General features: G+C 70.2%; 51 protein-coding genes (2 of these 51 running past the window's edge). 37 read left to right on the top strand and 14 right to left on the bottom strand.

Translation table 11 applies throughout. The features are described from left to right. Both ACIQD6_RS17760 and ACIQD6_RS17755 read left to right on the top strand, forming a co-directional pair. Positions 1–895, top strand: the 3' portion of a protein-coding gene (locus tag ACIQD6_RS17760) for a tRNA (adenine-N1)-methyltransferase (protein WP_401883502.1). It extends 11 nt beyond the left edge of the window; 895 of the gene's 906 nt are visible here — the last part of the coding sequence; the start codon falls outside the window, past its left edge; the stop codon is at positions 893–895. Between the two features lie 210 nt (positions 896–1,105). After that, a complete protein-coding gene (locus ACIQD6_RS17755) occupies positions 1,106–1,690 on the top strand; it encodes a hypothetical protein (RefSeq protein ID WP_401883501.1) in 585 nt (194 codons plus the stop codon). Positions 1,691–1,739: 49 nt separating this feature from the next. Here ACIQD6_RS17755 and ACIQD6_RS17750 read toward each other — a convergent pair whose 3' ends face one another. Then, the gene (locus tag ACIQD6_RS17750; RefSeq protein ID WP_401883498.1) at positions 1,740–2,060 is read right to left on the bottom strand and encodes a ferredoxin; all 321 of its coding nucleotides are present in this window, start codon (positions 2,058–2,060) and stop codon (positions 1,740–1,742) included. A 252-nt stretch (positions 2,061–2,312) separates the two neighbouring features. Between ACIQD6_RS17750 and arc the strand changes: the two genes are divergently transcribed. The 5 genes from arc (at position 2,313) to prcA (ending at position 8,006) form a co-directional block, all read left to right on the top strand. Beyond that, positions 2,313–4,079, top strand: coding sequence for a proteasome ATPase (gene arc, locus ACIQD6_RS17745; protein ID WP_401883495.1), 1,767 nt, complete (start codon positions 2,313–2,315; stop codon positions 4,077–4,079). Positions 4,080–4,332: 253 nt separating this feature from the next. Continuing rightward, complete coding sequence (gene dop / locus ACIQD6_RS17740; RefSeq protein WP_401883492.1) at positions 4,333–5,844, top strand: depupylase/deamidase Dop; 1,512 nt, start codon at positions 4,333–4,335, stop codon at positions 5,842–5,844. Positions 5,845–5,978: 134 nt separating this feature from the next. After that, positions 5,979–6,197 (top strand): ubiquitin-like protein Pup, encoded by a 219-nt coding sequence (locus ACIQD6_RS17735; protein WP_384544939.1) that lies wholly within the window; start codon positions 5,979–5,981, stop codon positions 6,195–6,197. Positions 6,198–6,342: 145 nt separating this feature from the next. Next, a complete protein-coding gene (gene prcB, locus ACIQD6_RS17730) occupies positions 6,343–7,188 on the top strand; it encodes a proteasome subunit beta (RefSeq protein ID WP_401883488.1) in 846 nt (281 codons plus the stop codon). A gap of 53 nt (positions 7,189–7,241) precedes the next feature. Further along, positions 7,242–8,006, top strand: coding sequence for a proteasome subunit alpha (prcA, locus tag ACIQD6_RS17725; protein ID WP_401883485.1), 765 nt, complete (start codon positions 7,242–7,244; stop codon positions 8,004–8,006). 120 nt (positions 8,007–8,126) lie between these two features. Here prcA and ACIQD6_RS17720 read toward each other — a convergent pair whose 3' ends face one another. Next, positions 8,127–9,161, bottom strand: coding sequence for a LacI family DNA-binding transcriptional regulator (locus ACIQD6_RS17720; protein ID WP_401883482.1), 1,035 nt, complete (start codon positions 9,159–9,161; stop codon positions 8,127–8,129). 130 nt (positions 9,162–9,291) lie between these two features. Between ACIQD6_RS17720 and ACIQD6_RS17715 the strand changes: the two genes are divergently transcribed. The 11 genes from ACIQD6_RS17715 to ACIQD6_RS17665 all read left to right on the top strand — a co-directional run bounded on the left by ACIQD6_RS17715 (position 9,292) and on the right by ACIQD6_RS17665 (position 20,853). Next, a complete protein-coding gene (locus ACIQD6_RS17715) occupies positions 9,292–10,551 on the top strand; it encodes an MFS transporter (protein WP_401883480.1) in 1,260 nt (419 codons plus the stop codon). 9 nt (positions 10,552–10,560) lie between these two features. Then, positions 10,561–11,922 carry a Pup--protein ligase gene (gene pafA, locus ACIQD6_RS17710; protein WP_401883477.1) on the top strand — a complete coding sequence of 454 codons (1,362 nt, stop codon included), beginning with the start codon at positions 10,561–10,563 and terminating at the stop codon, positions 11,920–11,922. Between the two features lie 144 nt (positions 11,923–12,066). Then, a complete protein-coding gene (locus tag ACIQD6_RS17705; protein WP_401883475.1) occupies positions 12,067–13,002 on the top strand; it encodes an FKBP-type peptidyl-prolyl cis-trans isomerase in 936 nt (311 codons plus the stop codon). A gap of 43 nt (positions 13,003–13,045) precedes the next feature. Then, positions 13,046–13,420, top strand: a complete 375-nt coding sequence (locus ACIQD6_RS17700; protein WP_401883474.1) for an FKBP-type peptidyl-prolyl cis-trans isomerase — start codon at positions 13,046–13,048, stop codon at positions 13,418–13,420. 194 nt (positions 13,421–13,614) lie between these two features. Continuing rightward, positions 13,615–14,571 (top strand): helix-turn-helix transcriptional regulator, encoded by a 957-nt coding sequence (locus ACIQD6_RS17695; RefSeq protein WP_401883471.1) that lies wholly within the window; start codon positions 13,615–13,617, stop codon positions 14,569–14,571. A gap of 17 nt (positions 14,572–14,588) precedes the next feature. Then, positions 14,589–15,545 (top strand): helix-turn-helix transcriptional regulator, encoded by a 957-nt coding sequence (locus tag ACIQD6_RS17690; RefSeq protein WP_401883468.1) that lies wholly within the window; start codon positions 14,589–14,591, stop codon positions 15,543–15,545. Positions 15,546–15,604: 59 nt separating this feature from the next. Continuing rightward, positions 15,605–15,865 carry a hypothetical protein gene (locus ACIQD6_RS17685; RefSeq protein WP_401883465.1) on the top strand — a complete coding sequence of 87 codons (261 nt, stop codon included), beginning with the start codon at positions 15,605–15,607 and terminating at the stop codon, positions 15,863–15,865. Between the two features lie 145 nt (positions 15,866–16,010). After that, on the top strand, positions 16,011–16,208 hold the full coding sequence (locus ACIQD6_RS17680; protein WP_401883463.1) for a hypothetical protein: 198 nt from the start codon (positions 16,011–16,013) through the stop codon (positions 16,206–16,208). Positions 16,209–16,527: 319 nt separating this feature from the next. Continuing rightward, the gene (tatA, locus tag ACIQD6_RS17675) at positions 16,528–16,821 is read left to right on the top strand and encodes a Sec-independent protein translocase subunit TatA (RefSeq protein WP_401883461.1); all 294 of its coding nucleotides are present in this window, start codon (positions 16,528–16,530) and stop codon (positions 16,819–16,821) included. Between the two features lie 52 nt (positions 16,822–16,873). Beyond that, the gene (gene tatC / locus ACIQD6_RS17670) at positions 16,874–17,824 is read left to right on the top strand and encodes a twin-arginine translocase subunit TatC (RefSeq protein WP_401883458.1); all 951 of its coding nucleotides are present in this window, start codon (positions 16,874–16,876) and stop codon (positions 17,822–17,824) included. Positions 17,825–18,024: 200 nt separating this feature from the next. After that, positions 18,025–20,853 carry a DEAD/DEAH box helicase gene (locus ACIQD6_RS17665; protein ID WP_401883455.1) on the top strand — a complete coding sequence of 943 codons (2,829 nt, stop codon included), beginning with the start codon at positions 18,025–18,027 and terminating at the stop codon, positions 20,851–20,853. A 178-nt stretch (positions 20,854–21,031) separates the two neighbouring features. On the opposite strand, the gene ACIQD6_RS17660 is transcribed toward ACIQD6_RS17665, so the two are convergent. The 5 genes from ACIQD6_RS17660 to ACIQD6_RS17640 all read right to left on the bottom strand — a co-directional run bounded on the left by ACIQD6_RS17660 (position 21,032) and on the right by ACIQD6_RS17640 (position 25,882). Then, positions 21,032–22,393 carry a cryptochrome/photolyase family protein gene (locus ACIQD6_RS17660; protein ID WP_401883453.1) on the bottom strand — a complete coding sequence of 454 codons (1,362 nt, stop codon included), beginning with the start codon at positions 22,391–22,393 and terminating at the stop codon, positions 21,032–21,034. A gap of 74 nt (positions 22,394–22,467) precedes the next feature. Further along, complete coding sequence (locus tag ACIQD6_RS17655; RefSeq protein ID WP_401883451.1) at positions 22,468–23,220, bottom strand: anti-sigma factor domain-containing protein; 753 nt, start codon at positions 23,218–23,220, stop codon at positions 22,468–22,470. Then, the gene (locus ACIQD6_RS17650) at positions 23,217–23,801 is read right to left on the bottom strand and encodes a sigma-70 family RNA polymerase sigma factor (RefSeq protein WP_401883449.1); all 585 of its coding nucleotides are present in this window, start codon (positions 23,799–23,801) and stop codon (positions 23,217–23,219) included. The genes ACIQD6_RS17655 and ACIQD6_RS17650 overlap by 4 nt, the downstream gene beginning before the upstream one ends. A 280-nt stretch (positions 23,802–24,081) precedes the next feature. Further along, the gene (locus ACIQD6_RS17645) at positions 24,082–24,924 is read right to left on the bottom strand and encodes a siderophore-interacting protein (protein WP_401883447.1); all 843 of its coding nucleotides are present in this window, start codon (positions 24,922–24,924) and stop codon (positions 24,082–24,084) included. Positions 24,925–24,976: 52 nt separating this feature from the next. Beyond that, complete coding sequence (locus ACIQD6_RS17640) at positions 24,977–25,882, bottom strand: 5'-3' exonuclease H3TH domain-containing protein (protein WP_401883799.1); 906 nt, start codon at positions 25,880–25,882, stop codon at positions 24,977–24,979. A gap of 340 nt (positions 25,883–26,222) precedes the next feature. Between ACIQD6_RS17640 and ACIQD6_RS17635 the strand changes: the two genes are divergently transcribed. The 3 genes from ACIQD6_RS17635 (at position 26,223) to ACIQD6_RS17625 (ending at position 30,864) form a co-directional block, all read left to right on the top strand. Continuing rightward, the gene (locus ACIQD6_RS17635) at positions 26,223–27,368 is read left to right on the top strand and encodes a glycine betaine/L-proline ABC transporter ATP-binding protein (RefSeq protein ID WP_401883445.1); all 1,146 of its coding nucleotides are present in this window, start codon (positions 26,223–26,225) and stop codon (positions 27,366–27,368) included. Then, positions 27,361–29,988 (top strand): ABC transporter permease/substrate binding protein, encoded by a 2,628-nt coding sequence (locus ACIQD6_RS17630; RefSeq protein ID WP_401883442.1) that lies wholly within the window; start codon positions 27,361–27,363, stop codon positions 29,986–29,988. Before ACIQD6_RS17635 ends, ACIQD6_RS17630 begins: the two co-directional genes overlap by 8 nt. Positions 29,989–30,315: 327 nt before the next feature. Beyond that, on the top strand, positions 30,316–30,864 hold the full coding sequence (locus ACIQD6_RS17625; protein WP_401883440.1) for a helix-turn-helix domain-containing protein: 549 nt from the start codon (positions 30,316–30,318) through the stop codon (positions 30,862–30,864). Positions 30,865–30,922: 58 nt separating this feature from the next. On the opposite strand, the gene ACIQD6_RS17620 is transcribed toward ACIQD6_RS17625, so the two are convergent. Beyond that, positions 30,923–32,086 (bottom strand): TDT family transporter, encoded by a 1,164-nt coding sequence (locus ACIQD6_RS17620; protein ID WP_401883438.1) that lies wholly within the window; start codon positions 32,084–32,086, stop codon positions 30,923–30,925. 70 nt (positions 32,087–32,156) lie between these two features. Between ACIQD6_RS17620 and ACIQD6_RS17615 the strand changes: the two genes are divergently transcribed. Next, entirely contained in the window at positions 32,157–33,098 is a 942-nt protein-coding gene (locus ACIQD6_RS17615) for a LysR family transcriptional regulator (protein WP_401883436.1), read from the top strand. A gap of 97 nt (positions 33,099–33,195) precedes the next feature. Here the strand turns inward: ACIQD6_RS17615 and ACIQD6_RS17610 are convergent, their stop codons facing one another. From ACIQD6_RS17610 to ACIQD6_RS17600, 3 genes are all read right to left on the bottom strand, one after another. Continuing rightward, on the bottom strand, positions 33,196–33,900 hold the full coding sequence (locus tag ACIQD6_RS17610) for a gamma-glutamyl-gamma-aminobutyrate hydrolase family protein (RefSeq protein ID WP_401883433.1): 705 nt from the start codon (positions 33,898–33,900) through the stop codon (positions 33,196–33,198). Positions 33,901–34,006: 106 nt separating this feature from the next. Further along, positions 34,007–35,497 carry an ethanolamine permease gene (gene eat, locus ACIQD6_RS17605; RefSeq protein WP_401883431.1) on the bottom strand — a complete coding sequence of 497 codons (1,491 nt, stop codon included), beginning with the start codon at positions 35,495–35,497 and terminating at the stop codon, positions 34,007–34,009. A 254-nt stretch (positions 35,498–35,751) separates the two neighbouring features. Next, entirely contained in the window at positions 35,752–36,468 is a 717-nt protein-coding gene (locus ACIQD6_RS17600) for a FadR/GntR family transcriptional regulator (protein WP_401883797.1), read from the bottom strand. Positions 36,469–36,567: 99 nt separating this feature from the next. Between ACIQD6_RS17600 and ACIQD6_RS17595 the strand changes: the two genes are divergently transcribed. From ACIQD6_RS17595 to ACIQD6_RS17580, 4 genes are read left to right on the top strand one after another with little or no spacing between them, the layout of a single operon-like run. Further along, positions 36,568–37,932, top strand: a complete 1,365-nt coding sequence (locus ACIQD6_RS17595) for a glutamine synthetase family protein (protein WP_401883428.1) — start codon at positions 36,568–36,570, stop codon at positions 37,930–37,932. Between the two features lie 11 nt (positions 37,933–37,943). Beyond that, the gene (locus ACIQD6_RS17590; RefSeq protein ID WP_401883425.1) at positions 37,944–39,350 is read left to right on the top strand and encodes an aldehyde dehydrogenase family protein; all 1,407 of its coding nucleotides are present in this window, start codon (positions 37,944–37,946) and stop codon (positions 39,348–39,350) included. Between the two features lie 6 nt (positions 39,351–39,356). Next, positions 39,357–40,160, top strand: a complete 804-nt coding sequence (locus ACIQD6_RS17585; RefSeq protein ID WP_401883422.1) for a 3-oxoacyl-ACP reductase — start codon at positions 39,357–39,359, stop codon at positions 40,158–40,160. Between the two features lie 41 nt (positions 40,161–40,201). Continuing rightward, entirely contained in the window at positions 40,202–41,131 is a 930-nt protein-coding gene (locus ACIQD6_RS17580) for a DUF2510 domain-containing protein (RefSeq protein WP_401883419.1), read from the top strand. A gap of 109 nt (positions 41,132–41,240) precedes the next feature. Here the strand turns inward: ACIQD6_RS17580 and ACIQD6_RS17575 are convergent, their stop codons facing one another. Then, positions 41,241–42,443 (bottom strand): amino acid deaminase/aldolase, encoded by a 1,203-nt coding sequence (locus ACIQD6_RS17575; protein WP_401883795.1) that lies wholly within the window; start codon positions 42,441–42,443, stop codon positions 41,241–41,243. A 1,359-nt stretch (positions 42,444–43,802) separates the two neighbouring features. Between ACIQD6_RS17575 and ACIQD6_RS17570 the strand changes: the two genes are divergently transcribed. Beyond that, positions 43,803–44,711 carry a hypothetical protein gene (locus tag ACIQD6_RS17570; RefSeq protein WP_401883417.1) on the top strand — a complete coding sequence of 303 codons (909 nt, stop codon included), beginning with the start codon at positions 43,803–43,805 and terminating at the stop codon, positions 44,709–44,711. Between the two features lie 83 nt (positions 44,712–44,794). Then, positions 44,795–46,006, top strand: coding sequence for a type VII secretion-associated serine protease mycosin (mycP, locus tag ACIQD6_RS17565; RefSeq protein WP_401883415.1), 1,212 nt, complete (start codon positions 44,795–44,797; stop codon positions 46,004–46,006). Here mycP and ACIQD6_RS17560 read toward each other — a convergent pair. After that, positions 45,969–46,775, bottom strand: coding sequence for a serine hydrolase (locus tag ACIQD6_RS17560; protein WP_401883412.1), 807 nt, complete (start codon positions 46,773–46,775; stop codon positions 45,969–45,971). The two genes, mycP and ACIQD6_RS17560, sit on opposite strands and share 38 nt — an antisense overlap. 93 nt (positions 46,776–46,868) lie before the next feature. On the opposite strand from ACIQD6_RS17560, the gene ACIQD6_RS17555 reads away from it, so the two are divergent. Continuing rightward, positions 46,869–47,600, top strand: coding sequence for an SseB family protein (locus ACIQD6_RS17555; RefSeq protein ID WP_401883410.1), 732 nt, complete (start codon positions 46,869–46,871; stop codon positions 47,598–47,600). A gap of 108 nt (positions 47,601–47,708) precedes the next feature. Here the strand turns inward: ACIQD6_RS17555 and ACIQD6_RS17550 are convergent, their stop codons facing one another. Further along, entirely contained in the window at positions 47,709–48,077 is a 369-nt protein-coding gene (locus ACIQD6_RS17550; protein WP_401883408.1) for a DUF1844 domain-containing protein, read from the bottom strand. 452 nt (positions 48,078–48,529) lie between these two features. On the opposite strand from ACIQD6_RS17550, the gene infC reads away from it, so the two are divergent. The 8 genes from infC to ACIQD6_RS17510 form a co-directional block, all read left to right on the top strand. Next, positions 48,530–49,228 (top strand): translation initiation factor IF-3, encoded by a 699-nt coding sequence (gene infC, locus ACIQD6_RS17545; protein ID WP_401883406.1) that lies wholly within the window; start codon positions 48,530–48,532, stop codon positions 49,226–49,228. A gap of 126 nt (positions 49,229–49,354) precedes the next feature. After that, positions 49,355–49,549 (top strand): 50S ribosomal protein L35, encoded by a 195-nt coding sequence (rpmI, locus tag ACIQD6_RS17540; RefSeq protein ID WP_401883404.1) that lies wholly within the window; start codon positions 49,355–49,357, stop codon positions 49,547–49,549. Between the two features lie 102 nt (positions 49,550–49,651). Beyond that, the gene (gene rplT / locus ACIQD6_RS17535; RefSeq protein WP_401883403.1) at positions 49,652–50,038 is read left to right on the top strand and encodes a 50S ribosomal protein L20; all 387 of its coding nucleotides are present in this window, start codon (positions 49,652–49,654) and stop codon (positions 50,036–50,038) included. Positions 50,039–50,215: 177 nt separating this feature from the next. After that, on the top strand, positions 50,216–51,055 hold the full coding sequence (locus ACIQD6_RS17530) for a TrmH family RNA methyltransferase (RefSeq protein ID WP_401883400.1): 840 nt from the start codon (positions 50,216–50,218) through the stop codon (positions 51,053–51,055). Between the two features lie 91 nt (positions 51,056–51,146). Next, positions 51,147–52,421, top strand: coding sequence for an ATP-binding protein (locus tag ACIQD6_RS17525; protein WP_401883398.1), 1,275 nt, complete (start codon positions 51,147–51,149; stop codon positions 52,419–52,421). 186 nt (positions 52,422–52,607) lie between these two features. After that, complete coding sequence (gene pheS / locus ACIQD6_RS17520) at positions 52,608–53,735, top strand: phenylalanine--tRNA ligase subunit alpha (RefSeq protein WP_401883395.1); 1,128 nt, start codon at positions 52,608–52,610, stop codon at positions 53,733–53,735. Beyond that, entirely contained in the window at positions 53,735–56,263 is a 2,529-nt protein-coding gene (pheT, locus tag ACIQD6_RS17515; protein ID WP_401883392.1) for a phenylalanine--tRNA ligase subunit beta, read from the top strand. Before pheS ends, pheT begins: the two co-directional genes overlap by 1 nt. A 353-nt stretch (positions 56,264–56,616) precedes the next feature. Further along, positions 56,617–57,671, top strand: the 5' portion of a protein-coding gene (locus ACIQD6_RS17510) for a transcriptional regulator (RefSeq protein ID WP_401883389.1). The gene runs 286 nt beyond the window's last position; only the first 1,055 of its 1,341 coding nucleotides appear in the window; the start codon lies at positions 56,617–56,619; its stop codon lies beyond the right edge, outside the window.

Here is a 57,671-nt window from a genome sequence, read left to right as displayed (position 1 = left end):
GACCGGTGCCGCCCGTCGTCGCGGCCCCTTCAAGGTCGGGGATCAGGTCCAGCTCACCGACCCCAAGGGACGCCACTACACCTTCACGCTCGAAGCCGGGAAGAATTTTCACACCCACAAAGGGTCCTTCCCGCACGACGAGCTGATCGGTGCTCCCGAGGGCAGTGTTGTCCGTACCACGGGAAACGTCGCCTACCTCGCGCTGCGCCCCCTGCTCCCCGACTATGTCCTGTCCATGCCCCGCGGCGCCGCCGTGGTCTACCCGAAGGACGCCGGCCAGATCCTGGCCTTCGCCGACATCTTCCCCGGCGCACGCGTCGTCGAGGCCGGTGTGGGCTCCGGCTCGCTCAGCGCTTTTCTGCTGCGTGTCATCGGGGACCAGGGCATGCTGCACTCGTACGAGCGACGCCAGGACTTCGCCGACATCGCCCAGCAGAACGTGGAGCGCTACTTCGGCGAGCCGCACCCCGCCTGGGAGTTGACGGTCGGTGACCTTCAGGACAATCTGTCGGACACGGACGTCGACCGGGTGATCCTGGACATGCTCGCTCCCTGGGAGTGCATCGAGGCCGTGTCCAAGGCGCTCGTTCCCGGCGGCATCCTCTGCGCGTACGTCGCGACGACCACTCAGCTCGCCCGCACCGTCGAGACGATCCGGGAGTTCGGCACGTTCAACGAGCCGGCCGCCTGGGAGTCGATGGTCCGCAACTGGCATGTCGAGGGCCTGGCCGTACGCCCGGACCACCGGATGATCGGCCACACCGGCTTCCTGGTGACCGCCCGCCGTCTCGCCGACGGCGTCGAACCGCCGCTGCGCCGCCGTCGTCCCGCCAAGGGCGCGTACGGCGACGACTACGACGGTCCCGGCAGCGGGAGCGGCGGCTCGCGCGGCTGACCCCGTTCAACACAGCAACGCCGCCGTCGAGTTCCCGCGCAGGAAGGGGAACTCGACGGCGGCGTCTTTACGTTGGGCGTACGGTCCTCACGCACCGCCGCTGTTCCGTACGCACCCCACTGTTCCGTCTCACTGTGACGTGTGGCACGATGCTCGCACCCTCCCACCGTTGATTGTTCCCCGGCAACGCCTTCACAGGAGACACTCCGCGTGCAGCTCTCCGACGCCCCGGACCTCCCGCACACCCGGCCCCACCCGATGCACTGGCTCGCGACGGCCACCGCGATGGCTGCTGTCGTCGCCCTGGCGGGGCTGATGGAACCGGGAGCCGCCAAGGCGTCCCAGTCGGGTGCCAAGACACTGAGAGCCGCGGCCCCCGGCCGCCCGTTGCCCGCCCCCGATCCGTCCGGTGTGGACTTCCCGCTGGAGTGCGGGGGAGCGGGCACGGTCGTGGCGCGGAAGGCCTCCGGGGACCTCGACGGAGACCGCAACCCCGAGACGGTGGCGGTGGTCCGTTGCGACGCCGGTTCGGGCACCCCTCCGAGCGGTGTGTACGTGCTGACCGGTGCGGCGGAGTCCGGGCCGAGGGTCGTGGCGACCCTGGTCGATCCGGCGGACAAGCAGAGCGTCGGACCCGACTTCGCGATACGTGACGGAGCGGTCCTGGCGACCCTGCTCGGCTACTCCGGGCCCGACGTACCGCGCTGCTGCCCCGACCAGGAGGAGCGGGTCTCCTGGCAGTGGAAGAACGGCGCGTTCGTACGCGGTGAACAGCCCACGGCCCGGGGCATGTGATCCGTCACTCCGAGTAATGTCCGGGGGCTGGATCCGGCCATCTATGCCGCTATTCCGCGTCGGGTCCGTACACCTCGACACTGTCCGAAACCCGACGTACGTGAATGCAGTCGCCCGGGCACTCCTTGGCCGAATCGACGACGTCGGTCAGCAGTGTGAGGGGTACGGGCGTGGTGGCGCCGGGGGACTGGAGCAGTTCGTCCCCGGAACTCTTCACGTAGGCCAGACCGTCGATGTCCAGCTCGAAGACCTCCGGGGCGTACTGAGCACAGATCCCGTCCCCAGTACAGAGATCTTGGTCGATCCAGACCTCGAGGGGTTCACCGGTCCCGGTGGCGCCTTCGGTGGGAGCCTCCTGCTGCACGCTCATTCTCCTGCCGTTTGCTGCGTCGAGTGGCGTGTTATGAAGTAAATCGCGCCAGCCCTGACGGGTGTTGAACACTTCGACGATACAACCGGCGGCTTTCCGGTGTCGCTGGGTGGGTATTCCCCTGGCGTGAGGGAGAGCGCAAGGGTGAAGATCGGTCACACCCCGACAGTCTTTGTGATCTAGGGGTTTCAATCATCACCCACCCAGGTAGGGTCAGGAAGCGTCCAGCTCCCCTTGGAGGAGGTGAGGACCGTGGCAGCCCACGACGACGACATCAACCGCGGCATCCGGCCCGGGCGGGGGTCTGAAGACCCAGCCGGCCAGGTTGCCTATCTCGAGCAGGAAATCGCCGTCCTGCGACGTAAGCTCGCCGACTCTCCGCGGCACACGAGAATTCTCGAAGAGCGGATCGTCGAGTTGCAGACGAACCTTGCGGGTGTGTCCGCGCAGAACGAGCGGCTCGCCAATACGCTGCGTGAGGCCCGCGACCAGATCGTGGCCCTCAAGGAGGAGGTCGACCGGCTCGCGCAGCCGCCGGCGGGCTTCGGGGTCTTTCTGCACGCGAATGAGGACGGTACGGCCGACATCTTCACCGGGGGCCGCAAGCTCCGGGTGAATGTCAGCCCCGGCGTCGAGCTCGAAGAGCTCCGGCGCGGCCAGGAAGTCATGCTCAACGAGGCGCTCAACGTGGTCGAGGCCATGGAGTTCGAGCGCGCCGGGGACATCGTCACCCTCAAGGAGATCCTCGAGGACGGCGAGCGCGCCCTGGTGATCGGGCACACCGACGAGGAACGGGTGGTGCGGCTCGCCGAGCCGCTGCTGGACATCACCATCCGCCCCGGCGACGCCCTCCTGCTCGAACCCCGCTCCGGCTATGTCTATGAAGTGGTTCCCAAGAGCGAGGTCGAAGAACTGGTCCTCGAAGAGGTACCGGACGTCGACTACGAGAAGATCGGCGGTCTGGGCGGCCAGATCGAGATGATCCGCGACGCGGTCGAGCTCCCGTACCTCCACCCGGACCTCTTCAAGGAGCACGAACTGCGGCCGCCGAAGGGCATCCTGCTCTACGGCCCGCCCGGCTGCGGCAAGACACTGATCGCCAAGGCCGTGGCCAACTCCCTTGCCAAGAAGGTCGCCGAGGTGACCGGCCGCCCCGCGGGGAAGAGTTACTTCCTCAACATCAAGGGCCCCGAGCTCCTCAACAAGTACGTCGGTGAGACCGAGCGCCATATCCGCCTGGTCTTCCAGCGTGCCCGGGAGAAGGCCAGCGAGGGTACTCCCGTCATCGTGTTCTTCGACGAGATGGAATCCCTCTTCCGCACTCGCGGATCCGGTGTCAGCTCGGACGTGGAGAACACCATCGTTCCTCAGCTGCTCGCCGAGATCGACGGTGTGGAAGGCTTGGAGAACGTCATCGTCATCGGCGCCTCCAACCGAGAGGACATGATCGACCCCGCGATCCTGCGGCCCGGCCGGCTCGATGTGAAGATCAAGATCGAGCGTCCGGACGCGGAGGCCGCGAAGGACATCTTCGCGAAGTACCTGACTCCCTCGCTGCCGCTGCATGTGGACGACATCTCCGAGCACAAGGGCTCGAAGGAAGCCGCCGCGCACGGAATGATCCAGTCCGTCGTGGAGCAGATGTACGCGGAGTCCGAGGAGAACCGCTTCCTCGAGGTCACGTACGCCAATGGCGACAAGGAAGTCCTCTACTTCAAGGACTTCAATTCCGGCGCGATGATCCAGAACATTGTCGACCGGGCCAAGAAGATGGCCATCAAGGCCTTCCTCGACCACGACCAGAAGGGTCTCAGGGTCTCCCATCTCCTCCAGGCGTGCGTGGACGAGTTCAAGGAGAACGAGGACCTGCCGAACACCACCAACCCCGACGACTGGGCCCGTATCTCCGGCAAGAAGGGCGAGCGGATCGTGTTCATCCGCACCCTGGTGACCGGAAAGCAGGGTGCGGACACCGGGCGCTCCATCGACACGGTGGCCAATACCGGACAGTACCTGTAGAGCGCGGACCGGCTGCGGGTGTCCGGAAGGGCATCCGCAGCCGGTTGTTTTCATCCGCACCGTCCACCCCACGGGCCAACCACCACACCAGGCCAATGACGGAAATGATCTCCCCAGCAGCGCAGAGGCGTTCTAGGCTCTTCCGTACCGCCGCGTCGCGCAGTGCGGGGCCGGGCACCGCACACGCACCGGAGCAACAGCGGTACTTGAGCGCCGCTCCCGGAGGGGAGCGCCGCCGGGCAAGGAGGGCCGCATGACCGTACGGCGAGTAATGGGCATCGAGACGGAGTACGGCATCTCCGTCCCGGGCCACCCGAACGCCAATGCCATGCTCACCTCGTCCCAGATCGTCAACGCCTACGCGGCGGCGATGCACCGGGCGCGACGCGCCCGCTGGGACTTCGAGGAGGAGAATCCGCTGCGGGACGCCCGCGGCTTCGACCTCGCCCGCGAGACAGCCGACTCCAGCCAGCTCACCGACGAGGACATCGGCCTGGCCAATGTCATCCTCACGAACGGCGCGCGGCTGTACGTCGACCACGCCCACCCCGAGTACAGCTCTCCCGAGATCACCAACCCGCGTGACGCCGTCCTCTGGGACAAGGCGGGCGAGCGCATCATGGCCGAGGCCGCCGAGCGGGCGTCCCAGCTTCCGGGCGCCCAGCCGATCCATCTGTACAAGAACAACACCGACAACAAGGGCGCGTCCTACGGCACGCACGAGAACTACCTGATGAAGCGGGAGACCCCGTTCTCGGACATCGTGCGCCATCTGACGCCGTTCTTCGTCTCCCGGCAGGTCGTCACCGGCGCCGGCCGGGTCGGCATCGGCCAGGACGGCCACGAACACGGCTTCCAGATCAGCCAGCGCGCGGACTATTTCGAGGTCGAGGTGGGGCTGGAGACCACGCTCAAGCGCCCCATCATCAACACGCGCGACGAGCCGCATTCGGACGCGGAGAAATACCGCCGGCTGCATGTGATCATCGGCGACGCGAACCTGTCGGAGATCTCCACCTACCTCAAGCTCGGTACGACCTCGCTCGTCCTGTCCATGATCGAGGACGGCTTCATCAATGTCGACCTGGCCGTGGACCAGCCGGTCCGTACGTTGCACCAGGTCTCGCACGACCCCTCCCTCGGCCGTCTCGTCACGCTCCGCAGCGGCCGGACACTCACCGCTGTCCAGCTCCAGATGGAGTACTTCGAGCTGGCCAGAAAGTACGTCGAGGAGCGGTACGGCGTCGACGCCGACGAACAGACCAAGGACGTGCTGGGCCGCTGGGAGGACACGCTCAACCGGCTGGAGAACGATCCGATGAGCCTGTCCGGCGAACTCGACTGGATCACCAAGCGTGAGGTCCTGGAGGGCTACCGCCGCCGCGACGGCCTGGACTGGGACGCGGCGCGGCTGCATCTCGTGGACCTCCAGTACGCCGACGTGCGCCCCGACAAGGGCCTCTACAACCGTCTGGCGGCCCGCGGCAAGATGCGGCGGCTGCTGGACGAGCAGGACGTCGAACGGGCCAGAACCAAGCCTCCGGAGGACACCAGGGCGTACTTCCGTGGCCGCTGTCTGGAGCAGTACGCGGACGATGTGGCGGCCGCGTCCTGGGACTCGGTCATCTTCGACCTGCCGGGCCGTGACTCGCTGCAACGGGTGCCCACTCTGGAGCCGCTGCGCGGCACCCGGAACCACGTCAAGGAGCTGCTCGACCGGTGCCGCACCGCGGAAGAGCTGGTCCGGGTGCTGTCCGGAGGCTGAAATGGTCTCCGTCCGGGAATCATGAAGGTGGTCCCCGTACGTTACGAGAAGTACGGGGCCGATGTCGGACCCGGCTTGTAGGGTCTGATCTTGAAGGTCACATCGAGCGGGGCGAACCGAGCGGGGTGAGGGATATGGCGACCAAGGACACCGGCGGCGGACAGCAGAAGGCAACGCGTTCCACGGAGGAGACCGAGGAACAGGCGCAGGACGCGCAGGGCTCCGAGGACCTCAAGGAGCGCCAGGAGAAGCTGTCGGACGACGTCGACTCCGTGCTGGACGAGATCGACGACGTACTCGAAGAGAACGCAGAGGACTTTGTGCGCTCCTTCGTCCAAAAAGGCGGCGAGTAGCAGCCGTTGTCCGTCCCGGGGCCGGCTGGTGAAAGCCGGTGGCACCGGGGCGGATGACCGGCGTCGGCGCGGGTAAGGTCCGTGCACAGTGCGAAAGATCGGCCCGACGCGAGCGACGGGCCGCCGCCCTCCCGGAAGGAATCGTGTGGAAGCCAATCCCCGGAGCACCGGGCGTCTGCCGGCCGCCTTCCTGACGCCCGGCTCGGCCTCGTTCATGGACTTCTTGTCCGACCAGTCGCCGGACATGCTGCCCGGCAAGCGTTCGCTGCAGCCCCTGCGGGGCGCGATCGAAGCACCGCACGGCACGACGATCGTCGCGGTGTCCTTCCCCGGCGGTGTGGTGCTCGCCGGTGACCGGCGAGCGACCATGGGCAACATGATCACCCAGCGCGACATCGAGAAGGTCTTCCCGGCCGACGAGTACTCGGCCGTGGGCATCGCCGGCACCGCCGGTCTCGCCGTGGAGATGGTCAGGCTCTTCCAGCTGGAGCTGGAGCACTTCGAGAAGGTCGAAGGAGTCCAGCTGTCCCTGGAGGGCAAGGCCAACCGGCTCTCCACAATGATCCGCAGCAATCTGGCCATGGCCATGCAGGGCCTGGCGGTCGTCCCGCTGTTCGCCGGCTGGGACGTGGACCGGCAGAAGGGCCGCATCTTCTCCTACGACGTGACGGGCGGCCGTTCCGAGGAACACGGCTACGCGTCCACCGGATCCGGCTCGATCTTCGCCCGTGGCGCGATGAAGAAGCTCTTCCGTGAGGACCTGACGGAGCAGCAGGCCACCACTCTGGTCATCCAGGCGCTGTACGACGCCGCTGACGACGACTCGGCGACGGGCGGCCCCGACGTGGCCCGCCGGATCTATCCGATCGTCACCGTCATCACGGATGAGGGCCTCAAGAAGCTGACGGAGGCGGAGTCCTCCGAAATCGCTCGCTCGATCCTCGAGCGTCGGCTGGAGCAGCCCGACGGCCCACGGGCCGCGCTGCTCTGACGGCCGCCCTCTTCTGAACAAAAATGCCTCTGACAGAAAGGGACGGATAGCCGGTGTCGACGCCGTTCTATGTCTCACCCCAGCAGGCGATGGCCGACCGGGCGGAATACGCCCGCAAGGGCATCGCACGCGGTCGCAGCCTGGTTGTGCTGCAGTATGCCGACGGTATTGTCTTCGTCGGCGAGAATCCGTCCCGTGCGCTGCACAAGTTCAGCGAGATCTACGACCGCATCGGTTTCGCGGCCGCGGGCAAGTACAACGAATACGAGAATCTGCGCATCGGCGGCGTCCGCTATGCCGATCTGCGCGGTTACACCTATGACCGCGACGATGTGACGGCTCGTGGCCTCGCCAATGTCTACGCCCAGACGCTCGGCACGATTTTCTCCAGCTCCGCCGAAAAGCCCTACGAGGTGGAGCTGGTCGTCGCCGAGGTCGGCGCGAGCGCGGACGGCGACCAGATCTACCGGCTGCCCCACGACGGTTCGATCGTGGACGAGCACGGCTCGGTCGCGGTCGGCGGCAACGCGGAGCAGATCAGCACCTTCCTCGACCAGCGGCACCGCGACGGGATGTCGCTCGCCGAGGCACTGAAGCTGGCCGTCCAGGCGCTGTCCAGGGACACCAACGGCGGCGAGCGGGAGATCCCCGCGGAGCGGCTGGAGGTCGCGGTCCTGGACCGTACGCGACCGCAGCAGCGCAAGTTCAAGCGGATCGTCGGTCGCCAGCTCTCCCGCCTGCTGGAGGCGGACGGTGCGGCGTCCACCCCGACGGACGCTCCCTCGGACATCGAGGAGGCGGAGGACACCGACGAGTGACCGGTGTGTTCCCGCCTGTGCCCCGGCCCGCGCCCGCGGACCGGGGCACAAGCGCGTAAGAGCCCCTGCGATCAGCTGGTCGGCGTGGCGCGGCGCGACCCGGCCCCCGCCGTGGTGCGCTCAGGGGCCCGATATCGGGGGCGGCGGCGCTGTCGAGGCGCGGACCACCAGGCGTACCGGCAGGTCGCCGGTCTCCGGCCGCTGTCCGTCCAGGACCGCCAGCAGCGCCGACATGCCGCGCTCGCCGATCCGCTCGGCAGGCAGCCGTACGGTGGTCAGCTCCGGCTCCACCGCCGTCGCGAGGGCCAGATCGTCGAAGCCGGTGACGGAGACGTCCTCGGGTACCCGCAGGCCGAGCCTGCGCACCGCCTTGCAGGCTCCCGCGGCCAGGATGTCGTCGTCGCAGACCAGCGCCGTGGGCCGGGGGCCAGGCGCGGTCAGGGCGCGTTCCACGACCTCCCGCGCGGCGCCCACCTCCAGCGGTGCGTGGACGGTCCGTACGGCAGCGTCGGGGACGTCGCGTACCGCACCGGCCAGCGCGTCGGCGCGTACGTCGAAGGTCCAGGAGGCGATCGCGGAGGCGAGATGGACCAGGCGCCGGTGGCCGAGACCGAGCAGATGTTCCGTCACCTGCCGCATGCCGTCGGCGATATCCAGATTCACCCGGGCGGCGGCCCCGGGCGCCGCCGGATCGCTGTCCAGCATCACCAGCGGCAGGTCCGCGCCGTCCGCGCCGCGGATCGCGTCCAGCGCGTCGGTCGCCATCGAGGAGGCGATCACCCCGTCCAGCGCGGCTCGCGCCGAGGCGAAGGGGTCCCTGGCGGGCCCCACTCCGGCGGGGGAGGGGTAGAGGACCACCCCGAAGCCGTGCTCGCCGGCGACCTCGGCCGCGCCCGTGTAGACCCGGGCGAAGAACTCGTTGGTGAGCGCGGGCACGACCAGGAGCGCCGTCCTGGTCCGGCCCAGCCGCAGATTGCGGGCCGCGAGATTGGGGCGGTAGCCGAGCGCGCGCGCCGCCTCCCGCACCAGCCCGGCGGTCCGCTCCGAGACCCGGCCGCGCCACTTGTCGGCGAGTACGAGAGAGACCGTGGCCTGGGACACGCCCGCGACCCGTGCCACATCTCTGCTGGTGGGCCGGGCGGACTGCTCTGTCATGGTTGCCGTTCTCCGTCGCGCGGTGTGATCGCGGGTGGACCCGCGGACTGCGCACATGGTACGTATGACGCTCGACGTTATACGTAAAACCCCGGTCGGGCCGGGGCGACCTGAGGAAGAGGGGCGGGACATGGCCACGGGCTATGTGGACATTCTCAAGGCGCCGCATGCCGCACGGCTGCTCACCGGGACGCTCGTGGGCCGGCTGCCGAGCGCCACCGGGCACATCGCGATCGTCATGTTCACGCGCGCCGAGGGCGGCAGCTACACGCTCGCCGGCGCCTTCGCGGCCGTGTACGGCGTCGCCATGGCCATCGGTCAGCCGCTGCTCGGCCGGGCCGTGGACCTGTTCGGGCAGCCCCGGGTGCAGCTCCCCGCGGCCGTGGTCTCCGCGCTGGGCATGGTCCTCTTCGCCGCCGTCGGAACGGACGCTCTGCTGCCCGCCTACGCGGCCGTGGTGATCGGTGGCTTCTTCACCCCGCCGCTGGAGGGCGGGCTGCGGGCGCTGTGGCCCAACGTCCTGGGGGGTGACGACCGGGTGCACCGGGCGTACGCCATGGACGCCGTGGCCCAGGAAGTCATGTTCACCGCAGGCCCGCTGCTCGTCACCGTACTGGTCGCGCTCTGGTCCCCGGCCGCCGCGCTCCTGGTCATCAACGCGATCGGGGTGTGCGGCGCGCTCTCCGTCATCCTGTCCGGGCCCTCCCGGGCCTGGCGGTCCGCACCGCGCGAGGCGCACTGGCTCGGTGCCCTGCGCTCGCCCGGACTCCTCGCCCTGCTGAGCGCGTTCCTCTTCGTCGGTATGGCCATGGGCTCGATCACGGTCGCGGGCATCGCCTACGCCGACGACCACGGCCGTGAGTCCATCTACGGCTGGCTGATGGCGGCACTCGGGCTCGGCGCGCTGGTCGGCGGCATGGCGTACGGAGCCCGCGAGTGGGCCGGCACCCCCGAGCGCCGGCTCCGGGCGATCGTCGCCCTGCTGGCCCTCTGCTATCTGCCGTTGACGCTCACGCCGGGCGTGGCCGCGATGACCGTGCTCTGCGCCGTCGCCGGAGTCTTCCTGGCGCCCGCGCTCGCCTGTGCCTTCGTGGTCGTCGACCGGCACGCTCCCCGGGGCACCGTCACCGAGGCGTTCTCCTGGCTCGTCACCACCTTCGGCGTCGGCGCCTCGCTCGGAACGGCCGTGGCGGGCCCGGCCGTCGAGATCGGCGGTACGCCCGCGAGCTTCGGGGTCGCGGGGGCCGGAGGGATCGCGGCCCTGCTGGTGCTGCTGGCCACTCGGCGGGCCCTCGCGGATCCGATCAGTCCGTCGAATGCCACACCCTCGACGGAAAATGATCGAAGCGGGGCGGCCGAACCCGGTTTCAGCTCAGGCCATCAGGCGTAATGTTCAGACATGGACCGCCGCATTTTCGGGCTGGAGAACGAGTACGGCGTCACGTGCACGTTCAGGGGACAGCGCCGACTGTCACCTGACGAAGTGGCGCGCTACCTCTTCCGCCGTGTTGTCTCATGGGGCCGCAGCAGCAATGTCTTCCTGCGGAACGGTGCCCGTCTCTACCTCGACGTGGGTTCGCATCCGGAATACGCAACTCCCGAATGCGACAACATCTCCGAGCTGGTCACGCACGACAAAGCGGGCGAACGCATTCTCGAAGGCCTGCTCGTCGACGCCGAACGCCGCCTGCACGAGGAGGGAATCGCGGGCGACGTCTATCTCTTCAAGAACAACACCGACTCGGCGGGAAACTCCTACGGCTGCCACGAGAACTATCTCGTCGCCCGCCACGGAGAGTTCTCCCGGCTCGCGGACATCCTCATCCCCTTCCTCGTCACCCGGCAGCTGCTCTGCGGCGCCGGCAAGGTGCTCCAGACCCCGCGGGGTGCCGTCTACTGCGTCAGCCAGCGGGCCGAGCACATCTGGGAGGGCGTCAGCTCCGCCACCACGCGCTCCCGCCCGATCATCAACACCCGCGACGAGCCGCACGCCGACGCGGAGCGTTACCGCCGTCTGCATGTCATCGTCGGTGACTCGAACATGTCCGAAACGACCATGCTGCTCAAGGTCGGCGCCACCGATCTCGTGCTGCGCATGATCGAGGCGGGCACGGTGATGCGTGATCTGACCCTGGAGAACCCGATCCGGGCGATCCGGGAGGTCAGCCACGACCTCACCGGCCGGCGCAAGGTGCGCCTGGCGAGCGGCCGGGAGGCCTCCGCTCTGGAGGTCCAGCGGGAGTACTACGAGAAGGCCGTGGACTTCGTGGACCGGCGGGGCATCCGCACCGGCACCGTCGCACAGGTCCTGGAGCTCTGGGGCCGCACGCTCGACGCGATCGAGGCGGAGGACCTCGACCGTATCTCCACCGAGATCGACTGGGTCATGAAGTACCAGCTCATCGAGCGGTACCGGGCCAAGCACAACATGACCATGTCGCATCCGAGGGTCGCTCAGATAGACCTCGCCTACCACGACATCCACCGCCGTCGCGGTCTCTATTACCTGCTGGAGAAGAAGGGCCAGGCCGCCCGGATCTGCAACGACCTGAAGATCTTCGAGGGCAAGTCCGTGCCCCCGCAGACCACCAGGGCGCGACTGCGCGGCGATTTCATCCGCCGTGCCCAGGAGCAGCGCAGGGACTTCACCGTCGACTGGGTGCACCTCAAGCTCAATGACCAGGCACAGCGCACGGTGCTCTGCAAAGACCCGTTCCGGTCTGTCGACGACCGGGTGGAAAAGCTGATCGCCGGTATGTGATCCGGTATGTCTGGCGGTATGTCAGCAGGCGTGTGACACGCATTGGTGGAATGCGGACCGGGCCCCGTACGTATCGCGTACGGGGCCCTCGCCACGCCTTAGAGTGTCGGGCAACTACTGTGCCGTCTGAGATCTGAGGAACACGTGCGCCGACTTGCCGGCCTGATCGTCGTCCCCTTGCTGCTGCTGTCGACAGCGGCTTGCGGAGACAGCGGAGGCTCCGACTCCACCTCGTCCAAGAACGGGCTTCCCGCGGTCACCGCGGGAAGCAAGTTCGGTCAGAAGCCGACCCTCGAGAAGGGGGAGGGGAGCCCGCCCAAGAAGCTGACGGTCGATGTCCTCAGCAAGGGGGACGGCGCCACGGTCAAGAAGGGTGAAGCGCTCCAGGTCAACTACCTCGGTCAGAGCTGGGACTCCGCCAAGCCGTTCGACAACAGCTTCGACCGCAAGCAGCCCCTCGACCTGACCCTCGGTGCCGGACAGGTCATCAAGGGCTGGGACCAGGGTCTCGAGGGCCAGAAGGTCGGCAGCCGCGTCGAGTTGGGGATCCCGCCGGAGCTCGGTTACGGAGCCCAGGGCCAGGGCGACATCAAGCCCAACGCCACGCTGGTCTTCGTCGTCGACATCGTGAAGGCGACCCAGGTCCCGAAGTCCGCCAAGGGCTCGGAGGTCGCGCAGGACGATGCCGACCTGCCGAAGGTGGGGACCAACGACGACGGCAAGGAGCCGACGGTCACGATCCCGAAGAGCGACCCGCCCAAGAAGCTGGTCTCCAACTACGTGCTGGAGAGCAAGGGCGCGGAGGTCAAGGCCTCGGACACGGTCGTGCTGAACTACAGCGCGTACATCTGGAAGGGCCGCAAGCAGTTCGACAGCACGTACAAGACGGGCCGTACCGCGACCTTCCCGCTGCCGCAGCTGACCCTGAAGGGTCTCAAGACAGGTGTGGTCGACAAGAAGGTGGGCAGCAGGGTTCTCATCGTCCTTCCGCCGGACCAGGCCTTCGGCGACCAGGAGCAGCAGGGCATCCCGAAGAACTCCACGCTGGTGTTCGCGGTGGACATCCTGGCGAAGGTGTAACACTGTCCCGGTTGCCCAGTTCATCATTTAGAGGAGCAGTTCAGTGAGCATCGACAAGCCCGAGGTCGACTTCCCGGGTGGCGAGCCGCCGGCCGATCTGGAGATCAAGGACATCACCGAAGGCGACGGCGCGGTGGCCAAGGCGGGCGACACCGTGTCCGTCCACTACGTGGGCGTGTCCTTCTCCACCGGCGAAGAGTTCGACGCCTCCTGGAACCGCGGCACCCCGCTCCAGTTCCAGCTCGGCGCCGGCCAGGTCATCGCAGGCTGGGACCAGGGCGTGCAGGGCATGAAGGTCGGCGGCCGCCGGCAGCTGACCATCCCCGCGCACCTCGCGTACGGCGACCGCGGCGCCGGTGGCGGCCGTATCGCCCCGGGCGAGACGCTGATCTTCGTCTGCGATCTGATCGCGGTCTGATCATGTCCGGCTGATCGCTTTGCTTTCGATCAGGTGATCAGGTCCGGACACCCTGAGGGCCCACGCCGTCCGGCGTGGGCCCTCGGCCGTGCCCGGACGGTTGCCCGGACCATGGCCACGACTTTGCCCCGACACCCGGGGGCGGTACGGTCAGCGGGCGGATGCGGCACGATCAAGTGGGGTGTAAGGCGTCGATGGCGATTGCCAAAGCCGAGCGGCTGATGAATCTGGCGCTGTGCCTGCTCGGGACCCGGCGTCCGCTCAGCAAGCGTGAGTTGCGTGAATCCATCGAGGCCTACCTCGAAGCGGGCACCGACGACTCCTTCAACCGGATGTTCGAGCGCGACAAGGACGATCTGCGCGAACTGGGCCTGGTCATCGAGACAGTGGAGAACCTGGACGGGGAGACCGGTTATCTCGCCCGCCGTGACAGCAACCGGCTGCCCGCCATCACGCTCGACGCCGAAGAGGCCGCCGCCCTCGGACTCGCCGCCAAGGTCTGGCAGCAGGCCCGGCTGGCAGGCGCGGCGAGCGGCGCCCTCCAGAAGCTCCGCGCCGCCGGAATGCCCGAGGCGGAGGACTCGTACGAGGCACACCACAGCGCCCTCGAACCGCGCATCCCCGTCCACGAGGCCGCGTTCGAACCGCTGATGCTCGCCTGCCGCGACCGGCGCCCCGTCGTCTTCGACTACCGCAAGGCCAACGCCGCCCGCCCCGAGCAGCGCCAGGTCGAGCCCTGGACGCTGGAGTGCTGGCGCGGCCACTGGTATCTGGCCGGCTGGGACCGCGACCGCGGCGCCGAGCGCGTCTTCCGGCTCTCGCGCATCACCGGCAAGGTCCGTTCCCGCGCCGGGGTCTTCGGCGCGCCCGTGCCCGACGTGGTCACCGTGCGGGAGACCGTGGAGAGCTGGGCGGGAGAGACCGCGACCCGCTCCGCACTGATCAAGCTCCGTTCTGGATGCGGCTACCCGCTGCGTTCCAAGGCGCTGTCGTCGAGAGAGCTGGGCGACGGCTGGGACGAACTGGAGATCCCGTACGGCCACGGTCTCGACGCCTGGCTCGTGGAGTTCGGGCCGGACGTGGTCGTACTGGAGCCCGCGGATCTGCGGGCGGACGTCGTGGACCGGCTGCGCGCCGTGGCCAAGGGCTGAGGGGGCTCGTACACACCATGGCAACCAACGCCATCGACCAGACCCGGCGGATGCTCTCGCTGGTGACCTATCTGCGGGAGCGCCCCGGCGCCCACGTCAGCGATGTCGCCCGCGCCTTCGGTATCAGCGAGGACCAGCTGATCTCCGACCTCGACGTCCTTCCCATGTGCGGGACCAGCTTCCGCGGCGGCGATCTGCTCGACATCGACACCGACGGCGACCGGATCTGGTGGCACAACGCGGACGATGTCGCCGAGCCGCTGCGGCTGGCCGCCGACGAGGCGACCGCACTGCTCGTCGCGGCCCGCGCCGTCGCCACCCTGCCGGGGCTGCGTGAGGGCGACCGGCAGGCGCTGCTGCGCGCCACCGCAAAGCTGGAGACCGCGGCCGGGGAAGCGGCGGGCGCCAGCGCCCGGCTCTCGGTGACCTTCGAGGCCGAGGGCGGGGTGTTCGCCGACGTCGACCGCGCCATCTCCGAGCGCCGCAGGCTGTGGCTGCGCTACTACTCCCCGGCGCGGGACGAGCTGACCGAGCGCGAGGTCGACCCGATCCGGCTGTTTGCCGTGGGCCACACCTATATGGAGGCCTGGTGCCGGCTCTCCGAGGCGCGGCGTACGTTCCGGCTCGACCGGGTCGCCGAGATCAAGCTGCTGGACGCACCGGCGGCGCCCCCGGAGCTGGAGCTCCGGGATCTGTCGGAAGGGCTGGTGCAGCCGTCGGCGGAGGATCCCGAGGTGGTGGTCGAGGTCGGCCCCGGTGGCCGGTGGGTGGCGGAGTACTACCCGCACGACTCCGCGGTCGAGCTTCCCGACGGCGGTCTGCGCATCACCCTGCGCACCTCCGTGCCCACCTCGCTGAGACGCCTCGCGCTACGGCTCGGCGGGGACGGACGGATCGTGTCCCCGCCGGATCTGGCGGAGAGCGCACGGCTGGCGGCCGGTGACGCGCTCGCGGCGTATGACGTCCAGCAGTGAACGGCTCAGTGGTGAACGGCTCAGTGGTGAACGGCCGGGGACAAGGAGAGCCAAGAACTATGTCGGCGATAACTGGACTGCCAGGATTCTCGACCGTCGTCCCGGTCCTCTTCAGAGCGGCCTGTCCCGAGTGCCGCGCCCGGTTCGAGCTCTCGGCGGGCGCGCTGCGCCTGGCGATCGGGGCCAGCCGGAAGACCACCTTCTACTCCTTCACCTGCCCCGAGTGCGAGACCGCGGTGCGCAAGCCCGCCGGTGAGCGGATCATCGAACTCCTCACCGGCGGTGGTGTGCGGACGCTGCGCCTCCACTCGACGGTCTAGCGGCTTTCCGCGCGGTCCTTCCGTGCCGATCTTCCGTGTTGTTCTTCCGCGAGGTCCTTTCAAGCAGTTTCACGCAGTCTCAAGCAGCCCTCGGATCCAGCGGTCCGGGGATGAGAAGTCTCTGAGAACGGTCTAGGTTCTGCCCATGTTCTGGCCCATGCTCGCCATCGCCCTGGGGTTCTGCGGTATCGCCGTACTCGGGGTCCTGGCGATCCGTGTCTTCCTCGAAGCCCAGCGGCTCGGCCGCCAGGTCGCCGCCACCACGGACCGGATCAACCGGGCCGCCGAGGACCTGGAACGTGCGGCCACCCGGCTGGCCTCGACCGGAGACGCGCTGCGGTAGCGCGGGCGGCGGCTTGTGCGGATGGTGGCTTGTGCGGGTGGTGGCGGCTCGCGGTGGCGGGCGTGCCGACCGCCTTGGGGGACGGCCGTGGAGACGGCCTCGGGGGAGGCTGACGCCCTCTCCTCCGGGACCGGCCCGGACGGTACGCTGACGATCGTGGCCTGGACGGTGAGGTGACGGCCGCCGCCGGGAGTATGCACGGGCATTGCCCCACGTTTACTCCTGCGGGTTACGATCGCTGGCAGCGCCATTGCCGGACACCGGGTCCGGTTGTACGGGCAGCCCCACCCCAGCCGCCTCTGTGAGAAGGAAGTCGCACATGATCGGCAATCTGAAGCCGCTCGAGATCGTTCTGATCATCGTTGTCATCCTGTTGCTGTTCGGTGCCAAGAAGCTTCCTGACATGGCGCGTTCGCTCGGCAAGTCGGCCCGCATCCTCAAGAGCGAGGCCAAGGCCATGAAGAAGGACGACGACAAGTCGGCCCCCGTCGCCGAACAGACCGCCGACACCACCGCCCAGCAGCCGGCCGCTCCGCGGACGATCCAGGCGTTCCCCGGCGATGTCGCCGGCGCTCGTCCGGTCAACGAGCCGAACCGCACCACCCAGAGCTGACTGACGCGTTCTTCACTGACGGCCGCTGTTTTCACGAGACGAGGGACGCGGGTTGCTCAAGTCTGCCCCGAAGCAGGAGAGAGACGCGGAAGGGCGTATGCCTCTCGCGGAGCACCTGCGTGAGCTGCGAAATCGCCTGCTGAAGGCGGTGCTGGCCATTCTGGTCATCACCGTCGTCGCAGCCTTCTACTACAAGGAACTGATCGACTTCATGATGAAGCCGATCCTCGACTCGGTGGGCTGCGTCGACGGATCCTTGAAGCAGAAGAACGGTGAGCCGTGCGCGGACATGACCGTGAATGGTCTGATCTCGCCCTTCTCCATCGCCCTGAAGGTCTCTCTCGTCTCGGGCCTGGTGCTGGCCACGCCGGTCTGGCTCTACCAACTCTGGGGTTTCCTCGCGCCCGGCCTGCACAGTCACGAGAAGAAGTACGCGCTGTCCTTCGTCGGCATAGGCGTACCGCTCTTCCTCAGTGGCGCCGTTCTCGCCTACCAGATCCTGCCCCAGACAGCCACGATCATGCTCGGCTTCACCCCTGAACAGGCCCGCAACCTCCTGCCGCTGGACGAGTATCTCGACCTCGTGGTGCGCATGGTCATCATCTTCGGGCTGGCCTTCGAGCTGCCTCTGCTGCTGGTGCTGCTCAACTTCACCGGTGTGCTGTCGGCGAAGAGGCTGGTCGGCTGGTGGCGGGGCTTTGTGATGGGCATCACCGTCTTCGCGGCCTTCGCGACCCCGACCGGTGATCCGCTCACGATGCTGATGCTGGCCGGCCCCATTGTCGTCCTCTACTTCCTGGCACTGGGCGTCTGCATGCTCAACGACCGGCGGCGCAGGCGGAACAACCCGGACGCGGACCTCGATGACGACGAGGCCTCGGACCTGGACCTGACTCCCGAGGACATCGACGCGGTCGGCTCCGTATCCTCGCGGCCCGCGCTTCCCGGGCAGTCGGACGGCGGCCGGACGAACCGGCTGAACGGTTACGACGACATCACCTGATCTTGTGGGGTCCGCCGTGCGCCGCCCGTCGGTGCACGGCGGACCCTGCGGCGAGCAATCCGAGCACGGTCGACAGTGGTCGCGGCCGGGGGCCGCTGATCGACACAGCCGGCGCCCCGGAGGCGAACCGAGCCCCAGAAAAGAGGGGCCTCTAAAGATCGCGCCGACTGTCAGAGGTGGCGGGTAGGCTCGATCGCAAGATGACTGAGGACCTCTCACCTGCCGAGCGCTACGCCGCTGCCCGGATCCGCGCCGCCGAGCAGGCCACGGCGTTCGCTCCCTTCCGCGAGATGTACGACTTCGGTCTGGACCCCTTCCAGATCGAGGCCTGCCAGGCCCTGGAAGCCGGGAAGGGCGTGCTGGTCGCGGCGCCCACCGGCTCGGGCAAGACGATCGTCGGCGAATTCGCCGTGCACCTGGCCCTGACCGAGGGCCGCAAATGTTTCTACACCACGCCGATCAAGGCACTCTCCAACCAGAAGTACGCGGACCTGGCCAAGCGCTACGGCGCGGACAAGGTCGGCCTGCTGACCGGCGACAACAGCGTCAATTCCGATGCTCCGGTGGTCGTCATGACCACCGAAGTGCTCCGCAACATGCTCTACGCGGGCTCGCAGTCGCTCCTCGGGCTCGGCTATGTGGTCATGGACGAGGTGCACTACCTCTCCGACCGCTTCCGGGGCGCCGTCTGGGAAGAGGTGATCATCCACCTCCCCGAGTCGGTCACGCTCGTGTCGCTCTCGGCGACCGTCTCCAACGCCGAGGAGTTCGGCGACTGGCTGGACACCGTCCGGGGTGACACCGAGGTGATCGTCTCCGAGCACCGGCCCGTGCCGCTCTGGCAGCACGTGATGGCCGGACGCCGGATGTACGACCTCTTCGAGGAGGAGACCGACCACGGCGGCCGTGGCGGGGGCCGGCGTGAGGTCAATCCCGATCTTGTCCGGCTGGCCCGGATGGAGAATCAGCGCACCTACAACCCGCGTGAGCGCCGGCGCGGGAAGATGATCCGCGAGGCGGACCGGGAACGCGAGCGCCGGCAGCGTAGCCGGATCTGGACGCCCGCCAGGCCCGAGGTCATCGAGCGGCTCGACGCCGAGGGCCTGCTGCCCGCGATCACCTTCATCTTCAGCCGGGCCGGCTGCGAGGCCGCCGTACAGCAGTGCATGTACGCGGGCCTGCGGCTCAACAACGACGACGCCCGGCGGCGGGTCCGCGAGATCGTCGAGGAGCGCACGGCCTCCATCCCCGGTGAGGACCTCCATGTCCTCGGCTATTACGAATGGCTGGAGGGCCTGGAGCGGGGCATCGCCGCGCACCACGCGGGGATGCTGCCGACCTTCAAGGAGGTCGTCGAGGAGCTGTTCGTCCGGGGCCTGGTCAAGGCGGTCTTCGCCACCGAGACCCTGGCGCTCGGCATCAACATGCCGGCCAGGTCCGTGGTGCTGGAGAAGCTCGTCAAGTGGAACGGGGAGCAGCACGCCGACATCACCCCCGGTGAGTACACCCAGCTGACCGGCCGGGCAGGACGCCGGGGGATCGACGTCGAAGGCCATGCCGTGGTGCTCTGGCAGCGCGGTATGGATCCGGGCGCGCTCGCCGGACTCGCCGGGACCCGGACGTATCCGCTCCGCTCCAGCTTCCGGCCCTCGTACAACATGGCCGTGAACCTGGTCCAGCAGTTCGGCCGGCACCGTTCGCGCGAGCTGCTGGAGACCTCCTTCGCCCAGTTCCAGGCCGACAAGTCGGTCGTCGGGATCTCCCGGCAGGTGCAGAAGAACGAAGAAGGGCTCGATGGCTACCGGGCGGGCATGACCTGCCACTTGGGGAATTTCGAGGAGTACGCGCGGCTGCGCCGCGATCTCAAGGACCGCGAGACCGAGCTGGCCAAACAGGGCGCGGCGCAGCGCCGGGTCGCCGCCGCCTCGTCGCTGGAGAAGCTCAAGCCGGGCGACATCATCCATGTCCCGACCGGCAAGTTCGCCGGCCTCGCGCTGGTGCTCGACCCCGGGCTGCCGGCAGGGCGTGCCAACGGACACCGCGGATTCGAGCACCAGGACGGGCCGAGGCCGCTGGTGCTCACCGCCGAGCGGCAGGTCAAACGACTGGCGTCGATCGACTTCCCGGTGCCGGTGGAGGCGCTGGAGCGGATGAGGATCCCCAAGTCGTTCAACGCGCGCTCGCCGCAGTCGCGCCGCGATCTGGCGTCCGCGCTGCGCACCAAGGCCGGACACGTCGTGCCCGAGCGGCACCGTAAGCAGCGCGCGCCCGCCGCCGACGACCGGGAGATCGCCCGGCTCCGTACGGAGCTGCGCGCCCACCCCTGCCACGGCTGCGACGAGCGCGAGGACCACGCCCGCTGGGCCGAGCGTTACCACCGGCTCCAGCGGGACACCCGTCAGCTGGAGCGCCGGATCGAGGGGCGGACGAACACCATCGCCCGCACCTTCGACCGGATCGTGGCGCTCCTCACCGAGCTGGACTATCTGCGCGGCAACGAGGTCACCGAGCACGGCAAGCGGCTGGCCAGGCTCTACGGTGAGCTGGATCTTCTCGCCAGCGAGTGCCTGCGCGACCGGGTGTGGGAAGGGCTGGGCCCGGCCGAACTGGCCGCCTGCGTATCGGCGTTGGTGTACGAGGCCCGGCAGTCCGACGACGCGGTGGCGCCCAAGGTCCCGTCGGGCGCGGCGAAGACCGCGCTGGGCGAGATGGTCCGTATCTGGGGGCGGCTCGACGCTCTGGAAGAGGACCTGAAGATCAGTCAGACGGAGGGGGTCGGGCAGCGCGAGCCCGATGTCGGTTTCGCCTGGGCGGTCTACATGTGGGCGTCCGGCAAGGGGCTGGACGAGGTGCTGCGCGAGGCGGAGATGCCGGCCGGCGACTTCGTGCGCTGCTGCAAGCAGGTCATCGATGTGCTGGGCCAGATCGCGGCGGCCGCGCCGCGCGACAACAGCACGGTCGCGAAGAACGCCCGCAAGGCGGTCGAGGCGGTGCTGCGCGGAGTGGTGGCGTACAGCTCGGTGGGATGACGGCCGTACGGGTCTACGGGCAGGGCGGTGAGGCTGCACCCGCGATACGCAGCAGGGCCCCGTCGGGATGATCCGACGGGGCCCGTGCGTTGTCCGCGCGTGCCTGCGCGTTGTCTCCGCGTGTCTGCGCCTCCCCGTCTGCCTGCGCCCGCCCGTCTGTCTGCTCGCGGGGCAGGATCTAGCCGACTCCCCGGGCCCGTACGAAGCGGTCCCTGCCCTCATCGAGGTCCACGATCGGGTCCGGATAGTCCAATCGGGCCCGGTCCGGGGCCGGCAGCTTCCACGGCTGATGGACGGCCGGCCCTTTCAGCCCGGCCAACTCCGGCACCCAGCGCCGTACATAGTCGCCACGCGGATCGAACCTCCTCGCCTGGGCAAGCGGGTTGAGGACCCGGTTCGGGCGGGTGTCCGTGCCGGTGCCCGCCGCCCACTGCCAGTTGAGCTGGTTGTTGGCGAGGTCCCCGTCCACGAGCAGATCCAGGAAGTGCCGCGCGCCGACCCGCCAGTCCACGTACAGCGTCTTGGTGAGGAAACTCGCCACCAGCAGCCGCCCCCGGTTGTGCATCCAGCCCTCGTGGAGGAGCTGGCGCATGGCCGCGTCGACCACCGGATAGCCGGTGCGGCCCTCGCGCCAGGCCGCGATCTCCTTCTCGTCCGTACGCCAACGGTCGCCGCGCGCCCGGTAGTCCGACCACGCGGACCGCGGCCGGGCCGCGAGCACCTGGTGATGGAAGTCCCGCCAGGCCAGCTGCCGCAGGAAGGACGCCGGGCCCACGCCCCGTGTCCGATCGGCCCGGTGCGCCAGTTCCACCGGGGAGAGGCAGCCGAAATGGAGATAGGGGGAGAGCCGGGACGTCGCGTCGCCGGGGAGGTCGTCGTGCCGGTCCTCGTACGACTCGATACCCCCGCCGAGCCAGGACGACAGGCGCTTTCGGGCCACGGCCTCACCGCCCTCGGCGAGGCCGGGCGAGACCCCCTTGACCGCGGCGCGCTCCGGCAGCGGTTCGCTGTCGACCGCGGGGACCCGCACCGCCCTGGGCGCCGTCATCACCGCACGCCGACCCGTCTCCTCCCAGCGGCGGAAGTACGGGGTGAAGACCGCGAAGTGATCCTTGCCCGCCGGGGTGATCTGGCCCGGCGGTACCACCGTGACGACCGCGTCGTGCGCGACCAGCGCGCATCCCACGCCCGCCAGCTCCGTGCGGAGCCGCTCCTCCCTGCGTACGGCGTACCGGCTCACCCCGGCCGCGACATGGACCTCCCGGGCGCCGCTCGCGCGCACCACCCGGCAGACCTGCTCGCACACGTCCCCCGTACGGATGATCAGCCGGCCGCCGCGCTCGCGCAGTCCGGCGTCCAGCGCGGCCAGGCAGTCGGCCAGGAACGCCAGCCGGTTGGGGGCGTCGAAGCCCGCCTCCGTCACCCCCGTATCGCGCACGAACAGCGGGATCACCTCGTCGGCGCCGCTCAGCGCGGCGCGCAGCACCGGCTGGTCGTGGACCCGCAGATCGGAGGTGAAGAGGACGACGGCAACGCTCATGTACGTGTCCTGTCTGTGTGCGCCTGCGCGTCCGGGCAGCCGTGTCGTGTGCCTTTACACGCCCTTACGCGTCCTTACACGCCTGGGAAGTTCATCAGCGCCAGTGGAGTGGAGGTGGGCTGCGCGGAGCCGCCCGCCGGTTCCACCGTGATGCCCATACCCGAGGCCGCGCCAACGGGACCGGCCATCAGGACGGCGTCCGAACCGGTCACGGAGTCCATCAGGCCCGCGTCCCGCATCGTTCCGCCGTCGCTGTACCAGAGCTGGTAGACCTTGCCACTGGGGGGTTTCGGCATCCCGGACGCGAGGAACGCGGCCTTGTTCCGGCTGGGGGAGACGACCACGGTGCCGGTCGCGCCGTCCGTCAGCCTCCCCGTGGTGATCTTTGCGTCCGGGGCGGCGAGCACGAGGGCCAGCGCGTCGGACCGTTGCCGCGACGCCTCTGCCTGCTGCTGTGCGTCCTCTGCCTCCTGGTACTGCCATACGGCGACTCCGCCGAAGGCCGCCGCGGCGGCCAGGCAGGCCGCCAGGGTGAAGCGGGACAACGAGCGGCCTCGCCCCGCGCCGCCGCCCGAGTGGGACTGCGGGGAGAGCACCGGCGGTTCCTGGCGCTCGGTGGCGATCCGCCGGAGCACCTGCTCCTTGAGGCGGGGCGGCGGCGTCATGGCCACGGCCTGCCCCAGCCGGGCGGCGGTGGCGCTCAGTTCGCGCACCTCCTGGGCGCACGCGTGGCACGCGTTCAGATGGCGTTCGAACTCGGCGCGCTCCTGCGGGTCCAGGGCGTGCAGCGCGTAGGCACCGGTCAGTGTGTGCAGATCCGCGGTCATGCGGACACCCCCAGGCAGTCACGCAGTCGGATAAGACCGTCGCGGAGCCGGGTCTTGATCGTGCCGAGCGGGACGGACAGTAACTCGGCCACCTCCCGATAGGCCAGACCCTGGTAGTACGCCATGGTCACGGACTGGTGCTGGAGTTCGGTGAGGGTGCGCAGACAGCGGCGCACCTGCTCCCGTTCGAGACCGGCCTCCACCTGTTCGGTGACCTCGTCGTAGGCTGGGGTCCGTTCCAACAGCGCGGCCCGGTGCTCCCGGTCGCTGGACGCCTGGGCCGAGCGCACCCGGTCCACCGCGCGACGGTGGGCGAGGGTGAGTATCCAGGCCATCGCGCTGCCGCGGCTGGGCTGGAAACGGGAAGCGGTACGCCAGACCTCCAGCAGCACTTCCTGTGCCACCTCCTCCGACTGGGCGGGATCGCGCAGGACGGAGCGGACCAGGCCGAGGACGGGCCCGCAGACCACGTCGTACACGTCGGAGAAGGCGTCCTGGTCACCTCGGGCCGCCTGGACGAGCAGTTCCTGCAGATCGGGCCTCGCCGAGGCGGGCCCACCGATGTACACGGCTTCTTTCACGCGGCTTTCCTTCACGGTACGGACGGGCGTTCCGGCATCATGTCGCACGGGCAGGCGGACGCCCCGGTCACACTTCACCGAAGGGTTCGGAGCCGTGGTCGCCCTGGATTGGTCGGGAAGGGCGGGGCGCGAGACCGGCCGGCGAACGTGAGGGAACCCCGGCCGGGCAGACAGCCCGCCGCCGGGGTTCCCTCACATTCGCGGGCCCAGTCCGGGCCGTTCTCCGCTCGCCTGTGCTCCGCCACTTCGGGGACGGCTCAGGCCGTGTCCGGGACGTGCCTCAGGCCGCGGACTCCTGCTCCCGCTCCACCTGCTCGTTCCACGCGCGCTTGACGGTCCGCCATGCCTCGTCGGTCTGGCCCAGCCGCCAGTACCCGGAGATCGACAGCCGCTCGCGCGGGATGTTGCGCTCCAGCCGCAGATGACGGCGCAGGTCCTTCACGAAGCCGGCCTCGCCGTGCACGAAGGCGTGTACGTCACCGTCGGGGAAGTCCAGGCCGCGTACGGCGGCGATCAGTGCCTCGCCCACCGGTCGGTCCCCGCGGTGCAGCCAGGTGATCCCGACTCCGTCGGGCGTCGTGATCTTCTGCTCCTCCCCGGGGCCTGAGATCTCGACGAAGGCATGGACGACGGCGCCCGCCGGGACCCGCTCCAGCGACGCGGCGATCGCCGGCAGGGCGCTCTCGTCGCCGGCCAGCAGGTGCCAGTCCGCGGCGGGGTCGGGTGCGTAGAGGCCGCCAGGGCCCAGGAACCGTACGGTCTCGCCCGGCCGCACCCGCGCCGCCCAGGGCCCGGCCAGCCCCTCGTCGCCGTGTACGACGAAGTCGATCGTCATCTCCAGGGCCACCGGGTCCCAGGCGCGCACGGTGTAGGTGCGGTTGGTGGGCCACTGCTCGCGCGGGAACTCCGCGCGGATCCGATCCATGTCGAACGGCTCCGGATAGGTGACACCCTCGGCGTCGAACAGCAGCTTGACGTAATGATCGGTGGCCTCACCGGCCTGCACACCGGCCAGTCCTTCACCGCCCACGACGACGCGCACCATGTGCGGAGTGATCCACTCGGTGCGCAGAACCTGCCCCTCGTGGGTCGTCGGTGCTGTGCGGACCGGCTGTTCTGCCACGGCGGACTCCCTGACTCACTCTTACGCTGCTTAGGCTTACCTAACTTAACACTCAGTGCCGGAGTGTGGCGAGGAGACGTTGCAGCGCACCGCCGAGCCCCCACCGGGTGGCGAGCGCGTCGAGCATGGCCGGGTCGAGCGGCACCGAGGGCAGCGCCGGGTCGAAGGCGGGCAGGGGGACGTCACCCGCGACCCGAACCACCGTGGGCGCCACCGCCACGTAATCCCGGGCTCCGTCGAGCCGCTTGCGCTGGGAGGGGGTGAGCTTGGAGCGCGGATCGTCGACCGCCGCCATGATCCCGGCCAGATCGCCGAAGGCGTCGAGCAGTTTGACGGCCGTCTTCTCGCCGATACCCGGGACGCCCGGCAGTCCGTCGCTCGGGTCGCCGCGCAGCAGGGCCAGATCGAGATATCCGGCGCCGTCGACGCCGTACTTCTCCCGCAGCGCCGCTTCGTCCGTGAGCTGGAGCGTGCCCACTCCCTTGACGGGGTACAGCACCCGCACTTCCCGGGCGTCGTCGACCAGTTGGTAGAGATCGCGGTCGCCCGTGACGATGTCCACCGGGCCCGTCGCCCGGCCGGCGAGCGTGCCGATCACGTCGTCCGCCTCGTACCCCGCGACGCCTACCCGGGCGATGCCCACGGCGTCGAGCACGGCCTCGATGATGGGGACCTGCGGGGCGAGCGTGTCCGGGGTGTCCTCCTCGTCGGGTCCCTCCGCGTGCACCTCGGCCACGCGGTGGGCCTTGTACGAGGGGATCAGCTCCACCCGCCAGTCCGGCCGCCAGTCGGCGTCCATGCACGCCACCAGCTCGTCGGGACGGTGGTCGTGGACCAGGCGCCCGATGAAGTCCAGCAGGCCGCGCACCGCGTTGACCGGGGTGCCGTCCGGGGCCCGCACGGAGTCGGGGACCCCGAAATAGGCCCGGTAGTAGAGGGAAGCGGTGTCGAGGAGCATCAGGCGTCGCGTCACATCCCCGATGATGCCCCACGCCACTGACAGTCACGGGGCGTACGGAAAGTCACCGATGCCACTGAAGGTGACCGGCGGTCGCGGAGTGGTACGAAAAGGAGCCCCGCGCGCTCGCGAACGGTCGAGCCGAGTGCCGGAATCCCTCGATAAATGTGATGTGAATCACAGACTTGTTTGGCTCGTGTAAGTACGGGCAGGCGCGCATGCGGAGCGAACCAGGTTGCATGTTCAAGCATTGTCGCCGGGTGCGGGGCCGACCTCGCGTGCTCCACGGCCCGCCCGCGGGGGTTGCGGGCCGTTTTTCCGTTCAACGCGTGAGGTGTATGTGTCCAGGCTGCAAGCCGAACACCTGTACAAAGTCTTCGGTAGACGACCAGTTGAAGCTGTGAGGAAGCTCGAAAGCGGCACGGACCGTGACGAGCTCCGCACCGATGGTACGACCGCAGCGGTGATCGACGCTTCCTTCTCGGTCGAGCCCGGCCAGATATTCGTGGTCATGGGCCTGTCCGGATCCGGCAAGTCCACGCTGCTTCGCATGTTGAACGGATTGCTCGAACCGACCTCGGGACGGGTGCTCTTCGACGGCCAGGATCTGACCGCGCTGAGTCCGCAGGAGCTGCGGCACGTGCGCTCCACCAAGATCAGCATGGTCTTCCAGCACTTCGCGCTCTTTCCGCACCGCAGCGTTCTGGAGAACGCCGCGTACGGACTCGAAGTGCAGGGTGTGCCCCGTGAGGAGCGTGAGAAGCGCGCTGCCGAGTCGCTGGAGATGACAGGCCTGGGCGGCTGGGAGACGTCCTGGCCGGACGAGCTCTCCGGCGGTATGCAGCAGCGCGTCGGTCTCGCCCGCGCGCTCGCCACCGACGCCGATCTGCTGCTGATGGACGAGTCCTTCAGCGCGCTCGACCCGCTGATCCGCCGCGACATGCAGGATCAGCTGCTCCAGCTCCAGAAACGGCTCAAAAAGACCATCGTGTTCATCACCCACGACCTCAACGAGGCCATGCGCCTCGGCGACCAGATCGCGGTCATGCGTGACGGTGAGATCGTCCAGATGGGCACCGCGGAGGACATCCTCGTCACCCCGGCCAACGACTACGTCGCCTCCTTCACCCAGGATGTCGACCGTTCCCGGGTGCTCACCGCCAGCGCCATCATGGCCGACCCGGAGACCGCTTTCGGTATCCGGACGGACGGTGGCAAGGAACTGCGTACGGCCGAGGACGTACTCGCCGCCGCGCCCGCCAGGGTGGCCGAGTCCGCGCCGATCATCGAGCTGTTCACGCCCTGCTCCACCAGCGCCGTCCCGGTCGCCGTCATCGACGAGGAGGGCGGGCTCGTCGGAGTCGTCCCGCGTGCCAGGCTGCTGGCCGTCCTCGGTGAGCCGATGGCGCCCGAGGCGCCCGCCGGCGCACCGGCCGGGACTTCGATCTCCAAGGACAAGAACGACAAGGCGGTAGCCAGTGCCTAGGCTTCCTCTCGGTGACTGGGTCGACAGCGCCGTCACCTTCCTTCAGAGCCACTTCGCCTGGTTGTTCGACGCGATCGGCTCGATCGTCTCCGGCATGTACGACGGCATCAACGCGGTGCTCTCGGCTCCGGAGCCGCTGCTCCTCGCGGGCATCTTCGCCGTACTCGCCTGGTGGCTGCGCAGCCTCCTCGCGGGCGTTCTCGCCTTTGTCGGCTTCGCTCTCATCGACTCCATCGAGTTGTGGAGCGAAGCGATGGAGACCCTGTCGCTCGTGCTGGTCGCGACGATCGTGGTGCTCGTCATCGCGGTGCCGCTCGGTATCTGGGCCGCACGCTCCAAGACGGTCAGTTCCCTGGTCCGGCCGGTGCTCGACCTGATGCAGACCATGCCCGCCATGGTCTATCTGATCCCGGGCGTCATCTTCTTCGGGCTCGGAGCGACCCCCGGCATCGTCGCCACGATCATCTTCGCCCTGCCGCCCGGCGTCCGGATGACCGAGCTCGGCATCCGCCAGGTCGACGCGGAACTGGTCGAGGCCGCCGAGGCGTTCGGCACCACCCCGCGCAACACCCTGCTCCGGGTCCAGCTGCCGCTGGCGCTGGAGACGATCATGGCCGGCATCAACCAGGTGATCATGCTGGGCCTGTCCATGGTGGTCATCGCCGGCATGGTGGGCGGTGGCGGCCTCGGTGGCGCGGTCTACCGCGCTCTCGGCAACATCGACATCGGCCTCGGTGCCGAAGCGGGCGTCTCCGTCGTCATCCTGGCCGTGTACCTGGACCGGATGACCGGTGCGCTCAGCCTTCAGGTCTCCCCGGTCGGCCGTCGTGCGCTGGCCAAGGCCCAGGAGCTGGCCGGTGGGCTGAAGATCTGGACCCACCGTCCGCAGCCCGTCGTCGCGATCGCCGGTGTGCTCATCCTCGCGCTCGTCGCGGGCAGCATCGGCCTGTTCGGTGGTTCCAAGACCGCCGACACCACCTCGGACGCCAACAACGTCGGCCAGGGCAAGAAGATCAGCATGGGGTACATCCCCTGGGACGAGGGCATCGCCTCCACCTTCCTCTGGAAGGAACTGCTGGAGCAGCGCGGCTACGAGGTCGACGCCAAGCAGTACGAGGCCGGCCCGCTCTACACCGGCCAGTCGGCCGGCCAGATCGACATCCAGACCGACTCCTGGCTGCCGGTCACCCACGCCACGTACTGGGCCAAGTACAAGAACAAGCTGGAGGACATGGGGGCCTGGTACGACAAGACCTCCCTGGAGATCTCCGTCCCCTCGTACGTCAAGGGCGTCAAGTCCCTGGCCGACCTGAAGGGCAAGAGCTCCACCTTCAAGGGCAAGATCATCGGTATCGAGCCCAGCGCCGGTGAGATGGGCCTTCTCAAGAGCAAGGTCCTCAAGGAGTACGGCCTCGACAAGGAGTACACGCTCGTCGACGGTTCCACGCCCGGCATGCTCGCCGAGCTGAAGCGCGCGTACGCGAAGAAGGAGCCGATCGCGGTCGTGCTCTGGTCGCCGCACTGGGCCTACAACGACTACGACCTCACCAAGCTGCAGGACCCCAAGAAGGCCTTCGGCGCGGAGAGCGACGGCATCCACACCCTGGCCCGCAAGGGCTTCTCCTCCGACAACCCGCAGGTCGGCAAGTGGCTCAAGAACTTCAAGATGAACGAGAAGCAGCTCACCAGTCTTGAGGCCAAGATCCAGACGACCGGCAAGGGCAAGGAGCAGGAGGCCGTCCGCGAATGGCTCAAGGAGAACCCGGGCCTCGCCGACAAGTGGACCCCGGTCGCCAAGGCCGGTAAGGCCGCCAACGGCGAGGACGAGCGCAACCGCCCCGTGCAGGTCGCCTGGTTCCCCTGGGAGGAGGACATCGCCGCCACCTATCTGTGGAAGGCGGTCCTCGAAGAGCGCGGGTACAAGATCGAGCTCAATCAGTTCGAGCTCGGACCGATGTACGCCGCGATGGCCCAGGGCCAGGTGGATGTCCAGTTCGACGGCTGGCTGCCCAACGCGCAGAAGAAATACTGGGACAAGTACCAGGGCAGTCTCACCAAGCTCGGCTCCTGGTACGGCCCGACCTCCCGCGAGGTCGCCGTCCCCTCGTACGTCAAGGGGGTGAACTCCCTCGCCGACCTCAAGGGCCGGGGCGACGAGTTCAAGGGGCGGATCGTAGGCATCGAGCCGGGCACCGAGGAGATGAACGTCCTCAAGGACAAGGTGCTGCCGGACTACGGTCTCGACAAGGAGTACAAGGTCGTCGACGGCTCCACCCCGGCGATGCTCGCCGAGCTGAAGCGCGCGTACGCGAAGAAGGAGCCGATCGCGGTCACGTTGTGGACCCCGCACTGGTCCTACAACGAGTACGACCTGACCAAGCTGAAGGACCCGAAGAAGACCTTCGGCGGCGGTGACCAGCTCACCAACGTCGCGCACAAGGACTTCCCGAAGAACTACCCGCAGCTGACCAAGTGGTTCAAGAACTTCAAGCTCGACGAGCAGCAGCTCGGCAGCCTGGAGAACGAGATCAAGAAGGCCGGTACGGGACACGAGGAGGAAGGCGCGAAGGCCTGGATGGCCAAGAATCCGGGCATCGCGGACAAGATGGCCCCGAGGTAGTCGTAGTGGCCGCTTCCTAAGACCGCCCCCCAATCGCCGGTCGGTCCAAGGAGGCGGTGACTCCGGGGGAAGTGTCTTCGGAAGGGGTGGGCGTCGCCGGTGGGCGAGGCCCACCCCTTCCGCCTGTCCGGGCTCCGGGGCCCGCCCCTCGCCCGGCCGCAGGGCTTTGCGAATCGCCCGGCGGCGCGCATTATTGACCCGGGGGCCGCTCGCTCTCCTCGTCCGTGTGTTCGTACCGGCCGGGGGTTCCGTACGGTTGCGGCAGGACAGCCCTTGTACCGGCGTCAACTCTGAGAGGATGACGATCCGGTCGGGAGGGAGCCAGTCATGGACGACAAGGAAGCGCTCAGGGTGGGCGCGGCCGTCCGCAGGCGGCGCAGGTCCCTGGGCCTGACCCTGGCGGCGGTCTCCGCCCGCAGTGGGCTGTCCGTTCCCTTCCTCAGCCAGATCGAGAACGAACGCGCCAGGCCCAGCACCCGCTCGCTGGACCGGGTGGCGGACGCCCTGGAGACGACCCCCGCCCAGCTGCACGCGGCCGCCGACTCGGCGCGCACAGTCGATGTCGTACGAGCCGGCGACCTCGGGCCCGGAGTCCGCCGGGTGGTGCGCGGCGGGCACCAGCTGAACGCCAAGGAATTCACCGGCGAGCAGGACACCGGCCGGGAGTACCAGCACCGCAACGACGAGATCATGTACATCGCCGACGGAGCCGCAGAGGTCGAGGCCGAGGGCCGCGCGTACCGCCTGGAACGCGGTGACACGCTCTATCTGTCCGGTGGCGTACGGCACCGCTGGCGGGCCACCGAGCCCGGCACCCGCATCCTGGTCGTGGCCGTCGCCGAGCACATCGACGCGACGGTCGACCCCCCTCGCTGAAGAGGGCCGGGCCGACGGGCCTGCCCCGGTCTACCCGCGCCCGCGTCGGCGGGCCTCTTCAGCCGCTACGGGCCGTCGCCGGCCGGGGCACCGCGGGCGCCGCGAGCAGCCGTCCGCCGAACAGGCCCCGCAGCGTGCGCCACCCTGCCACCGCCCACGCCGTCACCAGCAGCACAAACAGCGTCACCGCCAGCCACTCCAGAGCCACCAGACCCGTGTGCTTCCCCAGCCCCTCCGCTCCCGTCACACACGTACCGACGGGGAAGGTGAAGGCCCACCACGTCATCGTGAACCGCATCCCGCGCCGGGCCGCACGCACCACCAGAGCCGCCGACAGCGCCAGCCACAGCAGCGCGAACCCCATCACCGGCACGCCGTACACCACGGCGAAGGCGCCCAGCGCGTCCGCGTACGGAGCGCCCAGCGCCGACGGCGCCACATCGGCCACCTGATTGACCGCAGTGGTCGACTGGCCCAGCGGACCGAGCACGAGAAAGAGCACCGGGGTCAGCGCGAGGGGCAGCGGACCGCGCACCACCAGCCGGGCGAATACCAGCGGCAGCATCGTCAGTGTCGCGAGCATGCTCAGCCCGAACAGCGCGTAACAGCCGAGCAGCAACGCCTCGCGCCCCTGGCCCGCCGGCAGATACGGCACCAGCGCCGGGCCGACCGCAGCCGAGACCATGGGCGTCACCAGCGGCAGCAGCCAGACCGGCGACGCGTCGGCCGCCTCCAGGCGGTGACGTACGACCATCAGGTACGGGATCGTCACGGCGACCGCGACACCGAGCAGCGTCCCCACGCCGAACAGCACCGCGTCGACCGCGACCGCGACGTCCTCGCCGAGCACATCCCGGCCCACGGCGAGGGTGGCGGCCCCGACGGCCAGCAGTGCCATCGCGAGGCATCCGTAGAAGGGCGCCACGGCCGGGTCGAGGAGATGGCTGCGCGCCTGGTCACGGTGGTGCAGCCAGTGCCCCGCACGCGCGGTCAGCACGACGGCCAGGAGCACCGCCGACAGCGCCCACACCACCGCACAGCCGGCCCGCAGCCCCGGCACATCCAGCGGGAGCCCGGCCCCGGCGGTCGCGACGATCGCGGTGCCCATCACCGTCGCGTACCAGTTGGGCCCGAGATGCCGCAGGGCGGGCAGCCGCGTGCCGACGGCGCCGCGCGAGGCGGGTGCGGCGGAGAGCGCGGCGCTGTGCGCGAGGGTGACCATGGTTCCACTTTCGCGGCCGCGTACGGCCCCCACCAGCCCCGCTGTCGCTATGAGGCCATAACCTGGGGTTATGGCCGATCCACCGCCCCCTGTCCCGCTCACCGCTCCGCTCGCCCACCGGGTGCCCGACCTCGGCGCGCTGGAGCTGCTGCTCGCCGTCGCCAGGCTGGGCAGCCTGGGCCGGGCGGCCCGGGAACTCGGCATCAGCCAGCCCGCTGCCAGCAGCCGCATCCGGGCCATGGAACGCATGCTCGGGGTGGCCCTGGTGGACCGCTCACCGCGCGGCTCCCGGCTCACCGACGCCGGGACGCTGGTCACGGACTGGGCCCGGCGCGTCGTGGAGGCCGCGGAGGCATTCGACGCGGGAGCGCAGGCACTGCGCGACCGCCGGGACTCACGGTTGCGTGTCGCCGCCAGTATGACGATCGCCGAGTATCTGCTGCCCGGCTGGCTGATAGCGCTGCGCCAGGCCCGGCCGGACACCGCCGTCTCGCTGCACGCGGGCAACTCCGCCGCCGTCGCCGAGCGGCTCCTCACCCATGAGGCGGACCTCGGCTTCGTGGAGGGCACGGCGGCGCCGGACGGTCTCGATTCCGCCGTCATCGGCCATGACCGGCTGCTCGTGGTCGCGGCCCCGGGACATCCCTGGGCCCGCCGCCGTACACCGCTCGACCCGGCGGAACTGGCCGGGACCCCGCTGATCCTGCGCGAACCGGGCTCCGGGACGCGTCAGGTGCTGGACGCCGGGCTCACCGCGTACGGCGGCGTCGCCGAGCCGCTGCTGGAACTCGCCTCCACCACCGCCCTGAAGGCCGCCGCGGTGAGCGGGGCGGGCCCCTGCGTACTGAGCGAACTCGCGGTCGGCGAGGAACTGGCAGCCCGCCGGCTCGTGAATGTGCCGGTGGAGGGCCTGGGTCTCCGCCGTGACCTGCGCGCGGTCTGGCCGGCGGGCACCCGGCCCGCGGGTCCGGCCCGCGACCTGCTGTCCTTGACGCGCGGGGCCCGGGGCTGACGGCGACGGGCCTGTCCACAGGTCACCGGCGGCCGGGCGCGTCGGCGGTTCTCTGTCGGCGGTTCTTCGTCGGCGGTCCTTTGTCGGCGGTTCTTTGTCAGCGGTGGCCGGTCACGGCCGGCGCGGTGGCCGCTCCGACCAGCGCGGACATGACGCGGGTGTCCTCTCCCATCTCCGGGTGCCACTGGACGCCCAGCGCCCATTGCGGGTCCGGGAGTTCGACGGCCTCGACTGTTCCGTCCGACGCGAACGCCGAGGCGGTCAGCCCCGTACCGAGCCGGTCGACCGTCTGGTGATGATGGGTCGGTACGTCGAACTCCTCGGGCACCAGATCCCCGTAGCGGGTTCCGGGCACCGGCTTCACCGGGTGCTCGCCGAAGCGGCCGACGACCGGCGAGGTGTGCCCCTCCACGTGCTGGACGAGCGTCCCGCCGAGGGCCACATTGAGCAGTTGCATCCCCCGGCAGATCCCCAGCAGCGGGGTGCCGGACGCGAGGGCGGCCTCGATCAGGGCCAGCTCCCAGGCGTCACGTTCGAGGGCCGGCGGCCCGGTGCGGGGGTGCGGCTCGGCCCCGTACCGTACGGGCTGTACGTCGGGGCCGCCCGCGATCACCACCCCGTCGAGCCGCGCCACCGCCGAGGCCGCCGCTGCCGGCTCGTCCGGCGGGAGCATCACGGCCAGTCCACCGGACCGCTGGACGAGCCGGGGGTAGCCGGTGGGCAGCAGAGCCGCGGGCAGTTCCCAGACGCCCCACGCGGCGGATTCCTCCAGATAGGTGCTGATGCCGATGAGGGGCTTCACGGATGGGTCCTCCGTCGTTCTCGTGCTGTGTGCTGTGTGCTGTGTGCTGTGTGCTGTGTGCTGTGTGCTGGGCTCGGTGTTCGGTGCTCTGGCTGTGGTGCCGCCGTCAGCCGCGTTCCAGTTCGGCCTCGGCCGCTGCCAGGGCCGCGAACTCCTCCTCGGGAGCGGCCGCGACCAGTCGGTGGCGACTGTAGAAGGTGAAGTAGGCGAGAGCGACGACATAGACGCCCAGCGCGATGAACGCGGCGTCCTTGTCCACCAGGAACGTCGCGACCAGCGCCGACAGGGCCAGTACGAACGCTACGCCGGAGGTGAGCATGCCGCCGGGCGTGCGGTACGGGCGGGGCAGCCCCGGTTCGCGGCGGCGCAGCACGAGATGGGACAGGGCCATCAGGGCGTACGAGATGGTCGCGCCGAACACCGCGACGTTCAGCATCCGTCCGCCGTCGCCGGTGCCCGCGGCGAGCGCGAAGCCGATCGCGCCGGGGATCAACAGACCCGGATAGGGGGCTTTTCGGCCGCTCGTCAGGGACAGGAATCGGGGCAGATAGCCGGCGCGGGAGAGGGCGAACAGCTGCCGGGAGCCCGCGTAGATGAGGGAGAAGAAGGATGCGACCAGACCGGCGAGACCCGCGTAGTTCACGAACCGGCTCAGTGGCGTCGGATCACCGTCTCCCTGAAGGGCGACCACCAGCGGATTGCCCGCGTCCTGGACGGCGGCCGAGCCGCGCGCCCCCGTCGCGGCGAAGAAGGTGATCACCGCGAGCAGCACCAGCACGCCCATGGCGATCGACAGTGCCCTCGGCATCGAACGCACCGGGTCCTTGGCCTCCTCGGCGGCGAGCGGTACGCCCTCCACCCCGAGGAAGAACCACATGGCGAAGGGGAAGGCGGCCCAGATGCCCAGAACGCCGAACGGCAGCCAGGTGCCGGAGCCGAAGGCGTCCTGGTCGACGGGGATGTCGTTGAGGCCGCTCGCGTCGAACTCGGTGAACGCGCCGACCGCGAAGATCAGCAGCGCCGCCACCGCGATGGCCGTCACCACCAGACTGAAACGCAGCGCCTCGCCGACGCCCCAGAGGTGGATCCCGATGAAGATCGCGAAGCAGGCCAGGTAGACGGGCCAGCCGGCGGTCAGGCCGAAGAGATTGAGGGACTCGACATACTCACCGATGAAGATGGAGATCGCGGCCGGGGCCAGGATGTACTCGATCAGGATGGCCGTACCGGTGAGGAAGCCGCCCCAGGTGCCGAGCGCGCGCCGGGCGAAACCGTAACCGCCGCCCGCGGTGGGCAGGATGGCGGACAGCTCGGCGAGCGAGAAGACCAGACAGGCGTACATCACCCCCATCAGCAGCGTGGCGATCGCGAGACCGCCGAAGCCGCCTTCGGAGAGGCCGATGTTCCAGCCCGAGAAGTCACCGGAGACGACATAGGCGACGCCGAGACCGGTGAGCAGCAGCCAGCCTGCGCTGCCCCGGCGCAGCGTGCGCCGTTGGAGGTACGTGGCGTCCTGCTGGGCGGAGGCGTCCGGGGGTGCGGCCGGGCCGTCGGCCGCTTCGGCTGGTGGAACGCGCGAATCGGTGCCGTCGGGCATGAGCAGCTCCTGCCTCAGGGGGTAAAGGTGTGAGGCCATACCATTGCGGCCCTAGTGGCCGCGCGCAAGACCCGTGCGTTAAACGGCTGTTACGGATGAGCGGTGCCTGTGGTCGCAGTGGCTGTGGCCGGGGTGCGTGCGGCCGGGGTGCCTGTGGTCGGGGTGCGTGCGGTCGGCGGGCGTCGTGGCTTCCGGGCGGGGAAGGTTCGTGCCCGGATGGCAAAGCCCTGCCCCCGGACAGACATGCTCAGTACTCACGCGAGGAAACCCCGCAGCAGCGCCGCCGTGCCCCCGCAGTGCTCGCGCGCGATCTCGCGTGCTCCGTCCGCGTCCCCGTCGAGCACCGCTTCGGCCAGTGCCGTGTGCTGTCGCTGCGAGTGCTCCAGATTCCGTACGAGCAGCGGGATGCAGTCCAGCAGGACATTCACCTGCGCCCGTACGGAGGCGTACTGCGCGGTCAGGGTCGCGGAGCCGGACAGTTCGGCGAGTGTCAGATGCAGCAGCGTGTCCAGCCTGCGGTACTCCGCCAACGGCGCGTCGTGCGTCGCGGCCAGTGCCGAGCGCAGCCGTCCGGCCTGCTCCCCGGTCAGTCCGTGCGTCGCGCACAGACCCGCCGCGCCGACCTCCAGCACCTCACGGAAGCGCAGGACGTCCTCGATGTCCACCCCTTCCACGCGCCGTCGAAGCTCCTCCCCGGCGCCCCGGGCGGGGGCATCGGGCCGGCGTCGTACGAAGGTTCCGCCGTACCGCCCCCGCCGGCTCTCCACCAGACCCTCGTCCTGGAGGACCTTCAGCACCTCGCGCAGGGTGACCCGGCTGATCCGCAGCCGGTCCGCCAGTTCACGCTCGGCGGGCAGCCGTTCGCCGCCCGCCACCAGGCCGAGCCGTACGACCTGGAGGATCTGCTCCAGTGCCTCTTCGAAACCGTTTCCCGCCCGCACGGGCCGCAGTACTGGAGTCAGCGGGTCCATCGGCTCGTTCTTCTTCGCCACGTCGCCGTTTCCCCTTCCCAACCAAAGGTCTTCAGGAATACCTTATGGCTTCCGGCTGACCGAAGGAGGAGCAATCCCGTGGCAGACCGCACACCCCCGCTCAGCGTCGAGGATCTGAGGATCCTGGTGGAGAGCGGCGAGATCGACACGGTCGTTCTGGCCTTCCCCGATATGCAGGGCCGGCTCCAGGGCAAGCGGTTCGCCGCGCCCTTCTTCCTCGACGAGGTCCTGGAGCACGGCACCGAGGGCTGCAACTACCTGCTCGCCGTCGACACCGAGATGAACACCGTCGACGGATACGCGATGTCCTCCTGGGAGCACGGCTACGGCGATTTCGCCATGCGCCCCGACCTCGCCACCCTGCGTCGCGTGCCCTGGAACGAGGCCACGGCGATGCTCGTCGCCGACCTCGCCTGGAACGACGACTCGCCGGTCGTCGCGGCGCCCCGCCAGATACTCCGCCGCCAGCTGGAGCGCCTCGCCGCCCACGGCTACACCGCGCACGCCGGCACGGAACTCGAATTCATCGTCTTCAAGGACACGTACGAACAGGCCTGGGACAGCGGCTATCACGGTCTGACCCCGGCCAACCAGTACAACATCGACTACTCCGTCCTCGGCACCGGCCGTATCGAACCGCTGCTGCGCCGCATCCGTAACGAGATGGCCGGCGCGGGACTGACCGTCGAGTCCGCCAAGGGCGAGTGCAACCCGGGCCAGCACGAGATCACCTTCAAATACGACGATGCCCTCGTCACCTGCGACCAGCACGCCATCTACAAGACCGGCGCCAAGGAGATCGCCTCCCAGGAGGGCGTCTCGCTCACGTTCATGGCCAAGTACAACGAGCGCGAGGGCAACTCCTGCCATATCCATCTCTCACTCCAGGACGAGCACGGCGCCCCGGTCATGGGCGGGGACGGGCCCGGTGGCATGTCCCCCGTGATGCGGCACTTCCTGGCGGGCCAGCTCGCCGCGCTGCGCGACTTCTCCCTGCTGTACGCGCCCACCATCAACTCGTACAAGCGCTTCCAGCCGGGATCCTTCGCGCCCACTGCCGTCGCCTGGGGCTACGACAACCGCACCTGCTCGCTGCGGGTGGTCGGCCACGGCCGGTCGCTGCGCTTCGAGAACCGGCTGCCCGGCGGGGACGTCAATCCGTATCTCGCCGTCGCCGGTCTGGTCGCCGCGGGGCTGTACGGCATCGAGAACGAGCTGGAGCTCCCCGAGGCATGCACGGGCAACGCCTATACCGCCGCGTACGAACACGTCCCCGCCACCCTGCGTGAAGCCGCCGAGCTCTGGGAGAACAGCCCCATCGCCCGCGCGGCCTTCGGCGACGAAGTCGTCGCGCACTACCGCAACATGGCGCGTGTCGAGGTGGAGGCCTTCGACGCCGCGGTGACCGACTGGGAGCTTCGCCGCTCCTTCGAACGCCTGTGAGGGAACGACCCGTGAACGAACATCACCCGACCGCACACCCCGGGACCGAGCACCGAGCGGCTGAACACCAGGTCCTCAACCCGGCCACCGGCGAGGTCGTCGCCACCGTCCCGGCGACCACCGAGGAGCAGGTCGACGCGGCGGTCCGGCGGGCCGCGACGGCCCAGCACCGGTGGGCGGCGGCCGCCCCCGCCGACCGCGCACGGCTGCTGCGCCGCTTCGCCGCCGTCGTCGACGCGCACAACGAGGAACTGGCCCGGCTGGAGGTCCGCGAGGCGGGCCACACCCTCGGCAACGCCCGCTGGGAGGCGGGCAATGTCCGTGATCTCCTGGACTACTCCGCCGGGGGAGTGGAGCGGCTGAACGGCCGCCAGATCCCGGTCGCCGGCGGCCTCGACATCACCTTGCTGGAACCGCTCGGGGTGATCGGGGTGATCGCGCCCTGGAACTTCCCCATGCCGATCGCCGCCTGGGGTACCGCCCCCGCCCTCGCGGCCGGCAACGCGGTGCTCCTCAAGCCCGCCGAGACCACCCCGCTCACCGCGCTCCGCCTGGCCGAACTCGCCCTGGAGGCAGGCCTTCCCGAGCATCTCTTCCAGGTCCTGCCCGGAGCGGGTGACGTGGCGGGCAACGCGCTGGTCGAGCATCCGGGCGTGGCCAAGATCGTGTTCACCGGCTCCACCCGCGTCGGCAAGCGGATCATGGAGAAGAGCGCCACGCTGGTGAAGCGCGTGACCCTCGAACTCGGGGGCAAGAGCCCCAACATCGTCTTCGCCGACTCGGACCTGGACGCCGCCGCGGCCACCGCGCCGATGGCTTTCCTCGACAACTCCGGCCAGGACTGCTGTGCCCGTACCCGCATCCTCGTCCAGCGCGAGGTCCACGACCGGTTCCTCGAACTCCTCGCCCCCGCCGTCGAGTCGGTGGTCGTCGGTGACCCCTCCGACGAGAGGACCCAGATGGGCCCGTTGATCTCGGCGGTCCAGCTGGAACGCGTACGGTCGTACGTCCCCGAGGGCGCGAAGGGCATCCGGGGGACCGCGCCCGGGGGCCCCGGATTCTGGTTCCCGCCGACCGTCCTCACCGATGCCTCCGCCGACTCACCGGTCGCCACCGAGGAGGTCTTCGGGCCCGTGGCCGTCGTGCTGCCCTTCGACGACGAGGAGGACGCGGTCCGGCTCGCCAACGCCACCGACTACGGGCTCGCCGGGTCGATCTGGACCCGTGATGTGGGCCGCGCCCTGCGAATGTCGCGTGCCGTCGCCGCGGGCAACCTGTCCGTCAACTCCCACAGCGCCGTGCGCTACGGCACCCCGTTCGGCGGCTACAAGCAGTCCGGCCTCGGCCGGGAACTGGGCCCCGACGCCCTCGCAGCCTTCACCGAAACCAAGAACGTCTTCATCAGTACGGAGGCCTGAGCCACCATGACCGCCCCCATCAGCGCAGCCACGAACGACCCCGTCTGCCGGCGCCTGACCGGCCGTACCGCAGTCATCACCGGAGCCGGCAGCGGCATCGGCCTGGCCACCGCGCGCAGGCTCGCCTCCGAGGGCGCGCACGTCGTGTGCGGTGATGTCGACGAGACCAGCGGAAAGGCCGTGGCGGAGGACGTCGGCGGGATCTTCGTACAGGTCGACGTCACCGACGCCGAACAGGTCGAGGCGCTGTTCAGGACCGCCCACGACACCTACGGCAGCGTCGATATCGCCTTCAACAACGCGGGGATCTCACCGCCCGACGACGACTCGATCCTCACCACCGGCCTGGAGGCCTGGAAGCGGGTCCAGGAGGTCAACCTCACTTCGGTCTACCTCTGTTGCAAGGCCGCCATTCCCTATATGCGGCGCCAGGGCCGGGGCTCGATCATCAACACCGCGTCCTTCGTGGCCCGGATGGGCGCGGCGACCTCGCAGATCTCGTACACCGCGTCCAAGGGCGGGGTGCTCGCCATGTCCCGGGAACTGGGGGTGCAGTTCGCCCGCGAGGGGATCCGGGTCAACGCGCTCTGCCCGGGGCCCGTCAACACCCCGCTACTGCGGGAGCTGTTCGCGAAGGATCCGGAGCGGGCCGCGCGGCGACTGGTGCACATTCCGGTCGGGCGGTTCGCCGAGGCGGAGGAGATCGCGGCGGCGGTCGCGTTTCTCGCCAGCGACGACGCGTCGTTCGTGAACGCCACGGACTTTCTGGTCGACGGTGGTCTCTCCGGGGCGTACGTCACCCCCCTGTAGCGACTCTCCTGCAGCCCGCGTGGGCCCCATAGAGTGGGCGGATGAGCATGACGACCCCGCCCGGCTGGTATCCCGATCCAGGTGTCCCGTCCACCGAACGCTGGTGGGACGGGACTTCCTGGACCAGCCACACCCGGCCGCCGGGCGTGGCCGTGACGCCCCCGGCCGTGACGGCCGTTCCCGCCGGCGCGAGAACGGGCGGGAACGGCGGTGGCCGGGGCGGTCTGGTGGCCGTCCTCGCCGCCGGGGTGGTCCTCGTGGTGGTGATCGCCGTCGGAGCCACCCTGCTCGGTGACGACGGCCCGGAGACCGGGCCGCAGGCCACGGACAGCGGCACGCCCCTGCCCCCGACGACGAACAAGAACAGCGAGTCTCCGAGCCCGACGCCCGGCGACACGTCCAGCGAGGACCCGGCCGTCCTGGTCGACCAGTTGAACAGCATCACGCTGCCGATCCCCGACGGCTGGGAGCGGCCGGAGAGCGCGGTGAACGACGCGGTCACCATGTCGACCGTGGACACGTACGACTGTCCCGGCGACTCGGGGCGGTTCTGCCCCTGGGGCACGGTCACGTCCCGTACCGCCACCGGGACCGATGTGACCTCCCCCGAGAAGCTGGCCAAGGAGGACATCTCCAGGGCGGCGGACGCGACGTACGAGGAGGACGGCGTCGGCGCCCGCCTGTACGGCGGCATCGTGTCCCACAAGGAAATCGCGTCGAGGCCCACCGTGGTCGCGGGCCGGACCGGATATCTCGTCCGGTGGCAGGTCACCACGGAGTTCGGGCCCGGCGGCTGCGTCCAGTCGCTGGTCTTTCCCTCGACCGCCGGGACGGGAACGCCGGTCATCGTGCGCACCGCATTCGACAAGGGGCCGAAGGCACTGCCCATTAGCCTGATGGACACGATCACCGAGGGGATCCGCCCGCTCGGCGACGTCTCGGGCGGGGTGGGCAGTTCGCTCGGCCCCTGAGCGGTTCCTGAGACTGCGGTTCCTGAGACTGCGGTTCCTGAGACTGAGGAGCCTCCGTAGCGGAGCCCTCAGAAGAGTCTCCGCAGAGGACTCCCCGCAGAGGACTCCCTCAGAGGAATGTCCGGCCCTCGCCCCGGTACGTGGGAACGGTCGCCACCACGCGATCGCCCTCGACCAGCTGCAACGTGTCGAAGCGTTCGCACAGTTCACCGGCTTTGGCATGCCGGAACCACACCTTGTCGCCGATCAGCAGATCGTCCGCCGCCGAGCCGAGCAGCGGGGTCTGCACCTCGCCGGCGCCCTCCTGGCCGTCGTACCGCAGTCCCTCCGGCAGATACGGCACGGGCAGCCGGTCGCGGCCCGCCACCCCCGACGCCGGGTAGCCGCCGCCGAGGACGGTCACCACGCCGACGCCGGGCCTGCGGACCACGGGCTGGGCGAACAGCGCCGCCGGACGTCCCGTGAACGATGTGTAGTTGTCAAAGAGCCGTGGAACGTAAAGCCCCGAGCCGGCGGCGATCTCCGTCACGGAGTCCTCGGCGGCCGTGTACTGCACACTGCCCGTGCCGCCGCCATTGACGAACTCCAACTCCGGCGCGACGGCCCTCACGGCACGCACCACCGCCGCGCGCCGCTCCGCCAGCTCCTTGCGGGCCGCTGTCTGCATCAGTCGGATCGCCCGCGAGCGCAGCGGTCGTCCTGCCAGGGCGTCCCCAACCCCAGCCACATGTCCTTCGTATGCCATAAGCCCGACCAGCCGGAATCCGGGGCGTCGCGCTACAGATCTGGCCAGCTCGGCCAGTTGGGCCGGCTCGCGCAGCGGGGAACGCAGTGCACCAATCCTGACCCGGCCGCCGAACAGCTGCAAGGCTGTGTCCAGTTCTAGACAGACCTTGATTTCTTCCCGGCCGCCGTCGCGTGCCCCGTCGATCAGATCCAGGTGCGCCGGATCGTCGATCATCACGGTGACGGCGGCGGCGAGTTTGGGGTCGGCGGCGAGCTCGGCGTAGGCGCTGCGGTCGGCCGAGGGATAGGCGAGGAGTACGTCCTCGAATCCGGCGCGCGCCAGCCACAGCGACTCGGCCAGTGTGAACGACATGATCCCCGCGAAGCCGTCACGCCCCAGGACGCGCTCCAGCAGCGCCCGGCAGCGCACCGACTTGCTGGCCAACCGGATCGGTTTGCCCCCGGCACGCCGGACGAGATCGTCGGCGTTGGCGTCCAGCGCTTCGAGATCGACGAGGGCGAGCGGGGCGTCGAGATGGGCGGTTGCCCGGTCGTACCGGGCCCGGTCAGTGGCTTTCGGGGGCATGGGCGGAGTCATGGGCCGAGCTTGCCAGACCGGATTACCGCACGGTAGGGGGATGATTTGGGCAGATCACCACGGGCCTTCGCGCTCGTTCCCGCCGGGCCTGTTCCAGCCCGTAGAGTGACGCACACACGACGCGAACGTGGCTGTTCCGTAAGCGGATCGGCACGCGGGTGGATCAATCCGACAGGTGGCACAGGGGGGCGGATGAGTACCGAAGCGCAACGCGCTCCCGTACCACCACGGCCCACGACTCCACCACCGACGCCCGGTGCGTCGGGGCCCGCCGTCACTCCCGATGCGACTGGCACTCCCGGTACGGTCGGAACGCCCCATGCGTCTGCCTCCGGTGGGTCCGAGCCGGGCACCCCGCGCACGCCGGCCTCACGTATCACCGACGCCCTGCTACCTCCGTCGGAACCGCCACGGATACCGCCACTGCCCCCGGGCCCTCCGGCGCCGGCGGTGCCTCGGAGCACGGACCGGCGGCCGGGCGAGCGCTCCGTGGATGAGCGCCGGGTGGGCGAGCGCCGGGTGGGCGAACAGCGCGACCACGACCGGCGGCCCGGCGGCCCGCGCGGCGCCACGAGCACTCCGTCCGCGATCCCGCACACCGGTTTCCGCCCGCCCGCGACCGACCGTCCGCCGGGTGGGCAGCGGTCCGGTGGGCAAGGGGGCGGTGCGCAAGCACGCGGTGGGCAGGCAGACAGTGGGCAGGCGGGCGGTGGCCGGAGCGCTCAGGCCTCGCCGTACGGGCCGTCGACCACAGATCCGTCCGGCGGCCGGCGTTCGGCCGGCGTGCCGCTTCCGGATGAGCGGCGTCCCGGGTCTCCGGCGCCGACGGGTGCCGCATGGTTCGGTACGAGCGGCTCGGCCACCACACCACGTCGGCCGGCCCGTCCGTCCTCGGCCACGGCACCGCAGCCGACCACGACACCACACCCGGGCACTCCGCGGCCGAGTGGCGATCCGCGTGCCACCGCTGCCTCGCGTCCCACGCAGCGTCCCGCGCAGGATCCGCCGGTCACCGACCGGGCGAACAGCGGGGGCCCCGCGCCTCGTACAGTCGCCACCCCGCCGCGTACCGCCGCCACCCCGCCGCGTCCGACCACCTCCCCGGCAGCTTCCCGGACCACCGCATCGTCTGCTTTTCCGACGACCGCACCGCTCGCAGGTGCCCGGCGGCCCGGCGGCATGTCCGCGCCCCGGCCCGCACCGGCATCCGTCCCCCCGTCCGCGCCCACCCCCGTCGAGACGACCACCCGACTGCGGCCCGTGCCGCCGGGGCCTCGTACCGGCGCGGTGCCGCCCCGACCCGTACAGCGGCCCGGCGAGGCACCACCCAGGCCACCGACGCCGCCCGTGCCACGGAGCCGTGCTCACGGTGACGGCAGTTCTCGCGGTGACGGCGGTCCCGGTCGCGCGTCTCCCGGTCGCGCGTCGACGGAGTTCCGCTGGGCCGGAGCGCCGCCCGAGACGCCCGCGGAGACCACCACCCGGCTGCGGCCCGTGCCCGCGCGGCGGCCTGCCAGGGCCGTCGCCGCCGTAGCGTGTGTCGTGCTCGGGCTCGGGCTGATCGGCGGTGCCGCCACCGGCAGTTGGCTGACCGGGGACTCGGCCGCCGAGCCCGCCGGCCACGACAGCTTCACCGCGGCCCGCGCCCTCTGGCACAGCGTTCCCGTCGACACTCTCTTTCCGCGCACTCTCAAGGGGGACGGAGCCGGACCCGGCGGCGCGGACCGCGACTGGATCCGGATCGGTGTCGCGCCCGACAGCGGCTGCGCCGGCACACTCGACCCCCTGCTGCTGGGAACACTGCGGCCGGCCGGTTGTGTCCGGGTGCTCCGCGCCACGTACGCCGACTCCACGTCCAGCAGCGTCACCACCGTCGGGTTCGTCTTCACCCAGGCCGACCCCGCTGCGACGGCCTCCCTGCGTGACCGTTTCCGCAACGAGGGGCTGGGCGAACGCGCCGACCTGATGCCCCGTACCTTCCCCGTCAAGAACACCGTCGCCGCCGGATTCGGTGACGCGCAGCGCGCGAGCTGGACGGTGAACGTCCTCACCGACGCGCCCGTCGTCGTGTTCGCCGTCTCCGGTTTCGCCGACGGACGTACGGTCGCCTCCCCCCAGCCCGTCGACAAGGCCATGGCCAAGGGAGCCACGACCGCACCCGCGCAGGCCGGCCTGGGACACGAGGCCAAGGGCATCGCCGACCGTATCGAGCGCGGACTGCGCACGACCGTCAGCGGCGGCACGGCGGCCCCCTGATGACACCGATGCCCCTGACGCCCCGGACACCGATGTCCCGGACACTCCAGACTCCGAAGAGCCCGAGGATCACGCGAATCCCCATGACCCCACCGCACCCGAGGGCCCTACGGCGCCGTCACCGCCTCGCCGCCGTCCTCGGTGCCGCGTCCTTCCTGCTCGTCCCCGTCACCCCCGCGCACGCCGACACGATCCGGTCCCAGCAGTGGGCCCTCGAGGCCATGCACACCGAGCAGGCCTGGCGCACCAGCCAGGGCACCGGCGTCACCGTCGCCGTCCTCGACACCGGCGTCGACGACACACATCCCGACCTCACCGGACAGGTGCTGCCGGGCAAGGACCTGATCGGTTTCGGCGCCACCAGCGGCGACCGGGCCTGGGCCCGCCACGGCACCGCCATGGCCGGGATCATCGCGGGACACGGCCATGGTTTCGAGCGCTCCGACGGAGTCCTCGGGATCGCGCCGCAGGCGAAGATCCTCCCCGTCCGGGTCATCCTCGAAGGCACCGACCCCGCCCGTGGCAAGGCCCGTACGTCCAAGGGGGGCGCCCTCGCCGACGGCATCCGCTGGGCCGCCGACCAGGGCGCCGACGTCATCAATCTCTCCCTCGGCGACGACAGCGAGTCCGCCCACCCCGAACCGGCCGAGGACGCGGCCGTCCGGTACGCCCTGGACAAGGGCGCCGTCGTCGTCGCCTCGGCCGGCAACGGCGGCGAGAAGGGCGACCACATCTCCTACCCGGCGGCCTACCCCGGTGTGATCGCGGTGGCGGCCGTCGACGAGTACGGCACGCACGCCGCCTTCTCCACCCGCCGCTGGTACGCCACCGTCAGCGCCCCGGGCGTCGATGTCGTCATAGCGGACCCCGACCGCAGCTACTACGAGGGCTGGGGCACGAGTGCCGCCGCCGCGTTCGTCTCCGGGGCCGTCGCCCTCGTGCGCTCCGCGTATCCCGATCTCACCCCCGCCCAGATCAAGAAACTCCTCGCGGACACCGCGCGTGAGACCCCGGAGGACGGGCGCGACGACGCCAGGGGACACGGCCTCGTCGACCCGGCCGCGGCGATCAAGGCGGGCGCGAAACTGTCCCGTACGGAGTTGGAGAGCGAGGCCGCGGGCTTCGGCAAGCAGTACTTCGGCAGCGGCCCCGACGCCTCGGACGGGGCTTTGGAACCGGCCGGCTGGATCGCCCCGGTGGCGGGCGGCGCCGGCGCCCTGCTGCTGGCGTGCGCGGTGGTGCTGTGGCGCGGCGGGTTCAGCCGCTCCGGTGCCCGGCCCGGCGCACGGCACTGACGGCGGCCTCCTCGACCCGCGCGATTCCCTCCTCCAGCGACGCGTGGCCGTCGGACAGCACCGCGACGAGACAGTCCCGTACGGGCCCTGCCGACCGGTCCTGTACGGGGCCTGCCAGCCGGTCCCGTACGGGGTCCCGTTCTTGCCCCGTCGACCTGCCCCGTACGAGTCCCACCGAGTGCACGACCCACAGGCCGCTCCCCGTCCTCGGCAGCCAGCCGTTCTTCAACGCCCAACCGCCGCCCGCCGTTTCGCCTGTCGGATCCCCCGCCGATTCGCTCGCCGATGCGCCCGCCGGGTCGCCCCCGGCCGCCGCCGACACGCCCCAGTCCTGTCCGGGTACCACCCGCCCCATCAGCCCCGCCAGAAAACGGCGCGAGCCCTCGCTCAGCACCGACGGCCCGGAAGCCCCGCCGAACACCGCCTTCAACAGCGTCAGTTGATCGCGCGCGGTGGTCCGGGTCAGCCCCCAGGCCGGCGCCGCCGATGTCCGGCTCATGCCGAGCCGCGCGTGCGCCGCGTCCAGTCCCGCCACGCCCCCGGCCGCAGCCCGCAACGCCGTCGCCGCGTCGTTGTCGCTGCGTTCGATCATCGCCGCCGCGAGGCGCTCCTCCTCGGCCGTCAGACACCGGCCGGTGTCCTGTGCCCGCAGCAGCAGCGCGGCCAGGACCGCCACCTTCACCACGCTGGCGGTGACATACGTCCGGTCCGCGCCGAACGCCGTCTCGTGCCCGCCCGTCATGTCGTACACCGCGACCGAAAGATCCACCCGACGACGGTACGTTGCCGCGCGCGGCCGGGTACGCGTGCGTGCCGCTTCCCCGCGGCCGGGACTTCGGAAGGACTCGTCTAGTCTCGACGCGTGGCCCTCAAGAACATCCCGGACTCCGGTTTCTCCGACGACGACGGCACCGCCGACCCCGTTCTCACGGAGGCCCTGGCCGCCTGGGCCGAGGACCGGTCGGCCGAACCGCGCGTGCTGGCCGCCCTCAGGAGCGCCCGCCTGCTGGTTCCCGTCGTCGCCGTCCTCGGCGAGACGGAGGAGGACGAGAACGGTCTGCGCCGTGAGAAGACCAGCGACATGGCGGTGCCGACACTCCGGGCGGGCGACCGGCGCGCGTTGCCCGCGTTCACCTCCGTCGCGGCGCTGGCCGGCTGGGACCCCGAGGCCCGCCCGGTGGCCGTACCGCTGCACCAGGCGCTCCAGGCCGCCGCGCACGAGAAGGCCGACACGGTGGTGCTCGACCTCGCGGGGCCCGTCCCGTACCAGCTCACCGGGCCCGCTCTGCTGGCCCTCGCCGAGGGGCGGCCGAGCACGGATCCGCTCGACGACCCCGCTGTCACCACGGCGGTACGGTCGGCCGTCGCCGCCGAGCCCGCCGTGCTCCGGGCGCATCTCGGCCCCGGCAGCGCGGACGGCACCCTCGCACTCGTCCTGGACCCGGCCGCGCACCCGGCGGAGGCGGCCCGCCGGGTCGCCGAGGCCCTCGCGGCCGACGACGTACTGAGGGCCCGCCTGGTACGCGGACTCGACCTGGCACTGCTGCCGGCCGAGGCCACGCCACCCGGCGAGCCCCTCTTCGTACGTATGTGACGCGAACCGGTCGGCTGTGACGCGAACCGGCCCGGCGAACGGCGTCAGCCGACATCACGTGAACGAGTCGGCGAACGGCGTCACGCGAACCGGTGGACAGCGGTGAGGTCAGCCGTAGACCGGCCCCGTGTACTTCTCGCCCGGCCCCTGCCCCGGCTCGTCCGGCACCAGCGACGCCTCGCGGAACGCCAGTTGGAGCGACTTCAGCCCGTCGCGCAGCGGCGCCGCGTGGAACGAGCTGATCTCCGTCGCGCTCGCGTCCATCAGACCGGCCAGCGCGTGGACCAGCTTGCGCGCCTCGTCCAGGTCCTTGTGCTCGGCGCCCTCCTCGGTCAGCCCGAGTTTCACGGCGGCCGCGCTCATCAGGTTCACCGCGACCGTGACGATCACCTCGACGGCGGGGACTTCCGCGATGTCGCGGGTCATGGCGTCGTAGCCGGCGGGATCTTGGGCGGAGGGGGAGGTCGCGTCGCTCATGCCCCACACGATATGCCCCGGCGGTACGCGGCCGTTCCTCGCCTCCGGAAGCGCCCCGGCGGACCGGTCGGCGGCGCTCCGCCGGCCGGTCCGCCGGACAACCGGCGGCTCCATCGCGAGCTTCGCGGCTCAGCTCCCGCTCCTCCGTTAGCTCCTCCGGGCCAATGGTGCTAACCTGGAGTGACGACCGGCCGGACACCTGCGTGCCCGGCCCACAAGTGGAGGCTCCGATCTCCCACCTGGCTGCCCTTTCCGGGCGGCGGGTCACCGGTCAGGCGGTGCCCATCGTTCCGTACGGACGATGGAACCGCCCGATGCGCCCCGTGGCACATGCACGGCGGTGCTCCGGTATTCGAGGAGCTCCTGCCTGTGTGCCGTCCGGGGCATTTTTGATGTTCCGCCGCGGTTGGTCTGATCACAACAGACGTTACGCGGCTGTCTGCCAGACAGTCGTGTGGTGCTACCGAGGAGGATCCATCAGCGCCGAGCCCCGCATCAACGACCGGATTCGCGTTCCCGAAGTGCGACTTGTCGGTCCCAGTGGTGAGCAGGTGGGCATTGTCCCGCTCGCCAAGGCTCTGGAACTTGCGCAGGAGTACGACCTGGACCTGGTCGAGGTCGCGGCGACAGCCCGTCCGCCCGTGTGCAAGCTCATGGACTACGGGAAGTTCAAGTACGAGTCGGCCATGAAGGCCCGTGAGGCGCGCAAGAACCAGGCGCACACGGTCATCAAGGAGATGAAGCTCCGGCCGAAGATCGACCCGCACGACTATGACACCAAGAAGGGTCACGTCGTCCGGTTCCTCAAGCAGGGTGACAAGGTCAAGATCACGATCATGTTCCGTGGTCGTGAGCAGTCCCGCCCCGAGCTGGGCTTCCGACTGCTCCAGCGGCTTGCTTCGGACGTCGAGGACCTCGGGTTCATCGAGTCCAACCCGAAGCAGGACGGCCGGAACATGATCATGGTTCTTGGTCCGCACAAGAAGAAGACCGAGGCCATGGCCGAGGCCCGTGAGGCGCAGGCCGCCCGCAAGGCGGAGCGCCAGGGTTACGCGACCGAGGAGTCGGCGGACGCGGGCGCCGAGGCTCCGGCCGAAGCCCCTGTCGAGGCCAAGGACGAGACCCCGGTCGAGGCATCTTCCGAAGCGTGATCCGAGCGGGGTGCCACCCAGGCAAACCCTCGGTTCCGGTCCGGAACCACATACCAGAGACATGACGCTCCCGCGCGCCGGTCGGCCGACCGGCAGGGAGCGCCACTGACGAGGAGATACGGCGCTATGCCGAAGAACAAGACGCACAGCGGTGCCAGCAAGCGCTTCAAGATCACCGGCTCCGGCAAGGTGCTGCGCGAGCGGGCCGGCAAGCGCCACCTGCTCGAGCACAAGTCGTCCAAGCTGACGCGTCGCCTCAGCGGCAACGCCGAGATGGCCCCGGGCGACGCCAAGAAGATCAAGAAGCTTCTCGGCAAGTGATGTCGCGGCCCCCGGTGACCGGGGGCGCGGCAGCAGGACCGGGATCCATTCGTTTCCGGGCCGTGTGAGTCCAACCACGGCCCCGCTACAAGGAGTTAACACGTGGCACGCGTCAAGCGGGCAGTCAACGCCCACAAGAAGCGCCGGGCAATTCTGGAGCAGGCCAGCGGTTACCGCGGCCAGCGCTCGCGCCTGTACCGCAAGGCGAAGGAGCAGGTCACCCACTCCCTCGTTTACAACTACAACGACCGCAAGAAGCGCAAGGGCGACTTCCGTCAGCTGTGGATCCAGCGGATCAACGCCGCTGCCCGCGCCAACGGCATCACCTACAACCGCTTCATCCAGGGTCTGAAGGCCGCCAACGTCGAGGTGGACCGCAAGATCCTCGCCGAGCTCGCGGTCAACGACATCCACGCGTTCGCCGCGCTCGTCGAGGTTGCCCAGAAGGCCCTCCCGAGCGACGTCAACGCCCCGAAGGCCGCTGCCTGATCTCCGTCAGGTCGTAAGGGCACTTCCCGCCGGACCCGCAGGCACCGCGCCTGCGGGTCCGGCGCGTTCCACCCGCACGTCCGCGGCGTTCCCCCGTACGTCCGCTCTCTCCCTGCCTCCCGCTGCCTCCCGTTTCCCCACACGCCCCCCTCGTACGAGAAGTGAGAACCGCCGCTCATGGGCACCCCCGAGCTGATCTCCCCGCGTTCCCCGCGTGTCACGGCCGCGCGCAGGCTCGCCAAGCGCGCCTTCCGAGGCAAGGAACGCCGGTTCATCGCCGAGGGGCCACAGGCCGTACGTGAAGCGGTGGCCCACCGCGGTGGCGACGGGGAGCCCACACTGGTCGAGCTGTTCACCACCGCCGAGGCCGCCGAGCGGTACGCGGACATCATCGACGCGGCCCGTGCCACCGGGGCCCGGGTGCACTTCGCGGCCGACACGGTGCTCGCCGACGTGTCCCAGACCGTCACCCCCCAGGGGCTGCTCGGCGTCTGCCGCTTCCTCGACTCGCCGTTCGAGGAGATCCTCCGGGCCCGCCCCCGGCTCGTCGCCGTCCTGGCGAACGTCCGCGACCCCGGCAACGCCGGTACGGTGCTGCGCTGCGCGGACGCGGCGGGCGCCGACGCCGTCGTCCTCACCGACGCCTCCGTCGATCTCTACAACCCCAAGTCGGTCCGGGCTTCGGTCGGTTCGCTCTTCCATCTGCCCGTCGCCGTCGGAGTCCCCGTCGAGCGGGCCGCCCAGGGGCTCCAGGAGGCCGGCGTCCGTATCCTCGCCGCCGACGGCGCGGGTGAGACGGACCTGGACGACGAGCTCGACGCGGGCACCATGGGCGGGCCCACGGCCTGGATCTTCGGCAACGAGGCATGGGGGCTGCCGGCCGAGACCCGCGCCCTCGCGGACACCGTGGTGCGCGTGCCGATCCACGGAAAGGCCGAGAGTCTGAACCTCGCGACGGCCGCGGCCGTATGTCTCTACGCCTCAGCGCGTGCCCAGAGAGTCCGCGGCAAACGCTGAGGGGGTCCGCTCCGTCACGTTCAGCTAGTAGTGTGGCGGTTTCGGAGGCCCACTGAGCACTGAGCGACGCGGAAGAAGGTGGGGTGCGGGGATGACTGTCGGTGAGAGCAGGCCCTTACCGCCACCGTGTGCCGCCGGAGGTCCCGCCGCGTCGGGGACAGGTGCGGCGGAGTCCCGGAACGGCATGAACGGGACCAGGGCCGGGACCGGTACGCAGCGGGCCGCGACCGGTACGTGGAGCTCCGGGATCGACCCCGACGACCTCCCCGACGGTCTGATCGTCGCCGACGAGACCGGCCGCGTCATCTGCTTCAACGCGGCCGCCGCCCGCATCACCGCCGTACCGCTCTCCGCCGCCCTCGGCCAGCCGCTCGACCGGGCCCTGCCGCTGGAGGACCTGAAGGGCCGCCGTTGGTGGACGCTGACCGATCCGTACGGCGGGCTCGCCACCCGGGTCGGCCAGCCCGAGCGCAATCTGCTGCTGCCCGGCGGTCGTGAGGTCCTGGTCTCCGCCCGTTACGTGCGGACGTATCCGACCGGGCCCGTCCACCGCGTGGTCATCTCCGTACGCGGCACCGAGGCCCGGCGCCGCACCGAACGCAGCCATGCCGAGCTGATCGCCACCGTCGCCCATGAACTGCGCTCCCCGCTGACCTCCGTGAAGGGGTTCACGGCGACACTGCTCGCGAAGTGGGAACGGTTCACCGACGACCAGAAGCGGCTGATGCTGGAGACCGTGGACGCCGACGCGAACCGGGTGACCCGGCTGATCGCCGAACTGCTGGACATCTCCCGTATCGATTCGGGACGGCTGGAGGTACGGCGCCAGCCGGTCGACATCGGCGCGGCCGTCGGACGCCATGTGCAAGCGCACACCGCCGCGGGACAGTCGCCGGACCGGTTCCTCGTACGGATACAGCAACCGCTGCCCGATCTGTGGGCCGATCCCGACAAGATCGACCAGATCCTCGGCAACCTGCTGGAAAACGCGGTGCGCCACGGCGAGGGAACCGTCACCATCGAGGTGGCGCCCGCGCGTATCGCACGCGCGGAAGGTGCCACGAAAGCGGCCGAGAACGCGTGCGGCACCGAGAGCGCGTGCGGCACCGAGAGCGTGGACGACGCGGAGAAGGGGACGGCGGTCACCGTGTGCGACGAAGGCCCCGGCATCCCCGAGGAATCGATGAGCCGCGTCTTCACGCGTTTCTGGCGGGGGAGCAAGCGGGGCGGGACAGGCCTCGGCCTGTATATCGTCAAGGGCATCGTCGAGGCACACGGCGGTACGATCACGGTCGGCCGCGGACCCGGCGGCGGAGCCCAGTTCCGATTTGTTCTGCCCGTCGCCGCTCCGGCCTATCTGTCCTGAGAGCCTGAGCGCCTGAGCATCCAGGTCCTGCCTCTCCAGCCAGTACGTGAAGAGGAGAGACAGGCCCACGGGCCACTTCACCCTCGTACGGCCTTTAGACTCGACTTTTGGCACCCAGGCCCTGTCGCGGCGCCCTCACTGTTCGAGCAGGGTCGTTTCGCCAGCCAATCGGAAGTACGGGAAGAGATGTCGGCACCCAACAAGTCGTACGACCCAGTCGAGGTCGAGGCACTGAAACCGGAGCAGATCGAACGCATGCGGGACGAGGCGCTCGCCGCCTTCGCCGCGGCCGGTGACCTCGACGCACTCGCCCACGCCAAGACCGCCCACACCTCGGGCACCTCGCCGCTCGCCCTCGCCAACCGGGAGATCGGCGCGCTGCCGCCGCAGGCCAAGGCCGAGGCAGGTAAGCGCGTCGGCCAGGCGCGCGGGGCCGTCAGCAAGGCCCTCGCCGCCCGTCAGGCGGAGCTGGAGGCCGAGCGCGACACCCGTGTGCTGGTCGAGGAGGCGGTGGATGTCACGCTGCCGTACGACCGCACCCCGGCCGGCGCCCGTCATCCGCTGACCACGTTCATGGAGCGGGTCGCGGACGTCTTCGTCGCCATGGGCTACGAGGTCGCCGAAGGGCCCGAGGCCGAGGCGGAGTGGTTCAACTTCGACGCGCTCAACTTCGTGCCCGACCACCCGGCGCGCCAGATGCAGGACACCTTCTTCGTCCAGGGCCCCGAAGGCACGACGGGCGACGAGTCCGGTGTCGTGCTCCGTACGCACACCTCGCCGGTCCAGGCCCGTGCCCTGATCGACCGCGAGCCGCCCGTCTACATCGTCTGCCCGGGGCGCGTCTACCGCACCGACGAGCTGGACGCCACGCACACCCCGGTCTTCCACCAGATCGAGCTGCTGGCCGTCGACGAGGGGCTCACCATGGCCGATCTCAAGGGCACGCTGGACCACATGGTCCAGGCGCTCTTCGGCCCGGACATGAAGACCCGGCTCCGGCCGAACTTCTTCCCCTTCACCGAGCCGTCCGCCGAGATGGACATGGTCTGCTACGTGTGCCGCGGCGCCTCGGTCGGCAACCCCGACCGGCCCTGCCGCACCTGTGGCAGTGAGGGCTGGATCGAGCTGGGCGGCTGCGGCATGGTCAACCCGAAGGTGCTGACCGCCTGCGGAGTCGACCCTCAGAAGTACAGCGGATTCGCCTTCGGGTTCGGCATCGAACGGATGCTCATGTTCCGCCACAACGTCGAAGACATGCGAGACCTGGTCGAGGGTGACGTCCGGTTCACCCGGCCGTTCGGGATGGAGATCTGATGCGCGTCCCGCTTTCCTGGCTGCGGGAGTACGTCGACCTGCCGGCGACGGAGACCGGCCGTGAGGTGCAGGCCAAGCTCGTCTCCGCCGGTCTGGAGGTCGAGACCGTCGAGCAGCTCGGCGCCGGCCTCAAGGGCCCCCTCGTCGTGGGCAAGGTACTCACCATCGAGGAGCTGGAGGGCTTCAAGAAGCCCATCCGCTTCTGCACCGTCGATGTCGGCACCGCCAACGGCACCGGTGCGCCGCAGGAGATCGTCTGCGGCGCACGGAACTTCGCCGTCGGCGACAAGGTCGTCGTGGTCCTCCCCGGCGCGGTACTGCCGGGCGACTTCGCGATCTCCGCGCGCAAGACGTACGGCAGGACCTCGCACGGCATGATCTGCTCCGGCGACGAGCTGGGCATGGGTGACGACGGCACGGGCGGCATCATCGTGCTGCCGCCCGAGCACGAGGCCGGCACCGACGCCATCGCGCTCCTGGAGCTGGTGGACGAGGTCCTCGACATCGCCGTCACGCCCGACCGCGGCTACTGCCTCTCGCTGCGCGGAGTCGCCCGCGAGACCGCCATCGCGTACGGCCTGCCGCTGCGCGACCCGGCGTTGCTCGACACCCCCGCGCCCAACGCGTTCGGCTACCCGGTGAAGATCGCCGACCCCGCGGGCTGCGACCGCTTCACGGCCCGTACGGTCACCGGTCTCGACCCCGAGGCACGCAGCCCCATCTGGCTGCGGCGCCGGCTCCAGAAGGCCGGCATGCGGCCGATCTCGCTCGCGGTCGACATCACCAACTACGTGATGCTGGAGCTGGGCCAGCCGCTGCACGCGTACGACCGGTCCCGGCTCGACGGGCCGATCGGCGTCCGGCGCGCGCACGCCGGCGAGAAGATCACCACGCTCGACGGCGCCAAGCGGGTCCTGGACGCCGAGGACCTGGTCATCACCGACGACCGTGGCCCGATCGGCATCGCCGGCGTGATGGGCGGGGCCGACACCGAGATCGCCGATGTCGTCACCGACCCGGAAACGGGCGAGACGCGGGGCACCACAGAGGTCGTCATCGAGGCCGCGCACTTCGACGCGATCACCATCGCCCGCGCCGCGCGCCGCCACAAGCTGCCCTCCGAGGCGTCCAAGCGCTTCGAGCGCGGGGCGGACCCGCAGGCCACGGCCGCCGCCGCACAGCGGACCGTCGACCTGCTGGTGCTGCTCGCGGGCGGCTCCGCCGAGGCCGGTGTCACCGATGTCGTCGCGCCCTCCGGGCCGCACACCATCGCCATGCCCGCCGATCACCCCGACCGCGTCGCGGGTGTCGACTACGGGCGGGAGACCGTCGTACGACGGCTCCAGGAGATCGGCTGCGACGCCTACGGGCAGGACGAGCTGATCGTCACCGTCCCGTCCTGGCGTCCCGACCTCGGCGAGCCCAACGACCTCGCCGAGGAGGTCATCCGCCTGGAGGGGTACGAGAACCTCCCCTCGACGCTGCCCACCCCGCCGTCGGGCCGCGGGCTCACCGAGCGTCAGCGGCTGCACCGCGGGATCGGCCGCGCGCTCGCCGGAGCGGGCTATGTCGAGGCGCTGAACTACCCGTTCATCGGCGACGCGGTGCTCGACTCGTTCGGGCTGCCCGCCGACGACGACCGGCGCCGCACGGTCATGCTCGTCAACCCGCTCTCCGACGAGGAGCCGGCGCTGCGCACCACGCTGCTGCCGGGCCTCCTCACGGCGCTGCGCCGCAACGACGGGCGCGGCTCGCACGACCTGGCGCTCTTCGAGACCGGCCTGGTCTTCCGGCCGACCGGCGACGAGACCGTACCGGTCCGGCTGCCCGTCGACGGACGTCCGTCCGACGAGGAACTGGCCGGACTGGACGCGGCGTTGCCGCTCCAGCCGCGGTACGCCGCGGTCGTCCTGGCCGGGGCGCGCGAGCAGGCCGGCTGGTGGGGCAAGGGCCGCCCGGCGGACTGGGCGGACGCCGTCGAGGCCGCCCGTACCGTCGCCAAGGAGGCCGGGGCCGCCCTCGCCGTACGGGCCGGCCGGCGTGAGCCGTGGCATCCGGGCCGCTGCGCGGCGCTGTTCGTCACCGTGAACGGCGAGGAGACGCTCGTCGGCCACGCCGGAGAGCTGCACCCGCGCGTCGTCAAGGCGCTCGGACTGCCGGAGCGCGCCTGCGCCATGGAGATCGACCTCGATCTGCTGGAGCGGGCGGGCACCGGCCCGCTCCAGGCGCCGCGGATCTCCTCCTACCCGGTCGCCACCCAGGACGTGGCGCTGGTCGTCCCCCAGGACGTGCCGGCCGCCGAGGTGGAGCGGGCGCTGCGCGAGGGCGCGGGTGAACTCCTGGAGTCCCTGCGGCTGTTCGACGTCTTCGCCGGAGAGCAGATCGGTGAGGGGCGCAAGTCGCTGGCGTACGCCCTGCGCTTCCGCGCGGCGGACCGGACGCTGACGGTCGAGGAGGCCACGGCCGCCCGTGACGCGGCGGTCGCGCTCGCGGCCGAGCGGACCGGGGCGGTGCTGCGCGGCGCGTAGTACCCAGTACCCGGTGAGGGGCGGGGGGGGGCATTGCGGCGGCGCCCCCACCACGGGGGGGGGGGTGTGGGGGGGGGGGGGGGGGGGGGGGGGGGGGGGGGGGGGGGGGGGGGCCCCCCGGGGGGGGGGGGGGGGGCCGGCGGGGGCCCCCCCCACGCCGTTTCGGGCCACCGCGCTGATACGAGGGGGAGCCGGTGGCCCGGAGGCCCCGTTGCGGAGCGAGGCGACTCAAGTCAACCGGCCACACGGTCCGATGGACAGTGTGCGCACGGTCCGGACGAGGGCATTCCGTTCACACCCCGTGCGATTGCCCCTTCGCTACTCTTGACATGACGAGTAATCGGAGGGGCCACATGCAGCCCAACAGCCTGCTCGATTCCCTGCTCGACGAGGCGGGTATCTCCCACGCCGGCCTTGCCGCCCGTATCAATCAGGCGGGCCGGGCCAGGGGCATCGCGTTGCGGTACGAACACACCGCCGTATCACGGTGGTTGAAGGGCCAGCGGCCGCGCGGTCAGGTGCCCGACCTGATCTGCGCGGTCCTCAGCGACCGGCTGCGCCGTCCGCTCACCCTGGACGACATCGGGCTCGGCGTGGCGGGGGAATCGCTGATGCCGGGCGCCACACCGCTCGCCGGATTCGTGGAGCGGGCCACCGCCCTGTGGCGCAGTGACGAACAGCAACGGCCGCACATAGTCGAGGCTCCCGCCGTCACCGGCACGCCCGCGATCATGCCCGTGTGGGAGTGGGAGAACCCTCCGGAGGACTCCGACGTCTCCCGCAGCGGCTGTACGAGAGTCGGCCCGGCCGACATCAAGTTGATGCGGGCGGCGAGGGCGCACTACGAACTGATGTACCGAAGAGCCGGAGGCGTCGCCACCCGCGCCCGGGTCGTCGGCTTCCTCAACGCCGAGACCGCGCCCCTGCTGCGCGGCGGGTACAGCGACGCCCTGGGACGACAACTGCACCGGTCCACCGGCGGGTTGGTCGCGGTGGCCGGAATCTGCGCGTACGACTCCGACGCCCACGGTCTCGCCCAGCGCTACTTCCACCAGGCGCTGCGGCTGGCCAAGGCCAGTGGCGACCGGGGACTTGGCGCCTATGTGATCGCGTTGCTGGTCAACCAGTCGCTGTTCATGGGGGAGTACCGCCAGGCCGTCGCGTTCGCCGAGGCCGCGCTGCGCACGGCGGGGCGCCAGATCACCCCCGCGCTGGCCGCGGACCTGTACGCGATGCAGGCCAAGGCGTACGCCCATCTCGGCGACAGCGGCGCCGCGCTCGGCTGTATCCGGCTCGCGGAGACGGAAGCGGAGCGTATCCGGCCGGCCGGTGAGCCGGACGAGACGGGCTATGTCCAGCCGGGCCTGGTGAACGTACAGGTGGCGGAGGCGCTGTTGAGCCTCGGTGA

The sequence above is a fragment of the Streptomyces sp. NPDC088400 genome (genome assembly GCF_044753355.1).
In the GTDB taxonomy this organism is placed as follows: Bacteria; Actinomycetota; Actinomycetes; order Streptomycetales; family Streptomycetaceae; genus Streptomyces.
Note: the sequence above shows the minus strand (reverse complement) of the source record. Positions and strands in the feature narration are given on the sequence as shown.

Coding starts and splice junctions, on each gene's coding strand:
- ACIQD6_RS17660 (WP_401883453.1), bottom strand. CDS start 22,393: ATGAGCGTTGCCGTCGTCCTCTTCACCTCCGATCTGCGGGTCCACGAC.
- ACIQD6_RS17690 (WP_401883468.1), top strand. CDS start 14,589: ATGGCAACCAACGCCATCGACCAGACCCGGCGGATGCTCTCGCTGGTG.
- ACIQD6_RS17625 (WP_401883440.1), top strand. CDS start 30,316: ATGGACGACAAGGAAGCGCTCAGGGTGGGCGCGGCCGTCCGCAGGCGG.
- pheS (WP_401883395.1), top strand. CDS start 52,608: ATGTCGGCACCCAACAAGTCGTACGACCCAGTCGAGGTCGAGGCACTG.
- ACIQD6_RS17665 (WP_401883455.1), top strand. CDS start 18,025: ATGACTGAGGACCTCTCACCTGCCGAGCGCTACGCCGCTGCCCGGATC.
- ACIQD6_RS17735 (WP_384544939.1), top strand. CDS start 5,979: ATGGCGACCAAGGACACCGGCGGCGGACAGCAGAAGGCAACGCGTTCC.
- ACIQD6_RS17620 (WP_401883438.1), bottom strand. CDS start 32,086: ATGGTCACCCTCGCGCACAGCGCCGCGCTCTCCGCCGCACCCGCCTCG.
- ACIQD6_RS17525 (WP_401883398.1), top strand. CDS start 51,147: ATGACTGTCGGTGAGAGCAGGCCCTTACCGCCACCGTGTGCCGCCGGA.
- ACIQD6_RS17615 (WP_401883436.1), top strand. CDS start 32,157: ATGGCCGATCCACCGCCCCCTGTCCCGCTCACCGCTCCGCTCGCCCAC.
- mycP (WP_401883415.1), top strand. CDS start 44,795: ATGACCCCACCGCACCCGAGGGCCCTACGGCGCCGTCACCGCCTCGCC.
- ACIQD6_RS17685 (WP_401883465.1), top strand. CDS start 15,605: ATGTCGGCGATAACTGGACTGCCAGGATTCTCGACCGTCGTCCCGGTC.
- ACIQD6_RS17715 (WP_401883480.1), top strand. CDS start 9,292: ATGGCCACGGGCTATGTGGACATTCTCAAGGCGCCGCATGCCGCACGG.
- ACIQD6_RS17655 (WP_401883451.1), bottom strand. CDS start 23,220: ATGACCGCGGATCTGCACACACTGACCGGTGCCTACGCGCTGCACGCC.
- pafA (WP_401883477.1), top strand. CDS start 10,561: ATGGACCGCCGCATTTTCGGGCTGGAGAACGAGTACGGCGTCACGTGC.
- ACIQD6_RS17640 (WP_401883799.1), bottom strand. CDS start 25,882: ATGCTCCTCGACACCGCTTCCCTCTACTACCGGGCCTATTTCGGGGTC.
- ACIQD6_RS17750 (WP_401883498.1), bottom strand. CDS start 2,060: ATGAGCGTGCAGCAGGAGGCTCCCACCGAAGGCGCCACCGGGACCGGT.
- ACIQD6_RS17550 (WP_401883408.1), bottom strand. CDS start 48,077: ATGAGCGACGCGACCTCCCCCTCCGCCCAAGATCCCGCCGGCTACGAC.
- eat (WP_401883431.1), bottom strand. CDS start 35,497: ATGCCCGACGGCACCGATTCGCGCGTTCCACCAGCCGAAGCGGCCGAC.
- ACIQD6_RS17720 (WP_401883482.1), bottom strand. CDS start 9,161: ATGACAGAGCAGTCCGCCCGGCCCACCAGCAGAGATGTGGCACGGGTC.
- tatA (WP_401883461.1), top strand. CDS start 16,528: ATGATCGGCAATCTGAAGCCGCTCGAGATCGTTCTGATCATCGTTGTC.
- ACIQD6_RS17695 (WP_401883471.1), top strand. CDS start 13,615: ATGGCGATTGCCAAAGCCGAGCGGCTGATGAATCTGGCGCTGTGCCTG.
- dop (WP_401883492.1), top strand. CDS start 4,333: ATGACCGTACGGCGAGTAATGGGCATCGAGACGGAGTACGGCATCTCC.
- pheT (WP_401883392.1), top strand. CDS start 53,735: ATGCGCGTCCCGCTTTCCTGGCTGCGGGAGTACGTCGACCTGCCGGCG.
- rpmI (WP_401883404.1), top strand. CDS start 49,355: ATGCCGAAGAACAAGACGCACAGCGGTGCCAGCAAGCGCTTCAAGATC.
- ACIQD6_RS17530 (WP_401883400.1), top strand. CDS start 50,216: ATGGGCACCCCCGAGCTGATCTCCCCGCGTTCCCCGCGTGTCACGGCC.
- ACIQD6_RS17585 (WP_401883422.1), top strand. CDS start 39,357: ATGACCGCCCCCATCAGCGCAGCCACGAACGACCCCGTCTGCCGGCGC.
- ACIQD6_RS17680 (WP_401883463.1), top strand. CDS start 16,011: ATGTTCTGGCCCATGCTCGCCATCGCCCTGGGGTTCTGCGGTATCGCC.
- ACIQD6_RS17575 (WP_401883795.1), bottom strand. CDS start 42,443: ATGCCCCCGAAAGCCACTGACCGGGCCCGGTACGACCGGGCAACCGCC.
- ACIQD6_RS17580 (WP_401883419.1), top strand. CDS start 40,202: ATGAGCATGACGACCCCGCCCGGCTGGTATCCCGATCCAGGTGTCCCG.
- ACIQD6_RS17600 (WP_401883797.1), bottom strand. CDS start 36,468: ATGGACCCGCTGACTCCAGTACTGCGGCCCGTGCGGGCGGGAAACGGT.